The sequence below is a fragment of the Streptomyces sp. NPDC049970 genome, assembly GCF_040660235.1.
In the GTDB taxonomy this organism is placed as follows: Bacteria; Actinomycetota; Actinomycetes; order Streptomycetales; family Streptomycetaceae; genus Streptomyces.
Genome location: NZ_JBFALP010000009.1, coordinates 57,672 through 115,342, shown reverse-complemented (window position 1 = coordinate 115,342; position 57,671 = coordinate 57,672). Strand labels below are relative to the sequence as shown.

The window sequence follows — 57,671 nt, the reverse complement described above, 5'->3', positions numbered from 1 at the left end:
GGTCCTCTCCGACGAGACGCTCGGCGGCATCGAGCACGCCGACCCCGTCGTGTACCGGGCGCTGAGCGAGGAGTTCGTCCGCTGGGACACCATCGACGTCGTGCACCGGGGCGTCACGCAGACCTCGGGCGGCCACGGTTTCGCCGCGCTGGGCCGCCGCACGCTGCTGCGGATCCTGCACGAGCGCTGCGCGTCCCTCGGGGTGCGGATCCGCTTCCGGGCCGAAGCCCCGCCCGCCGCCGAACTGGCCGAGGACCACGATCTCGTCATCGCCGCGGACGGGGTGCACAGCGCCACCCGCGCGGCCCATGCCCTCCACTTCCGCCCCACGGTCACCACCCATCGCAACCGGTACATCTGGCTCGCCGCCGACTTCGCCTTCGACGCCTTCCGCTTCGAGATCGCTGAGACCGAGCACGGCGTGATGCAGCTGCACGCCTATCCCTTCTCCCGTCCGTCGCCCGGCCACCACCCCTCGACGAGGCCGTCCGGCGCGCCGGACGCACTCGGCGCCTCCACGGTCATCGTGGAGATGCGCGAGGAGGTCTGGCGGGCCGCCGGACTCGACACCTGTGGCACCGCCGAATCGGCGGAACGCTGCGCGAAGGTCTTCGCCGAGGCCCTCGGCGGCCGGCCGCTGCGCTCCAACAACTCGTCCTGGCTCACCTTCGCCACGGTCACCAACGACCGCTGGTCGTACGGCAGCACGGTCCTCCTCGGCGACGCCGCCCACACCGCCCACTTCTCCATCGGCTCCGGGACCAAGCTCGCCGTCGAGGACGCCCTCGCCCTCGCCGCCTGTGTCGACGAACACCCCTGCCTGCCCGACGCCCTCGCCGCGTACGAGGCCGAGCGCCGCCCGGTCGTGCGATCCACCCAGCGTGCGGCGGCCGCCAGCCTCCGCTGGTTCGAGGAGCTCCCGCAGTACGTGGACCAGCCGCCCCGCCGGTTCGCCTTCAACCTCCTCACCCGCAGCCGCCGCGTCACCCACGGCAACCTGCGCCTGCGCGACCCCGACTTCACCGGATCCGTCGAGGAGGAGTTCGGCTGCGCCCCCGGCACCCCGCCGATGTTCACCCCGCTGCGGCTGCGCGGACTCGAGCTCCGCAACCGCGTCGTCGTCTCGCCCATGGACATGTACTCCGCCGTGGAAGGGGTCCCCGGCGACTTCCACCTCGTCCACCTCGGGTCCCGCGCACTCGGCGGCGCCGGCCTGGTCATGACCGAGATGGTCTGCGTCAGTCCCGAAGGCCGCATCACCCCCGGCTGCGCCGGACTCTGGACCGGCCGGCAGGCGGACGCCTGGTCCCGGATCACCCGCTTCGTCCACGACTCGGCCCCCGGCGCCGCGATCGGAGTCCAGCTCGGCCACTCCGGCCGCAAGGGCTCCACCCGGCTGATGTGGGAAGGCATCGACCAGCCGCTGGAGGAGGGGAACTGGCCGCTCGGCGCGGCCTCCCCGCTCCCGTACGCCCCGGGCGTCAGCCAGGTGCCGCGGGCGCTGGACGAGGCCGGTATGCGCGCGGTCCTGGGCGAGTTCACCGAGGCCGCCCGGCGCGCCGCCCGCAGCGGGTTCGACCTGCTCGAACTGCACTGCGCCCACGGGTACCTCCTCTCCGGTTTCCTCTCCCCGCTCACCAACCGGCGCACCGACGCCTACGGCGGGGCGCTGGAGAACCGGCTGCGCTTCCCCCTGGAGGTCTTCGACGCCGTCCGCGCGGTGTGGCCCGACGACCGGCCCATGACCGTGCGGATCTCCGCCACCGACTGGGCGTGCGGCGGCACGAGCGACGAGGACGCCGTGGCCGTCGCCCGTGCCTTCGCCGACCACGGCGCGGACGCCATCGACGTCTCCACCGGCCAGGTCGTCCCGGACGAACGCCCCGAGTACGGCCGCTCGTACCAGACCCCGTACGCCGACCGCATCCGCAACGCCCTGGGCGTGCCCGTCATCGCCGTCGGCGCCATCTCCTCCTGGGACGACGTCAACTCGCTTCTCCTCGCCGGCCGCGCCGACCTCTGCGCCCTGGCCCGCCCGCACCTGTACGACCCGCACTGGACGCTCCACGCCGCCGCCGAACAGGGCTGCACCGGGCCCGGCGCCTCCTGGCCGCTCCCGTACCGCGCGGGCAGCCGGCCACCACCGACCGGCCGCACCGACGCCCCGAAGCCACGGCTCACGCTTGACTGAGCGTCAGGCAGGCGCGGTTCCGGCACCCCGCCGTCGCCGTGCCGCGCGGTGAGGTGCCGGGGCGTCGCTGTGCTGCTCAAGGACCCCCGCGTACGAAGTCGGACCCCGCATCCCTCAGCCGGGTGTGCAGTTGCCCGAACACCTCCGCCGAGCGGCCCCCGGGCCAGTCCTCCGGGAGCAGCTCCCCGGGCAGCCCGGGGTCCGCGTAGGGCAGCCGGCGCCAGGAGTCCAGCGCGCGGAGGTAGTCCCGGTAGGCGTCCTCGGCGGCGGGCTCGGCCGACCGCGCCTCCCAGGCGCGCAGCACGGGCTCCTGCTGGTCGAGGAAGTCGAGGTGGAGCCGGGCGATCGCGTCGAGGTCCCACCAGCGGGCCACCGCCTCCCGGGTCGCGGCGAAGCCGAGGTGCTCGCCGCGGAACAGCTCGACGTACGGCGCGAGTTCGAGGCGCTCCAGGGTGTGCCGCGTCTCCTCGTGCAGTTCGGCGGGGGCGATCCACACGCCGGGTGCCGCCGTGCCGAAGCCGAGGTTGCCGAGGCGGGAGCGCAGCAGGTGCCGCTTGTGGCGTTCGGCCTCCGGTACGGAGAAGACGGCGAGGACCCAGCCGTCTCCGCGCGGGGGCGCGGGATACCGGTAGATCCGCCGGTCCCCGTCGTCGAGGAGCTGCCGGGCGTCTGCCGACAGGGCGTATCCGGCCGCGCCGTCCGCCGTCCGGGCGGGGACGAGCAGTCCGCGCCGCTTGAGGCGGGAGACGGAGGAGCGTACCGACGGAGCGTCGACGCCGACGGCGTGCAGCAGCCGGATCAGCTCGGACACCGCCAGCGGGGCGGTGCCGGGCTGACGGCCGTACGCGCCGTAGAGGGTGACGATCAGGGAACGGGGAGTGTGCTCGGCCACCTGATCACTCTAGAGCGGTGGCGCCTCGCAGCAGGAAGCGCTGGAGCTTTCCGGTCGCGGTCCTCGGCAGTACGGGCAGGAACTCGACGGCGCGCGGGCACTTGTGCGGCGCCAGCTCGGACTTCATGTAGGCGCGCAGGCCGTCGGCGGACAGTTGGGCACCCTCGCGCGGTACGACGTAGGCGGCCACGATCTGGCCGCGGAGCTCGTCCGGCCGCCCCACCACCGCGGCCTCGGCCACGTCGGGGTGGCGCAGCAGGGCCTCCTCGACCTCGGGGCCCGCGATGTTGTACCCGGCGGAAATGATCATGTCGTCGGCCCGCGCGACGTACCTGAAGTAGCCGTCGGGCTCGCGGACATAGGTGTCGCCGGTGATGTTCCAGCCGTGGCGCACGTACGCCAGCTGCCGCTCGTCGGCGAGATAGCGGCAGCCGACCGGGCCGCGCACCGCCAGCAGCCCCGGCTCGCCGTCCGGCAGCTCCTCGCCGCTTTCGTCCACCACGCGTGCCTGCCAGCCGGGCACGGGTACGCCGGTGGTGCCGGGGCGGATCGCCCCGTCGGCGGCCGCGACGAAGATGTGCAGCAGCTCCGTCGCCCCGATGCCGTTGATGATGCGCAGCCCCGTGCGCTCGTACCAGGAACGCCAGGTGGCAGCGGGCAGGTTCTCCCCTGCCGAGACGCAGCGGCGCAGCGCGGACAGGTCGTGGCCGTCGAGCGCGTCGAGCATCACGCGGTAGGCGGTCGGCGCGGTGAACAGGACCGAGACCCGGTGGGCGGCCAGTGCGGGCAGCAGTTGCTTGGGACCTGCCTGTTCGAGCAGCAGGGCCGAGGCGCCGGCCCGCAGCGGGAAGATCACCAGTCCGCCCAGCCCGAAGGTGAAGCCGAGCGGCGGACTGCCGGTGAACACGTCGTCCGGGCCCGGCCGCAGGACGTGGCGGGCGAAGGTGTCGGCCACGGCCAGCACGTCGCGGTGCATGTGCATACAGCCCTTGGGCCGGCCTGTGGTGCCCGAGGTGAACGCGATGAGCGCGACGTCGTCGGCGGCCGTGTCCACCGCCCGGTAGGGCCCGGTCCTGGCAGCCGCGAGCTCCGTCAGGTCGTCGGCGCGATCCCCTCCGTACGTCGTGACGCGCAGTCCGGGCACCTCGGCGGCGATCAGGTCGTCCACCGACCTGGTGTCGCACAGCGCGTGACCGACGCGGGCGATGGAGCAGATCGTGGCGAGCTCCGAGGCCCGCTGCTGTGCCAGCACCGTCACGGCGACCGCGCCCGCCTTCATCACGGCGAGCCAGCAGGCGGCCAGCCAGGGGGTGGTGGGGCCGCGCAGCAGCACGCGGTTGCCGGGCACCACGCCGAGGTCGTGCGTGAGCACCTGGGCGATCCTGTCCACCCGGTCCCGCAGCTTCCCGTAGCTCCAGACGCCGCCGTCCGGGGTCCGGAAGGCCGGGCGGTCGGGGCCGAACCGGTCCACCGTGCGGTCGAGCAGCTCGTGACCGCAGTTCAGCCGGTCCGGATAGGCCAGTTCGGGGAGGTCGAAGACCAGCTCGGGCCACTGCCCGGCGGGCGGGAGATGGTCGCGCGCGAAGGTGTCGGTGTGAGCGCTCTCGGTACCTGACGGCTTCATGAAGCATCGCCCCCTAGTCGCACTTGGAGCGTATCGTTTGAGTGACGGTAGTCAACGGTCCGCGATAAGTCGTGACAAGAGAGGCGCCGGTATGACGGCATTCTCCCTCGATCCCGGTCGAGCCGCCTGGTGCGAAGAGCTCTTCACCCTCGCCCGGGAGGAGCTGAGACCGCTCGCCGACAAGGGCGAACCGGGCCGTGTGAACCGCCCGCTGGTGGCCGCCCTCGGTCGGCTCGGGCTGCTGGACCGGCTCCTCGGCTCCGGCGCGCTCGACCTCTGCCTGCTGCGCGAGTCGCTCGCCCGCGGCTGCACCGAGGCGGAGACCGCACTCGCCCTCCAGGGGCTCGGCTCAGGTCCGGTACGCGGGGCCGGCACCCCGGCCCAGCGTGCGCGATGGCTCCCCGAGGTGCGCGCGGGGCGGGCCGTCGCAGCCTTCGCGCTCAGCGAGCCGGGCGCCGGATCCGACGCGGCGGCGCTCGCTCTCGACGCCAGGCCCGCCCCCGGCGGGGACGGATGGCGGCTGACCGGGGAGAAGTGCTGGATCTCCAACGCCCCGGAGGCCGACTTCTACACCGTCTTCGCCCGCACGGGTGAGGGCGCCGGAGCCCGTGGGGTCACCGCGTTCCTCGTCCCCGCCGACCGCCCCGGGCTCACCGGGGAGGCGCTGGACATGCTCTCCCCGCACCCCGTCGGATCGCTGGACTTCGACGCCGTGCCCGTGAGCGCCGACGACGTGCTCGGGGAGCCGGGCCGGGGCTTCCGGGTCGCCATGGACACCCTGAACCTCTTCCGGCCCAGCGTCGGGGCGTTCGCCGTCGGAATGGCGCGGGCCGCGCTCGACGCCACGCTCGAACACACGGCGAGCCGCAGCGCCTTCGGGGCACCCCTGAAGGATCTGCAGGCCGTCTCCCACCAGGTCGCGGAGATGGCCACCCGCACCGAGGCCGCCCGGCTCCTGGTGTACGCCGCGGCGGCAGCGCACGACGCGGGCGAGTCCGGCGTACCCCGGCGGGCCGCCATGGCCAAGCTGTACGCAACCGAGACCGCGCAGTACGTCGTCGACGCGGCGGTCCAGCTGCACGGAGCACGTGCCCTGCGCCGCGGGCACCTGCTCGAACACCTCTACCGGGAGGTCCGCGCGCCCCGGATCTACGAGGGCGCCACCGAGGTGCAGCGCACCATCATCGCCAAGGAGCTGTACGCGACCCAGGAGAAGCCCGCATGAATCCCCTCACCCGTATCAATCCCACCGAACTGGCCCCGCCCACCGGCTTCTCGCACGCCGTCACCGTCACCGGCGGCCGGCTCGTCTTCCTGGCGGGCCAGACCGCGCTGGACGGCGACGGGAAGGTCGTAGGCGCCGGCCTGCCCGAGCAGTTCGAGGCGGCACTGGGAAATCTGCTCACCGCCCTGCGAGCCGCGGGCGGCTCCCCGGCCGCCCTGGCCCGGGTCACGGTGTACGCCACCGACGTCGCCGACTACCGCGCCCACGCCTCCGAGCTGGGCGCGGTCTGGCAGAGGCTGGTGGGGCGTGACTACCCGGCCATGGCCCTCGTCGGGGTGGTCAGGCTGTGGGACGAGCAGGCCATGGTCGAGCTGGACGGCATCGCCGTACTGGACTGACGGAGGCACGCGAAGGGGCGGTTTCCGCCGGCCCGCCGCCGGTGGCCGCCCGGCGCCCCGCTCCGAAGTGACGGGATGCCCGTTCCGCCCGGGTAGCGCGGCCCCCGGTCCGGGGCGAGCCTGGGGACGTAGGCATTCGTTCCAGCCGCACCGGGAGGGTCGGCGTGACCGGCGAGCAGCCCCCGCACCCCGCGACCAGGTCGTACGACGGCGACGGCATCACCGTGAACTACGACGCGCACCGGTGTGTGCACGCGGCCGAGTGCGTCCACGGCCTGCCGTCCGTCTTCGACGTCGCCCGCAGGCCGTGGGCCACACCGGGGCACGCGCCGGCCGACGAGGTCGCCGACGTCGTCCGGCGCTGCCCGAGCGGAGCGCTGCGGTACCACCGGACCGACGGGATGCCGGACGAGGTCCCCGACACCCCGACCCATGTGTCGTCGCACCCCGACGGCGTGCTCCACGTGCGGGGAGACCTGGAGATCGACACACCGGACGGCTCCGTCCGGGCGACCCGCGCGATGTTGTGTGGCTGCGGCCGAACGGGGCAGGCGCCCTTCTGTGACCACGGTGGGGCGTGCGCCGACCACGGCTGAGCCGCCGCACCAGTGGTCCGCGTCGTGCGCGGCGCGCCGGACGGGTGAACGGAGCCAGGCGATATATCTGTATTCGGTGCCCTTTGTTCAGTCTGCTCCCCTTGCTGCTCCGGTCCCTCGCTCGTGATCGCGCTCATCGTCTGCCACTTCGCTCTCGCCGCCTTCGCGCTCCCGCTGGTGCGCCGGACGGGCAGGCGGGCCTTCCTGGTCCTCGCGCTGCCACCCGCCGCCACGACCGTCTGGGCCGCCACCGAATGGGGTGACGCGGCCGGCGGGGGAGCGGTGACCTGGACCTGGGAGTGGATCCCGGCGTACGACGTCTCCCTCGCCCTGCGGCTGGACGCCCTCGCCGAGCTGATGGTGCTGCTGGCCGCCGGCATCGGCACGCTCGTCCTGCTCTACTGCGCCGCCTACTTCACCGACGACTCGCCCCGGCTCGCCTCCTTCGCCGGGAACCTGCTCGCCTTCACCGGGGCGATGCTCGCCCTCGTGCTCGCGGACGACCTGATCTCCCTGTACGTGTTCTGGGAACTGACCACGGTCTTCTCCTACCTGCTGATCGGCCACGGCAGCGAACGCAAGCAGAACCGCAGATCCGCCCTCCAGGCACTCGTCGTCACCACACTCGGCGGACTGGCCATGCTCGTCGGCTTCCTGATCATCGGTCAGGCGGCGGGCACCTACCGCATCTCCGCGATCGTCGCCGATCCCCCCGACACCACGCTCGCCGTGTCGGTCGCGGTCGCCCTCGTGCTGTGCGGAGCCCTGTCGAAGTCCGCCATCTGGCCTTTCAGCCTCTGGCTCCCCAACGCCATGGCGGCGCCGACCCCGGTCAGCGCCTACCTGCACGCGGCGGCCATGGTGAAGGCCGGAATCTACCTGGTGGCACGACTGGCCCCCGGCTTCGCGGACGTACCGCTCTGGCGGCCGGTGATCCTGGTGCTCGGCGGCGCCACCATGCTGCTCGGAGGATGGCGCGCGCTGCGCCTGCACGACCTCAAGATCGTGCTGGCCTACGGCACGGTCAGCCAGCTCGGCTTCCTCGTCGTACTCGCGGGGGTGGGCGACCGGAACGCGGCACTCGCCGCCGTCGCCATGATCCTGGCCCACGCCCTGTTCAAGGCCGCGCTGTTCCTCGTCACCGGCATCGTCGACCACGCCACCGGCACACGTGACCTGCGCAGACTCTCCGGTGTCGGACGCTCGAAGCCCCTCGTGTGCGCGACGGCCGTCCTCGCCGCCGCGTCCATGGCCGCCCTGCCGCCCCTCCTCGGGTTCGCCGCGAAGGAGGCCGCCTTCGACGCGCTGCTGCACGGCGACACCGTCGACCGCTGGATGCTGGCGGTCACCGTGGTGGGCTCGGCGCTGACCGTCGCGTACACCCTCCGCTTCGTCTGGGGCGCCTTCGCGCGCAAGCCGGGGGTCGCCGACACCCCCGTGCACCGGGTCGGAGCCGCGTTGCTCGCACCGCCCGCCCTGCTCGCCGTCGCCTGCCTGGTGCTGGGCCCCGGTGTCGGCTGGACGGACGGGCTGCTGAGCGCGTACGCCGACACCTTCCCGGCCCCGGCCCATCCCTACCACCTGGCGCTCTGGCACGGCTTCGGCACGGTCCTGCTCCTGTCGGCCGTGGCCTGGGCCGCGGGAGCCGTGCTCTTCGCCCGACGCGCCACCGTCACCCGGATCTCCCGCCGGATCGCCTGGCCGACCGCCGACAGCGTCTTCGGCCACCTCCTGCTCGGCCTGGAACGACTCGCCCTCCAGGTCACCGGGTTCGTCCAGCGGGGTTCGCTCTCCGTCTACCTCGCCACCACCCTGCTGGTGATGCTGACCGGACAGCTGGCGGTCCTGTTCACGGACCGGCCCTGGGACGACGCGGTCGCGCCCCGGGTGTGGGACACCCCGCTCCAGGGCGCGCTGGCGGCGCTGACCTGCCTGGCCGCCCTGTGCTGCCTCACCGTCAGCCGCCGGATGAAGGCCGTGGTGCTGGCGGGGCTCACCGGGTACGGGGCCGCCCTGCTCTTCGTCGTGCAGGGCGCGCCGGACCTGGCGCTCACCCAGTTCTGCGTCGAGACCGTCTCGATGATCGTGTTCGTGCTCGTACTGCGCCGGATGCCGGTCCACTTCCAGGAGTCCGTCAGCCCGTGGCGGCGGGCGGTGCGCATCCCCGTGGCCCTCGCGGCCGCCGCGACCCTGGGCGTCTCCCTGTGGGTGGTGGCCTCCGCCCGGGTCGCCCCGCCGGCAGGGGCGGCGATGGTCGAGGAGACCGCCCAGCACGGCCTCAAGGACGTCGTGGCCACCATCCTGGTCGACCTGCGGGCCTGGGACACGATGGGGGAGTCCGCCGTGCTCGCCGCCGCGGCGATCGGGGTGACCAGCCTCATCTACCTGCACCGCCGGAGCGAGGCGTCCATGATCCGCGACGAACTGCGGGGCGAGACGGCCTGGTCGCTGAACACCACCACGCTGACGGGGCTGCCCCAGGGCGACGACACCGCCCCCGAACGCAGCTGGCTCGCGGCCGGCGAGACGCTCGCGCCCGAACACCGCTCCGTCGTCTTCGAGGTGGTGGCCCGGCTGCTCTTCCACCCGATCCTGGTGCTCTCGCTGTACCTGCTGTTCTGCGCGGAGAACATGCCGGGCGGCGGCTTCGTCGGCGGACTCGTCGCGGGGCTCGCGCTCATCACCCGCTACCTCGCGGGCGGCCGCTTCGAACTCGCCGAGGCGGCACCGCTGCAGCCCGGCCTCTTCACCGGCCTCGGACTGTTCCTCTCCACGGGTGTCGCCCTGCTGGGGCTCGTCGACGGGACGGTGTTCCACGCGTTCGTGTACCACGGCCGCCTGCCGGTCCTCGGTGACTACCACATCGGTACGCAGGTCGTCTTCGACTGCGGGGTCTACCTCCTGGTACTGGGCGTCGTCCTGGACATCGTGCGCGCGCTGGGCGCGAAGGTCGACCGGCAGATCGAGCGCGCGGCGGGTGCGCTCGCACCCGCGCCCGGCACCGGGACGGGAGGCACGGGCCGATGACCGTCAGCGTCTCCCTGCTCCTCACCGCCGTCGTGCTGTGCGCGGTCGGCGGCATCCTCATGCTCACCCGCCCCCTGACCCGCATCCTCCTCGGCGCGGTGATCGCGGGCAACGGCATCAACCTGCTGGTGCTCTCCGCCACCGGCTCGGCGGGCGAGGCACCGCTGCTCTACGGGGTCGCGCTGCGCCGGGTCACCGACCCGCTGCCCCAGGCCATCGCGCTCACGGCCATCGTCATCACCCTCGCCACCACGGCGTTCCTGCTGGCCATGGCGTACCGAAGCCACCAGCTGACCGGCACCGACGAGGTGCACGACGACCTCGAGGACCGGCGCATCGCGCTGCGCGTCGAGGTGCTGGGGGAGCGGGCCGAGCTCCGCGACGAGTACCGGTCCGGAGCCGGCCGCACTTCCGGGGACCGCGCACGCTACCGCGAGGAGCGCGGCAGGCTGCGGGCACGGCTGCGTGCCGACCGGGCCCTGCAGGCCAGGGGCCGGGACGCCACGGGCGACCTGTGGCACGACGTCCTGGGCGCCGACCCGGAGGACTACCGCGGTCCCGCGGCCCGCCCCGCGGAGCCCGCCGAAACCAAGGGTGGCGCCCCCGCCCACGACACGGGCGCCGACCCGGGACCCGGGCGGGACGGGCGGGACGGGCCTGATCCTGTCGGCCCTGAACCTTCCGATCCCGAACCGCACAGCCCCGATCCTTCCGATCCCGATCCGCACGGGCCCGATCCTTCCGATCCCGACCGAGGAGCCGCCGGATGAACGCACTCGTCCCGCTGCCGGTGCTGCTCCCGCTCTGCGCCACCGGACTCAGCCTCGCGTTCGGCACCAGGCTCGCCCGGTTCCAGCGGTTCATCAGCGTCGCGGTGCTCACCGCCGTGCTGGGCCTCTCGGTCGCCCTGATGATCGCGGCGGACCGGCAGGGCCCCCTCCACGTCGACCTCGGAGACTTCGGCCCGCCGCTCGGCATCACCCTGGTCGCCGACCGGCTGTCCGGGCTGATGCTCACCGTCTCCTCGGCCGTCACCCTCGCCGTCCTGGTCTACTCGCTCGGCCAGGGCATGTCCGACCGGGACAAGGAGACGCCGGTCGCCGTGTTCCACCCCGCCTACCTCATCCTGGTGGCAGGAGTGTCCTGCACGTTCCTCGCGGGCGACCTGGTCAATCTCTACGTCGCATTCGAGATCATGCTCGTCGCCAGCTTCGTCCTGCTCACCCTCGGCGGCACCGGCCCCCGGATCCGGGCGGGTTCCACCTACGTCATCATCTCGCTGTTCTCGTCGATGCTGTTCCTGACGGCCATCGCCATGACCTACGCCGCGACCGGCACCGCCAACTTCGCCCAGCTGGCCGCGAGACTGCCCGAACTCCCCCTCGGCGTACAGACCCTGATCCAGGCGATGCTGCTCACCGTCTTCGCGGTGAAGGCCGCCGTGTTCCCCGTCGCCGCGTGGCTCCCCGACTCCTATCCGACGGCCCCCGCGCCCGTCACCGCCGTCTTCGCGGGACTGCTGACCAAGGTGGGCGTCTACTGCATGCTCCGGACGGAGACCCTGCTCTTCCCGGGCAACCGCCTCGGCGACCTCCTGATGGCCGTGGCGCTGTTCTCGATGGTCGTGGGCATCCTGGGCGCGGTCGCGCAGACGGACCTGAAGCGACTGCTCTCCTTCACACTCATCAGCCACATCGGCTACATGGTCTTCGGCATCGGACTGGCCACCCAGGAGGGATACGGCGGGGCGATCTTCTACGTCGTCCACCACATCACCGTGCAGACCACGCTCTTCCTCGTCGCCGGGCTCATCGAACGCCGCGGCGGCACCAACGAGCTGACCCGCATCGGCGGACTGGCCAAGGCGGCCCCACTGCTCGCGGTCCTGTTCTTCGTTCCCGCCATGAACCTCGCCGGCATCCCACCGCTCTCCGGCTTCATCGGCAAGCTCGGCCTCATGCGGGCGGGTGTCGCCGACGGAGGCGCCTGGGCCTGGACCCTGGTCGCCGGGGCGACCGTGACGAGCCTGCTCACCCTGTACGTCATGGCCAAGGTCTGGAACCTGGCCTTCTGGCGCACCGAGCCGCCCGACCAGGCCGCCTACGGCACGGTCCTGGAGGACTCGGACGACATCGGCGACGACGACGCCGACACCGGGCCCGACCGGATTCCCGGCACCGGCGACGAGGGGATCGGGGGTGTGCCCGTACCGGCCGGGCAGACCATCGCGGCGAGCCTGCACGGGCGGGCGGTGACCACCACCACCAAGCCGCCCCTGGCCATGACCGCCGCCACCGCGGGAGCCGTCGCGCTGAGTCTCGCCTTCACCGTGCTGGCCGGCCCGCTGACCGCCTTCACCGACCGCGCCGCGGCCGAGCTCATCGCGCGTACGCCCTACACCCAGGAGGTGCTCGGCAGGTGAAGCGCCTGATCACCCTGTCTCGCGGGAATCCCGAACTGCCGCCCTTCAGTGTGGAGTTCGCCGGTCGCCGGCGCCGGGTGCTCGATCTTCCGCTGATCGCCTGGCTCACCCTGATCTGGGTGCTGCTGTGGTCCACGCTGACCTGGGCCAACGTCATCACCGGCGTCGTCGTGGCGGCAGTCGTCTGCCTGGCGTTCCCGCTGCCCCGGGTCGACCTCGGGCTGCGGCTCCACCCCTGGGGCATCCTGCTCCTCGCCGGATACCTGCTGTACGACATGTACACCTCCGGGGTGAAGGTCACCCGGCAGATCTTCTCCGGCCGTCCGCACCGGCCCGCCGTCATCGCCGTACCGCTGCGCTGCCGGAGCGACCTGATGCTCGCCGCGACCGCCGTCACCGTGTCCAACGTGCCGGGCGGTGCGGTCATCGAGGTGCGCCGGGCCACCGCCACGCTCTTCCTGCACGTGCTGGACGCGGACCTGCCGGAGGAACTCGCCGCCGCCCGGCGGTCGGTCTGGCGGCTGGAGCAGCTGACGGTGCGGGCGTTCGGCACCCGCGAGGAGATCGCCAGAGTGGCACAACCACCGCCCGGCGGGGAGTCGGCGGAAGGCGTGGAGGAGGGGACATGAGCGTGCCCGAGACCGTCGACCGGGTCCTGCTGGTCACCGCGGTGGTGGTGCTCGTCGTCGCGGGAGTGCTGCTGCTGTACCGCGTCTGGCGCGGCCCCTCCATGCTGGACCGTGCCATCGCGCTCGACGTGATCGCCGCCCTGATCATCGCGGGCCTCGGTGCCAAGTCGGCATTCGCGCGCGACTCGTTCTACTTCCCGATCATGCTGGTGCTGGCCTTCCTCGGCTTCACCGGATCGGTGGGCATCGCCCGCTTCATCGCCGTACGCGACCGGCCGCTCTCGCGTCCGGCGCCGGTCCGCCGCACCGACGAGGAGGGCCCCGGATGAGTGCCTGGGTACAGATCAGCGACACCCTCGGAGCCGTCCTGGTGTTCGTCGGCGCGGCGATCTGCCTGCTCGGCGTCGTCGGGATGCTGAAGCTTCCCGACGTCCTCTCGCGGAGCCACGCCGCGACCAAGCCGCAGACCCTCGGACTGCTGCTGGTGCTCGCCGGGGTGGCACTGCGGCTGCGCAGCGGCATGGACCTGGCGACGCTGGGCCTGATCGGGTTCTTCCAGCTCATGACCGGGCCGGTCGCGGCGCACCTGGTGGCGCGGTCCGCCTACCGCACCGGCCAGATCGAGCACGCCGAGCTGCTCCGCGACGACCTGGACGAACAGCTCACCGAACGGGCTCCGGACCCGGGCCCGGAGCGTGGCACCGGGCAGAAGTGAGCCGGCCGCGTCGCCCCACGCGCCGCGTCGAGTTGCCCGATGTGCGGTGTACCCACGTCCTCCGCGCGCCTCGTCTGCCATGATGCAGCGACTGCTGTGGCCGGCGCTGGGGGGCGTATGGAAAGCACGGGTACGGTGCTGCGCGAGTTGCGCGGCGCACAGAAGACGTCCAAGGGCGTCTCGCTCTATTCGCGGTACGTGAACCGGCCGGCCGGAAGGCTGCTCGCCGCGGGCGCCTACCGAGCGAGCCTGACGCCTAATCAAGTCACGCTGATCAGTGCTGGGTTCACGTTCGCGGCCATCGCGGCAGTGGCTCTGGCCGAACCGTCCTGGCAGCTCGGGTTCCTCGTCTACGCGGGCCTGGCGGTCGGCTTCGCCTTCGACTCCGCCGACGGGCAGCTCGCCCGGCTGACGGGGCGGGGCGGACCGGACGGCGAATGGCTCGACCACGTCGTGGACTGCGCGAAGATGATCCTGGTCCACACCGCCGTGCTGATCTCGTTCCACCGGTACGGCGAACTGCCCGGGGAGGGCTGGCTGCTGCTGCCGCTCGGCTTCCTCTTCGTCGCCGTGCTGACGTTCTGCGCGGGGCTGCTGCGGGAGCAGCTCGGGAAGGCGGCTGCCCGCACCGCGCCGGTGCCCGCCGGTCCCGCGGCTCCGGTGTCCTCGCTGCGGGCCGTGGCACTGCTGCCCGCGGACTACGGCGTGTTCTGCCTGGTCTTCCTGCTGTTCGGCGCACCCGGAGCCTTCCGGGCCGGGTACGCCGTACTCGCGGCCGTGCACGCCGTGTTCCTGGTGGCGTTCCTGGTCAAGTGGTTCAGGGAGCTGAAAGCGCTCCGGGCCGGCTGACGAGCACGTCCAGCGCCCGGCGCAGCTGGGTGCTGGACGTGTGCACCGTGTACGGGAAGTAGACGACCTCCACCCCGACCTCGGCGAAGTCCCGCTCCAGGCGTTCGCCCTTCTCCGTGCCGCGCCAGTCGTCGCCCTTGAAGATGACGTCGAAGCGGACCTGCTGCCAGGTCTCGACCTTGTCCGGAACGGTCTCGACGAACGCGGCGTCCACGTAGCGCACGCTGCGCACGATCTCCAGCCGCTCCGGCAGCGGGATCACCGGCTTGTGCCCCTTGGCCAGCACGGCCATCTCGTCGGAGACGACCCCGGCCACCAGGTAGTCGCACTGGCTGCGGGCGTGCCGCAGGATGTTCAGGTGGCCTACGTGGAACAGGTCGTACACCCCCGGTGCGTAACCGACTCTGTGTTGCACCATCCGTTCTCTCCCCCCACGGTGGAACTGGTTCAACGACCTTACTGTGAAGAACACTTGTGCAGGCCGTGAACGGATAAGCTCGAAGCCGAGGCTGTTCCGGGGGGAAGGCGATCATCCGTTGTCCGCTGCTGAGCATCAGAGACCGTTCGAGAACCGCCATCTTCTCGTGGTCTCCACCAACTACGCCCCCGAGCTGACGGGCATCGGGCCGTACGCCACACAACTCGCCGAGCACTGGGCCGCGTCGGGGGCCGTGACCGAGGTCCTGACCGGCATGCCGCACTATCCCGCCTGGCGGGTGGACGAGGAGTACCGGGGGGCGTGGCGCCGGGACGAGGACCGCCGAGGCGTGCGCGTCCACCGGCGGCGGCACTACGTGCCGTCCCGTCAGACCGCGCTACGCAGAGGCCTGTTCGAGGCGTCCGTGCTCCTCCACGGGGTCCTCGCCCCGCCTCCGGGGCGACCCGAAGCGGTGATCTCCCAGATGCCGAGCCTCGCGGGCGGGGTCATCGCCGCCCGGCTGGCCCGCCGCCATCGGGTCCCCCACATACCGGTCGTCCAGGACCTGATGGGCGCGGCCGCCGCGCAGAGCGGAATCCGGGGCGGCGGCAGGGCGGCGGTCGTCGCCGCCCGCGCCGAGCGCCACGCCCTGAGCGGTGCCGCGCTCGTCGGTGTCATCCACGAGAGCTTCGTCGCGGGCGTCACCGCCCTCGGCGTGGACCCCGGGCGCATCCGCGTCGTACCCAACTGGACCCATGTGGAGCGTCCTTCGGGGGACCGCGCCGCCACCCGCGCCCGGCTCGGCTGGCGGGAGGACACCCCGGTCGTGCTGCACTCCGGCAACATGGGCCTCAAGCAGGGCCTGGAGGTCCTGGTGGCTCTGGCCAGGCTGGCCCCGGACGTCCGTGTCGTGCTGATGGGCGACGGCAACCAGCGCGGGGCGCTGCGCGAGCTCGCCGGAGGGCTGCCCAACATCGACTTCCTCCCGCCTTCTGGCGCGGAAGAGTTCACCGATGTGCTCGCCGCCGCCGATGTGCTGGCGGTCACCCAGCGGGCCTCCGTGCTCGACATGAGCGTGCCGTCGAAACTCACCTCCTACTTCGTGTCCGGACGGCCCGTCGTCGCCTCCGTGGCCGACGAGGGCGGGACCGCCGACGAGGTACGCCGCTCGGGTGCGGGCGTCCTCGTCGCCCCCGAGGACCCGGCGGCGCTCCTCGCCGCCGTACGCGCACTCGCCGCCGACCCGGCGGAGGCCGACGCGCTGGGCGCGCACGGTCCCGGCTACGTCGAGCGGCACCTGGGCCGGGAGGCCGGTCTCGCCCGCTTCGACGCCCTGCTCGCCGAGGCACTCGCGGACGCGGGCACCCGGGACGTACGAACCGGACCGGACGCCGACGCACGAGGAACCGGAGCCGGACCGGACGCCGACGCACGACGAACCGGGGACGGCACCGGATTGGAACAGGACGGGCGGGCCGGGGACGGGCCCGAGGGGAACGCACGCGCAGGGAACGCACAGGAGGGGCCACGCCGATGAGCCATTCGATCCGCCCACCGGACGACCAGGACGAACCGGCGCTGCTGCGCGATCAGTTCCGTCAGCTCCTGCGCTACCGCACGCTGCTCGCGGCGGGCGTCGTCGTCGGACTGCTCGGCGGCGGCTTCCTCGCCCTGAGCGGCGACGACACCTACACCGCGACCGGCGAGGTCCAGGTGCGCTCCGCGACCGCCGACCCCTTCGCCACCGGAGCGTCGGCCGACAAGGGGATCAACATCGGCTCCGAGCGGCAGACCGCGGTGAGTGACACCGTGGGCGTGCTGGCCGCCGGAACCCTGCTCAAGAACGGTGACGACGTCACCGCCCGCAAGCTCCTGTCGGGACTCCAGGTCACCAACCCGCCCAACACCCTGACCCTCCGCTTCTCCTACACCGGCACCACCCCCGAGCAGGCACGCTCCCGCGCGGAAGCGCTGGCCAACGCCTACCTGGCGCACCGCAAGGCGCGTACCCAGGAGAGCATCGAGAACATGGCGAACGGCTACCGCGCCCAGCTCGATCCGCTGGAGGACAAGCGCGACCTGCTGGAGGAGGGGGCCGGGGCCACCGACGACGTCAGCAGCGCCCGGGCCAACATCATCGTCTCCATCTCCGAGCTGACGCGGAAGATCTCCGAGCTCAGGGCCCTGGACACCACCCCCGGCTACCTGAACAAGAAGCCGGTGGCGCCCACCGCGCCCACCGGTGCAGGGATGCCGCTGCTCCTCGGGCTCGGAGCGGTCGTCGGACTCGCCCTCGGACTCCTGCTGTCCTGGGTGCGCCTCGTCTTCGACCCCGCCGTCCGCTCACCCCGGGAGCTCGTCCGCTCGCTCGGCGCCCCGCTGCTCGGCACCCTGCCCCGGGAACGCGCCACCGCGGGGACCCTGCTCGCCATCGGGCGCAGCGGCTCCAGGCTGGCCGAGGAGTACCGGGCGGTCGCGTTCCGGCTGGCGTACGACCCGTCGTTCGCGGAGCGGCGCCGGCTCCTGGTCACCGCCCCGCGCGGCGACAACGCCGCGGCTGCCGCCGCCGCGGTCAACCTGGCCGCCGCCTTCGCCGAGATGGGTCGCGACGTGCTGATCGTCGAGGCCGATCTGCGTACCCCGTCCCTGGCCCGTGACCTGGGACCCTCGGCCCACGAGGTGCGGCCGCCGCGCTGGGCCGCCGATGAGGGGGACGGCACCTGGCCGACGGGCGCGCGCTTCAACGTGGACGTGCCCGGCTCGGGCGCGTTCGCGCTGATCGCGGGGGTCGCCGCGGACAACGTGCCACGCGCCCTGACCTCGGCACCGGTCGGCCGTATCGTCGCCGAGGCCGACCGCCCCGGCACCGTGGTCATCGTGCTCGCCCCACCGGTGCTGTCCTACGCCGACGCGGTCGCCCTGGTCGACCGGGTCGAGGGGGTCATGATCGTCTGCGACCCCCGAGAAGTGCACCGCAGCGACCTGGAGCGCATCCGCGAGATCATCGGCGCCTCCGGCGGCTCCGTCCTCGGCGCCCTGCTGCACCCCGCCAGGGGCCGGCTGCGCCGCTCGGAACGCCGACCCGGACCCGGCCGGGGCCGGCCCGGGGGCGGGCACGGCGGCCGGGCGGTGGAGGCGGACGCGCCGGAGATCAACGGGGATCCGGCGGAGACCATGGGCCTGCGCTCCTTCACCCTCCCGGGGGCGCGGCAGTGAGAGCCCGTACCGCGGTCGCCTGCTCGGTCGCGGACCAGGGCGTGGCGGCGCTCACCAACATCCTGGTGCTCGTGGCCGCCGCCCGGCTCTCCACCGTGGCCGACTTCGCGCGCTTCTCCGCGGTCTACCTCGTCTTCACCGTGCTGCTGGGCGCCTCCGGCGCGTACACCGGGCAGCCCCTCGTCCTCCGGCGCGGCGGGGACGAGGCCACCCGGGGAGCCTGCCGCTCGGCCGTCGTGTTCACCGTCTGCGCGTCCGCCGCCCTCGGCGTGCCGCTTGCCGCAGTCTGCCTGGCGCTGCCCGGGGACACCGCCCGCGCCCTGGCGATGCTCGGCCTCGTCCTGCCGGTCGTGCTGGGACAGGACGCCCTGCGCTACGCCTTCTCCACCCTCCAGCGCCCCCATCTGGCCCTGGCCGGCGACCTGTTGCGCCTGGCCTGTGTGCTCGGGGCGCTGTCCACCCAGCAGTACGGCGCCGGCCCCGCCCGCCTGATCGCCGTCTGGGGGCTGTCCGCCCTGCCCGCCCTGCTGCTCTCCGCCGCCCTGCTGCGCCGTGCGACCGCCGGGACCCCGCTGCTGCTGCGTCCGATGACGCGACGGGGCCACCTCGGTCAGCGCTTCGTCGTCGAGTTCGGTGTGGGCAACGCGACCAGCCAGCTGTCCGTCCTCGGCCTCGGCAGCGTCGCCAACCCGCTCCTGGTGGGCGCGCTGCGCGGCGCCACCACGCTCTTCGGGCCGCTCAACGTGCTGTTCACCTCCGCCACGTCGTTCGGTCCGCCGCTGCTGGGCCGCATCGGCGACGAGCGCCGCCGGGTGCGGGCGACCGCCGTCCTCGGCGGCGTCCTCGCGTGCACCGCCGCCCTCTGGGCCACCGCGCTGGCCCTGCTGCCCGACCGGGTGGGACGCGAACTGCTCGGTGACACCTGGCCCACGGCCGCGGCCCTCCTCCCGGCGACCGGCAGCCAGTACGCGGCGATGGCCGCCGGCACCTGCGGTCTGCTCGCCCTGCGCATGCTCGACCCGCGCACGACACTGAGCATCCAGGTGGCCTTCTCGCTCACCGCGGTGGCCTTCATGGCCGGTGGCTACGCCGTCGCCGGGGTCACCGGAGCCGCCTGGGGCCTGTGCCTGGGATCGCTCTGCAAGGCCACCGCCACCTGGACCAGGGTCGTCCGGCTCCGCCGTCGGCGCCCCGAGGCGGCGCGGACCGTCAGCGCCGGCGCGCTGCCCTCCGCTCCCTGAAGGTGGTGACGAGCACCAGGCACAGGGCGCCGATGGCCAGCTTCCCGGCCGCCTGGAGCAGCGGACCCCGCAGCAGGATGAAGGTGTAACCGGCGATCAGCGGCGCCACGATCGCCAGCACACTGCCCGGACCGGGTCCGGCCCGGGTGACGGCCAGGGCGTATCTGCGGTCGGTGCGTGCCGCCGCGTAACCGATCAGCGCCAGGCCGCCGATCATCCCCGACGCACCGAAGTCGACCCAGAACTCGGTCCACAGCGGGGCCGAGAGGTTGGTCATCCGCAGCCCCATCCACTGCCCGACCCGTACCCCGGTGTCCTCCGGCTTCCCGCTCCACACCGCGCGCGGCACGAAGAACAGGGCGGAGCCCGCGAGCTGTCGGCCGTAGGTGTGCTCCCTGGTGTCCACCCACGAGATGGTGTTGGCGAACATCACCATCTGGTCGTAGTCCTTGGTCACCAGCGGCTCGAAGACCGAGGCGGACTGCGCGGACCGCTGTGCCTCGTCGTCGTACCGGAACTTGTCCGCGTACGGGAACACGACCAGCGCCCCCACCACCCCCGTCGCCAGCACCGTGCGGTAGACCGCCGCGCTGCTCGGGAGCGCGGTGAACACGAACGCCATCAGCACCGTCAGGAACCAGTAACGGGCGTTGGAGATCGGGTTGTTCACCACCAGATTGACCGCCGCGAGCGCCACCCACACCAGGGCCGTCGACGGGGAGCGCCGCGCCCGGCGCGAGGTCGCCAGGCGCCGGGTGTAGAAGAGGAACGCCAGCAGCGCGGGGACGGTGCCGAAACCCTTGAGGAACGCCGAGCCCACGTTGGACCCCTCCGCGACGACCCCGCTCGCCACCACGGTCTCGTTGATCTCCTGCCGGCTGGAGAAGAAGACCACGGGCCCGCCCAGCTTCATCACGTAGAACGCGCTCGCCAGCAGCGCGACGATCACCAGGACCCGGAGCCTGACCGGGTGCGCCACCGCCGGTCCGCCCCTGGATCGCGACGCCGCACGCCGCCGCAGCGGTCGGCGCGAGGCCAGCAGCGCCCCCAGGTCGTAGGCGGCGCACCCCACCAGGACCATCGCGGTGGCGGTGATCAGGTCCTGGCGCGGCCCGACCATCGGCGTCGGCGTCTGCCCGATCACCACCTGGGCGAACGGCGCCACACCCATCGCGATGTACACGAACATCCAGAAGACGCCCTGGAGCAGCCGTCGCCGGGTGGAGAGGATCATCGTCGCCAGCCGGGCCCCCGCATAGCAGGTCAGCACCAGCTGGAGCCAGTACGCGGTGTCCCGGACCCCGCTGCCGGGCTGGGCGGCGATCACCGCGGGCAGGAAGCACACCAGGCCGAGGACGAGCGGCACGGACAGGGCCCGCGACAGCATCGACCAGGCGATCGGCCGCTCGGGCGGCTCAGGGGCGCCGCCCGAGGCCCAAGCGGACTCCGGACGCGCGATGGCCTGGGAGGCCTGCTCCTGCGCCGATGTGTGCACCGACGTCATGCGCCCCCCCGGGATCAGTGAACCGCTGAACACTCTAACGAATCAGCCCACTTGAGGGAGTGCGATGACTACCCTGTGAATTATCTGCTGCGGTCGAGGGGAACTCTGGTGAAAATCCTGCACGTTGTCACGCTCCATACTCCGGACCACGCGTTCGGCGGGCCGACCCGAGTGGCGTTCAACCTCTCCAAGGTCCAGCGGGCGCAAGGCGACGACGCACGCGTCATGGCCCTGGGTGACGGCTTTCCCGACGGCGAACTGCCGAGCCGTGTGGAGGGAGTTCCCGTCCACCTCTTCCAAGCACGGCACCTGCTCCCGATGTTCGAGGTCAGCGGCATCACCTCCGCGACGCTGCTGCGCACCGCACGCCGCATGATGCGCGGTGCGGACCTCGTGCACGTCCACCTGATGCGGGACCTGGTGACGCTGCCGGCGGCGCTCCTCGCGCTCGCGACCCGCACGCCCCTGGTCGTCCAGACCCACGGCATGATCGACCCCACCGAGAAGAAGGTCGCCCAGCTGACGGATGTCCTCGGGGTCCGCAAGGTGCTGCGCGAGGCCGACGCGGTCCTGCACCTCACCGAGATGGAGCGGGTCGACGTCAACGCGGTCGCGGCTCCCGTACCGCTCACCCGTACCGTACGGCTGGTCAACGGCGTCCGCCCGCAGGAGCGCAAGCCCGCCCGCGACCCCGGCCGCCCGCCGACCGTGCTGTACCTCGCCCGTATCCAGGAGCGCAAGCGGCCCGAGGACTTCGTCGCCGCGATGCCGCACGTCCTCGCCCGCCACCCGGACGCCCGCTTCGTGCTGGCCGGTCCGGACACCGGCGCGCTGGCCGGTACCCTCGCCCTCGCGCGGAAGCTGGGCGTCACGGACTCCCTCGACCATGTCGGCCCGCTGGAGCACGACGAGGTCCTCGCCGCCGGACGCGAGGCCGACGTGTACGTGCTGCCGGCGATCGAGGAGCCCTTCCCGGTCTCGGTCCTGGAGGCGATGTCGGTCGGCACTCCGGTCGTCATCACCCGCACCTGCGGGCAGGGCCCCGACGTGTCGGGGGCCGGTGCGGGCCGGGTCATCGACAGCCGGGTCGGCGAGGACGCGGCCAACGCCCGTAAGGTCGCCGACGCGATCCTGGAGCTGCTGGAGCCGGAGGCCGCCGAGCAGGCGGGCAAGGCGGCCTGGCAGCTGGTCAACGACCAGTTCACCATCGAGGCCGTCACCGCCACCCTCCGGCAGACCTACGAGGACGTGGTCCGCCGGAGGGCGTGAGAGGTCAACCCGTCTTTCCCTCACGTGACTTGAGTGCGATCTGCCAGCGGTAGAAGCTCATCGCGAGCGCGAAGTCCAGGCCCGCCCGCCCGTCCAGGAAGCCCCGCCGGTAGACGTACATGTAGGCGAAGGACACCAGTGGCTTGAAGGGCGCCTTGTGGAAGAGCTGTCCCTGACGGGACTTCACCTTCCGCACCTGCTCCTTCACCCCGGGGTTGTGCTCCAGCCACGCCTCCCAGTCGGAGTACCGGTTGTGCCGCTCGAACCACGCGGTGACCGGGTCGAGGTCCTGATGCTCGATGGGGTTGCTCAGGGCCTCGGCCGTCGCCGCGACCGGCTGGTAGTGCCCCTCGACCTCGCCGATCCCGGGCGCGGCGAGGTCTCCGACCTCCGGGTAGTAGCAGCGGGTCCGGTCGGTCAGGGACCGCTTGCGGATGGTGTATCCGTGCCGCAGACGCTTGCCGGAGAACCAGTAACCCAGCGGTATGTCGTACGCCGCCGGCTTCGGGCCCGCCGGGTCGGCGAAGATCCGTCGCAGCTCCGCGAGCAGGCCCGGGCTGAGCCGCTCGTCGCCGTCGAGCAGCAGGATCCAGTCGATGTCTGTGCGGACGTTCTCCAGGCACCACTGCTTCTTGCGCGGGTGGCCGCCGTCCCAGGTGTACGTGACCACCTCGGCGCCGCACTCCTCGGCGATCTTCGCCGTGTCGTCCGTGCTGTGGGAGTCCACCACGACGACCGCCTCGAAGTGACCGAGGACCGACTTCACCGCCTCGGCGATGTTCAGGCCCTCGTTCTTCGTGGGGATCGCCACGGCTATGGGCAGCTTGCTCATCCGTTGTCTCCTTCGGGCAGCCAGGCGTAGCAGCCTGTGGAGGTGAAGGCGCGGGCCGACTTCGGGACGGTGATGTCCACCTGCCTGCCGGTGCCGGAGGAACCCGACCCCAGCGCCCTGCCGTCCGCCCCCGTCAGCTGCCAGGCGCAGGCCTTGGTGGGGGAGGCGGCGCGGTAGCGGCCCGGCCGCAGTGCCGCGCCCTTGTGCGTACCGTCGGCGTAGCCCGTCGCGGCGTCGTCGACGAGGTCCTGGTGCTGCGGACAGAGGTGCGCCACGGCCGGTCCGGCGTCGGTGATCTCGCCGGAGACGATCGCGCCGACGGCGATGTCCCGGTCGGCCCTGTCCAGGTAGCGGAGCCTGTCGCAGGTCTCCTGTCCGGTCTGGAGCACCGCGGCGGGGTCCATGCCCTTGGGTACGCGGCCGGTCAGGTACTCCTTCTGTTCCTTGGTGACGGACCCCGTCGCCGGGGTGATGCCACCGGCGGGCGCCTTCGGCGTACCCGCCGGCTCCTCGGGCGGGTCGTCCGTCCCGTCGGCCGTCGGACCCGCCACGGAGGGCGCGGGGACCGCCGCGGGCTGCGTGCTGCCCGCGGCGGTCCCCCTGCCCGCGTCCGTGGATCCGCCCGACGAACCGCAGGCGGCCAGCACCGCCGTCGCGAGTGCGACTGCGGTGCCGGCCAGGAGCGGGTGTCTCATTCAGCCGTCCTCAGGGCGTAGTGCGCGCTGACCTGCGATGCGCTCAGCGCGGTCGGGTACACGGCGGTCTCGTCGATCTGCCCGGCGAAGAAGTTGCTGGTCGGGCGGTTCGGCCAGCTGGCCAGGTTGTCCCCGCCGACCCTCCAGTAGCCGGGGTAGTTCTCGCTGCCCGTGTAGAGGAAGTTGGACGTGCGCAGCTGCCCGTCCACGTACAGCGCCATACCGCCGGTGCCCTGGGTGGCGACGACGTGGTGCCAGTTGCCGTCGTTGTAGGCCCCCGCCGTCGTGATGGTGCGGTAGCCGCCGCTGTAGACGCCGAAGACGAGGCGCCCGTTGTTGGCCATGTAGACCTGCTTGTCGTAACGGGTGCTGTTCTGCATGGTCAGATTGCCGAATCCGATGACCTTGCCGCCACGTGTGGTGGTGGTCTTGATCCAGGTCTCCAGGGAGAAGCGGGTGGGCGAGGCGTGCAGCTTGTTGCTGTACGCGTACTCGCCCGCGCCGTCGAAACCGATGGCCGTCGAACTGCCCGCGATCGCGGCCGGCGTCTGCTGGTACGAGGGTCCGTTGCGCAGGAAGCCGTTGTTCTGCCCGCCGGTGGTGTCCGCCGCGAAGGTGGAGGCCCCCTCGTCGTAGCGCCAGTAGAGCGAGGCGCCGTCGGAGAGCACCCGCGCCGGATACGGCTGTGTCGACGCGGCCACGGTCGCCGACTGGGCCGGGGACTTGGCGCTGGTGTTGGTGCCGTCGCTCGCCGTGATCCGGTACGAGTGCGTCTCGCCCACCGCGACGTCGGTGTCGGTCCACTTCAGCTGCGGGCGGTTCCAGAAGACGGAGTAGCCCGTGACCGTGTGCACGGGTGTGCTCGCCCCGTCCTTGTAGACGCGGTAGGTCAGCTCGCCGTCGTCGGTGTCGAAGCTGGTCTGCCAGTTGACGTCGATCCGCCCCGGGGCGACCGTGGAGAGGCTGACGTTGGGCACCCAGGGCGCTCCGGTGTCCGGGCCGTCGGCGAACCGGGTGAGCCCCTGTTGGCCGGCGCCGTTGACGGTGGTGAACTCCCCGCCGACCCAGAGGTAGTGCCGGCCGCCCTTGTCGGTCTGGGTCATGACCCGGGGCCCGACGGGCTCGCCGATGCCGTCGTTGGTGTCCGGGAACCAGGGGAGGAGCGCCGGATCGTCGACGGACTGGGCCAGCAGGTGCTTGCGCGGCTGGTCGGGGAACTCGCCCATACTCGCGCAGTCGTGTGCGTGGCTTCCGCTGTACAGCACCCCGGAATGGACCAGGACCGCCTGGGTCGCGCCCAGGCAGGTGTCCCGCCAGCGTTGCTGGTAGTCGTCGAGGTCGATGGCGATCCGGCCGTCGAACACACCGCCGCCGGTCCCCTCGTTGGCGGTGTACAGGCCGGTCGCGTCCGTCGTGAGGTCCTGGACGGTGGACGTGTTGGGGATGAAGCCCGGGTAGCTCTTGGTGAGAGCACCCGTGGTGGCGTCCACGACGGCCAGGGCGTGCGAGGTCGTGCCGTTGACGGTGAAGAAGTCACCGCCGATCGCCACGTGCTGTCCGTCCGGTGTCACCTGGACGGCCCGTGCCACGTCGTCCGCGTTGGCGGTCCACGGCAGCAGGGCGGCACCGGTCGTGACGGCCGCGAACTTGTTCCGGGTCTGACCGCCCACGCTGTTGAAGTCACCGCCCAGGTAGACGGTGTCGGCGGTCACGTCCAGGGCCCGCACCGTCGCGGAGACGGAGATCTTGAAGTTCTGGCGCGGTGTGCAGGTGGCGGTGTCGACGGCCGCGATGTTGCTGACGCCCACCCCGTTCACCGAGCCGAACTGGCCGCCCGCGTAGAGCGTTCCGCCGTCGGGTGAGAGCGCGAGCGCCCGCACGGTGGCCGTCCCCGAGGAGAGGGTGAACGACAGGTTGCAGCCCGTCGGCGCCCCGGTGGCGGCGTCGAACGCGGCGAAGTTGACCGCGGGCTGCTCCGAGGTGCCCGCCGCCGCGTCCGGCGGCCGGACGGTCGAGAAGGTGCCGCCGGCGTACACGACGCCGTCCGTCGCGGCCATCGACCAGACGATGCCGTTGGTCTGCCAGGTGGTGAGGTCGTCCGCGGTGACGGACACCGGCGGTGTCAGGGCCGCCGCCGGCGAGGCGCCAGCGGCGGTCACGGTCAGCGCGCCCGCGAACAGGCAGAGCGCGGCGGAGGCGGCCCGTACACGGCCGCGTCCCCCGGGTCTCCGCCCCGTACTTCCGTTCATCATTCATCTCCGAAGGTGAGAACGAGCTGCGGCCGAAGGGCCGCGGTTGCCTCGCTCGGCCAGAAGCGGATACTGCCGGTCCCGCCGCTGGTCGGGGCGAGTGAGGAGACGGAGCCGAGGGCCCCGTCCGGTGCCGTCGCGGCCAGGTCCACCGAGTGGTCGGTGGAGACCCGGGTCGCGCCGGTCATGGTCCCCGGCACGGACGTGGAGAGCGTCGGCCGGGTGCTGTGGGTGACCGCCGATTCGGTCCAGGTGCCGTCGACCGGCACGGTGCTGTGGCTCTCGGCCGGCCCCGCCGTCGGGTCCGGCGGGGTGCGGCGGGCGAACCGCGCGCTCCTGGGCACCTGGCGAGCCGGCGGCAGGGTGGAGCACGGACGCCCCGGACGGGCGGTGGTGCCATGTCGGGCGGACCGGCTGTCGTGGTGGTCCGCGTACGCCGCGGCGGCGACCGGGTCGGCGCACGCGTCCTCGGCCGGGGCGGCCGTGACGGTCGCGAGGACCGGGGCGGACACGCCGTCCCCCGCGTGTCCGGCACGTCCGGTGCGTCTGTGACCTCTCATCGGTCCACCCGGACCGACGACCCCGTGAGCTGGTCGCTGAGCAGCCGTATGTCGGCGTCCACCATGATCCGCGCCAGCTCCCGCGACTTCACCTCCGGCTTCCAGCCGAGGAGCTCCTCCGCCTTCGACGCGTCCCCGATCAGTGCGTCGACCTCGCTGGGACGCTCGTACTTCGGGTCGTAGCGGACGTGCTCCGCCCAGTCGAGGCCCGCGTGCTCGAACGCGTACTCCAGGAACTGCCGGACACTGACCCCCTCGCCGGTGGCCACCACGAAGTCGTCGGGAGTGTCGCACTGGAGCATCCGCCACATCGCCTCGACGTACTCGGGGGCGTACCCCCAGTCGCGTACGGCGTCCAGGTTGCCCAGATGCAGCCGGTCCTGCAGGCCCGCCTTGATCCGGGCCACCCCCCGGGTGATCTTGCGGGTCACGAAGGTCTCACCCCGGCGCGGGGACTCGTGGTTGAACAGGATGCCGTTCGTGGCGAACATCCCGTACGCCTCGCGGTAGTTGACCGTCGCCCAGTACGCGTAGACCTTGGCCGTGCTGTACGGGCTGCGCGGGTGGAACGGCGTCTTCTCGTTCTGCGGGGGCGGGCTCGCGCCGAACATCTCGGAGGACGAGGCCTGGTACACCCGGGTCTCGATCCCGCTGGCGCGGACGGCCTCCAGCAGCCGCACGGTACCGAGTCCGGTGACGTCACCGGTGTACAGCGGCGCGTCGAAGGACACCCGCACATGGGACTGCGCACCGAGGTTGTACACCTCGTCGGGCCGTATGTCGCGCAGCAGGTTCACCAGGGCCACACCGTCGGAGAGATCGGCGTGATGGAGCACGAAGGAACGGTTCGCCTCCTCGGGGCCCTGGTAGATGTGGTCGATCCGCTCCGTGTTGAAGCTCGACGAACGCCGGATCAGCCCGTGGACGGTGTAGCCCTTCTCGAGCAGCAGCTCCGAAAGGTACGAACCGTCCTGTCCGGTCACGCCGGTGATGAGCGCGGTCTTGGCCATGACTCCCCCTCCTGTGGTCGCCCTTGGGGCGGTTTGTGTCACCGAAATATCGTGATCTGAGTGGAATGGGGCAAAGAGTCACCCGCGTGCCGTGCTGCTGGCACAATCCGAGCCATGACGACTGAGAACCCCGGCCAGGCCCAGGAATCCGCCCGCCCCCTGCTGCGCCCCGGAGCCCGTATATTCGTCGCCGGCCACCGAGGCCTCGTCGGATCGGCGCTGGTCCGCCGCCTCACCGCCGACGGCCACGAGGTGGTCACCCGAGGCCGGGACGAACTCGACCTGCGCGAGGCCGGGCCGACCGAGGCGTTCCTGAGGGAGACCCGCCCGGACGCCGTCGTGCTGGCCGCCGCCAAGGTGGGCGGGATCATGGCCAACAGCACGCGTCCGGTGCAGTTCCTGGAGGACAACCTCCGCATCCAGCTCGCCGTGATCGCCGGCGCGCACGCGGCCGGCGTCGAGCGGCTGCTCTTCCTCGGCTCCTCCTGCATCTACCCCAAGCACGCCCCGCAGCCGATCCGTGAGGACGCGCTGCTCACCGGCCCGCTGGAGCCGACCAACGAGGCCTACGCGCTGGCCAAGATCGCCGGAATCGTGCAGGTCCAGTCCTACCGCCGGCAGTACGGCGCCTCGTACATCAGCGCCATGCCCACCAACCTCTACGGCCCCGGCGACAACTTCGACCTGGAGACCTCGCACGTCCTGCCCGCCCTGATCCGCCGCTTCCACGAGGCGAAGCGGGACGGGGCCGGGGACGTCACGCTGTGGGGATCGGGAAGCCCCCGGCGCGAGTTCCTCCACGTCGACGACCTCGCCACCGCCTGTGTGCGGCTGCTGGAGGTCTACGACGGGGCCGAGCCGGTCAACGTCGGCTGCGGACAGGACCTGACGATCCGTGAACTGGCTGAGACCGTCGCAGATGTGACGGGCTATCACGGGCGCATCGTGTGGGACACCTCCAAGCCCGACGGCACCCCGCGCAAGCTCCTCGACGTGTCCCGCCTCTCCTCCCTCGGCTTCGAGCCGCAGATCCCCCTGCGCGACGGCATCGCCCGCACCTACGCCTGGTGGCTCGGCGACGACGCCCCTCGCGGCTGACACCCAGGCCCGGCGGCCGCCCGGCGTCCCGTACTCGCACACGTGCTTCCTCCAGCGTCCCCCCACCGTGTCTCAGTACGCTCCGCGGCCGTCGGTCACGGCGCGCACCGTGCGGGCGAGCAGCCCCATGTCACCGGCCACCGACCAGTTGTCGACGTACCAGAGGTCCAGCGACACGGTCTCCTGCCAGGACAGGTCCGAACGCCCGCTGACCTGCCACAGCCCGGTCAGGCCCGGCCTGACCGCCAGCCGCCGCAGCTCGCGCTCGTCGTAGCGCGAGACCTCCTCGGGCAGGGGTGGACGCGGTCCTACCAGGGACATGTCACCCCGTAGCACGTTGAGGAGCTGCGGGAGCTCGTCCACGGACGTCCGGCGCAGCGCGTGGCCGATCCGGGTCACCCGGGGGTCGCGCCGCATCTTGAACATCGGCCCCTCGCTCTCGTTGGCTGCCGAGAGCTGCTCCCTGCGTGACTCCGCGTCCGCCACCATCGTGCGGAACTTCCACATGGTGAACGGCCTGTTGTGCCGGCCGTGCCGGGTCTGGCGGTGGAAGACGGGGCCGGGCGAGGAGAACCGCACCGCCAGCGCGACGCCGAAGAACAGCGGCGCCAGCGCCAGCAGTCCGAGCGCGGCACCAGCCCGGTCCACCACGGTCTTGAGCGCCGCCTGAGGGCCGCGCCTCAACGGCGGCGCGACGTGCAGCAGTGTCAGTCCGGCGGCGGACGCGGGCCGCACCCGGGCCGCCGAGATCCCTGACAGGTCCGAGAGCACGCAGAGAGCGAGTCCGCTGTCGTGCATCCCCCAGGCCAGTCGGCGCAGCCGGTCGTCGTCGAGCTGCGGGCCGGGCGCGACGAGCACCAGGTCCGCGTCGTGGGCGAAGGCGCCGCCCAGCACCGTGGAGACGTCGTCGTCGGCCGGTTCGGGCGCCAGGCGCCCCGGCACGGGAGTCCCGCAGCCCGGCACCGCCGGACCCACCGGAACCACGGCGACGGCCCTGTACGGGTGTTCCGTACGGGAGTTGAGCAGGCTCACCGCCCGGTCCAGGCCCGCCGCCTCGCCGACCACCAGGACCCGGCGCAGGTCGCGGCGCGTCCCGGCCGAGCGCCATCGGTCCGCCACCGCGAGGAGGACGGCCACCACCAGGCCGGGCACCAGGGCCGCGACCGCGGTGGCCGGGTCGAGCCCACCGCCCGTCACGGCCACCAGCAGGGCCAGCGCCCCGACGAGCGCCAGCCAGTCACCGAAGGCGGCGTAGACCGTCCCGGCCGGTTCGCCCGGAAGCCGCTGTGCGTACCGGCCGCGCGCCGCGCGTACACCGGTCCACACGAGGGCGGCCGAAGCCGCGGAGGCCAGCGGCACCGGTTGGTCGCCGGCCCGCAGTACCAGCCAGGCGGGAAGCAGCGTGCCCAGCAGATCGGTCAGTACGAGGAACGGCACACGCGGATCGGGCAGCTTCCTCGCCCGCGGTCGCTCCGCGTGATCGCGCTGTACGGTCGTCGGTGCTCTCCACACACGCTCCGGAGCCACCATGCGGTTCCGGGAACCGGTGCTGCGCGGTCGTGGTGCCCCCGCGAGCCCGACAGGCCCGGTTATATCCGATTCAGGTATTTCGACATGCCCCATGAACCCCCCAGCCACAGTTGCATCCCCACAAACGGGGCGCATCCGCCGATCCCATGGACTGACGGATGCGCCCTCGCTCGGTGCACGATATCCACACACGTGCCATTTCGCTGGAGTTCTCGTGAAGTTCAGACACGGCGGGCGTTGTGATCCTTGTCCCGTTTCGCGACCGGGTCCGCCCGGTGGCCGGGAGCCCGCCCGGGAGGGCGCACGGATGGCCCTGACGGCGGCGTACCTAGAATGGCAGCATGGAACCGCTCTCCGAGGAACAGATCGACCAGCTCATCGTGATCCTGGCGGACCTGGCGAGGCAAGGGCGCACGGAAGCACTCCTGGAGTTCTTCGACCACGGGCTGCCGGTCGACGTCCGGGACCGCGAGGGCAACACGGCGCTCATGCTCGCCGCCTACCACGGGCGGACGGAGACGGTCCGGGCGCTGATCGGGCGTGGTGCCGACGTCGACCTGCGCAACGCCCGCGACCAGTCCCCGCTGGCGGGAGCCCTGTTCAAGGGTGAGGACGCGATCGTGGCGGCGCTGGTCGCGGCGGGGGCCGACCTCGACGCGGGAACGCCCAGCGCGCGGGCCACGGCCGAGATGTTCGGCCGGACGGCGCTGCTCGGCTAGGGCCTCTCGCCGGGATCGTGCCGGACACCGCGACCCCGGCGCGATCCGAACGAAAGCCCCCCGCACCGGAGTCGGGCGTACGGCCGCGCAAGGGGCCCCGGGCGAAAGCTCGTTGCCCGGGGCCCCTGCGCGACAGCGTTGCTGTCAGGCCTGCTTGGCCGCCTGCAGGGCCTCGATGGCCTTGCGGACACCCTCGCCGTAGGCGGCGTCCGCCTGCGTGCAGTGGTGGATGTGACGCTCAACGGTGGCCTGCGAGGCTCCGTCGATCGCCCGTGCGGTGTTGCCGAACAGGGCGTCCTGCTCGTCCGGAGTCATCTGCCGGAACAGGTTGCCCGGCTGCTCGAAGTAGTTGTCGTCGTCCTCGCGGTAGTCGAAACGGTCGGCGGCGGCACCGTCCAGAGCCAGACCGGGCTCGGCGAACTGCGGCTGCTCGGCGAAGCGCCCGTAGCTGTTCGGGGTGTAGCCGGGCACGGCGCCCTGGTTGCCGTCCACGCGCAGCTGGCCGTCGCGGTGGTAGGTGTTGACGTTCGTCGCGCCGCGGGGCTGGTTGACCGGGATCTGGTGGTGGTTGACACCGACGCGGTAGCGGGCGGCGTCACCGTACGAGAACAGCCGGCCCTGCAGCATGCGGTCGGGCGAAGCGCCCACGCCGGGCACGAGGTTGGCCGGGGTGAAGGCGGCCTGCTCCACGTCGGCGAAGTAGTTCTCCGGGTTGCGGTCGAGCTCCAGCTCGCCGACCTCGATGAGCGGGTAGTCCTTCTTGGACCAGACCTTGGTGAGGTCGAACGGGTGGTAGCGGTAGGTCGCGGCGTCCGCCTCGGGCATCACCTGGATGGAGAAGGTCCACTTCGGGTTGTCGCCGCGCTCGATGGCGTCGAAGAGGTCCGCCTGCGAGGACTCGCGGTCCTCGGCGACGACCGCGGCGGCCTCCGCGTCGGTCAGGTTCTTGATCCCCTGCTGGGTGCGGAAGTGGAACTTCACCCAGAAGCGCTCGTTGCTCTCGTTGATGAACGAGTACGTGTGCGAGCCGAAGCCGTGCATGTGGCGGTAGCCGTCGGGGATGCCGCGGTCCGACATCACGATGGTGATCTGGTGCAGGGCCTCGGGGAGGTTGGTCCAGAAGTCCCAGTTGTTCTCCGCCGAGCGCAGGTTGGTGCGCGGGTCGCGCTTCACGGCGCGGTTGAGGTCGGGGAAGTGGTGGGGGTCACGGTGGAAGAAGACCGGCGTGTTGTTGCCGACCACGTCCCAGTTGCCCTCCTCCGTGTAGAAGCGGAGCGCGAAGCCGCGGATGTCGCGCTCCGCGTCCGCCGCGCCGCGCTCACCGGCGACGGTGGAGAACCGGGCGAACAGCTCGGTCTGCTTGCCGACCTCGGAGAAGAGCGCTGCCCGGGAGTAGCGGGTGATGTCCTGCGTCACCGTGAAGGTGCCGAAGGCGCCGGAACCCTTGGCGTGCATACGGCGCTCCGGGATGACCTCACGGCTGAAGTGGGCCAGCTTCTCCAGGAACCACACGTCCTGGAGCAGCATCGGGCCACGCGGCCCGGCGGTGACGGCGTTCTCGTTGTTCGCGACCGGTGCGCCGGCGGCGGTGGTCATCGGCTTCGTGTTGTCAGAAATTTTTCTGCTCCTCAGTGTGAGAACCTCAGGTCACCGACTCCGGAGCCCGCTGACCGCGCTCGGGCCGGCACACCGGGCACAGGCCCCAGTACGTGACCTCCACGTGATCGATGGCGAACCCGTGGTTCCGGGGCGTGTCCAGGCGCGGAGAGCTCCGGGGCGCATCGACGTCGGCGATCGTGCCGCACGAGCGGCAGACCACGTGCTGATGGTCGTCCCAGGTCTGTCCCTCGTACCGTGCCGGAGAGTTCGGCAGATCGATCCGCCGCGCCAGTCCGGCGTCGACGAGTGTCCTGAGCACGTCGTAGACGGCTTGGGTGGAGACCGCGCCGATGCGCTCGCGCACCAGCGCGAGGAGGGTGCTGACATCGGCGTGCGGGGCCTCGTGGACCGCCGAGAGCACGGCGACCCGGGGGCGGGTCACTCGCAACGACGCTCCGCGCAGGAGGGTCCTGGCCTCGGTTTCGATCACCCACGCAGTGAACCATTTTTCTGGAACGATTCCAATCAATGTCCGGTAAGCTCTATGTCTCCAGGCCGCGGGCCCCGCGGCGAGCGAGGCCTGATGTCGGATTTCCGCCAGCCCCACGTCGTGCGATGCCGCACCCTTGGGGATGTGACCGACGAATTCCGGAGTACCCCGAAGCCGACTCTCCACACCACGGTCGACAGCCCGCTCGGCGAGCTGTTGCTGGTGGGGGAGGCGTCGGCCGCCGCGCCGGGCGGCACCGCCCTCGCCTCGCTCTCCGTCCCCGGCCAGAAGGGCGGCGCCACGGTCCAGGACGGCTGGACGGAGGACCCGGCCGCCTTCGCCGTGATCGCCGCGGAACTGTGTGCGTACTTCGAGGGCCGCAGCACCGGCTTCGGCATCGAGTTCGCGGTGGGCCGCGGCACGGACTTCCAGCGACGCGTCTGGGCGGCCCTGGAGGCCGTCCCGTACGGCACCACGCTCAGCTACGGCGAGATCGCCGCGCGGATCGGCGCCCCACGGGCCGCGGTGCGCTCGGTCGGCACCGCGATCGGTGCGAACCCGCTGCTGGTCGTACGCCCCTGTCACCGCGTGATCGGCGCGAACGGTGCCCTGACCGGATACTCGGGCGGCCTCGAACGCAAGCGGCGGCTCCTCGACCTGGAGCTGCGCCACCTGCCGGTGTGACGGCACGAGGGTGCCGATCCGACGCCGCGCGAGCCGAACCGGAAGGTGTTCGCGGAGCCCGGTCGGCGGGGTTCCGGCAGGTGCTGTGACCGGGCGCGTCACGGGCTTCCCCGTATCGGATCGGGGCCGCCGGCTTCGCGCCGCGGTCACGGAGCCACAGCTTTCGGAGGTCAGCAGGTCTCGCGGACGTAGCCGCTGCTGCCCTCCGGGGAGACGTCCAGATCGCGCCGGACGATGCTCAGCGTGTCCGAGAATTCCGCGCAGGCCGTCGACAGCCCTTCGGCGGTGTACTCGATGACGATGACGTTGTCGCCGAACTCGGCCGTGTAGTCGCCGCACTCCTCCCACTCGCCGCATTCCTCGGCGATCGCGAAGTCCAGACCGTTCGCCACGCGGTTGCCGGCCAGCTCGACGGTGTTCTTCTGCCCGATGGCCAGTCCGCCTGCGTGCGCGCGCTCGGCGAGCAGCTTGATGAAGGCCTGGGCGTCGGCGGCGTCGAGGAGATTCTTCGAGCGGGTGTAGCTGTCGTAGTTGTCCGGCTCGACGGCCTGGAATCCCTTGTCACCGCAGCTGTCGATCCACGTGCCGACCTTGTCGGCGATGCGCTCGCGCTTGTCGGCGGTGCGGGTGTCGAGGAGGGCCTCGCGCCAGTCGGCGTCGTAGACGACGTTCCCACCGGCGTCGCGCAGCAGCAGGTCGTCGTCCCACTCGTCCTCGGCGCCTCGCTGTGCCTGGAAGGCGTTGACGTAACAGATGTTGTACAGGCCGGCCGCGGGGGAGGCCTCGTGGTCGCGGCTGACCACGTTCACACCGGTGGGCGGGGTGTAGACGCCGCCGATCTGGTAGTCGAAGCCCGCGTGGGCGGGGGGCGGGACCGCTGCCGCCGCCTCGGCCTCGGCGCTGCCCGGGACGAACGCGGCCGTGGCGGCCAGGACGGCTGCCGCGCCTATGCCGACGAGCATCGGCTTCTTCTGTGTACGTGCGTGTGTGCGGCTCATGGCTCGTGCTCCGTCGCGATGGTGGGCACGGCCCCGCCTCGGACACGCGTGGCAGTCCTGGCGACTCGGGCCGGACTCCTGGCGCGAAGCCAGCTACCGGCTGGGCGTACCTCTGCCGACGATCATAGGAGTTCGGCGCTGAGCGGGAGCAAAACCACAGGTCCAGCCCCTGCCGAGATCCCAACAGCGGACCTGTGCCGAGACAGGCCACCGACCAGGAGTGCCCGAGCTCCTGGCGCCGGACGGAGGAAGGCCCTCCGCGGCCGGGCGGCGGGCTTCGGCCGCCCCGGCTTCGCCCCGGAGGCTCTCGCGGCTGTGACCACGCCGTTGTCAGTGCGCGGGGATAGGTTCAGTCGTGTTCCGCCGATCCGGCGAGGACAACCCCTCAGTAGTGCATTGGAGATGGCGCGTTGTCGGATTGGGAGAGGTCGAGCACGGCGCGGGTGATACCGCCCGCGAGGCCGCGCAAGCTCGCCAAGGTTCCGTTCGTCGAGCTGGCCGACGGACGTCTGCAGGGCGTGGTGTCCAGCGGCTCGGACATCGGGCGGGTCTACGTGTCCTCGGTCGCCACCGGGACCTACGCCTTCGCCTGCAGCACCAACAACAACCGCCCCTGCGGCGGTGCCCGCGGATCGTTCTGCAACCACATCGGCGCCCTGATCAACGAGGCCGTCCTGCAGTACGGCGCCGCACGTGTAGTCCGGTACCTCAAGGCCGAGGTCCCCGAGGGGGATGTGGACGGGGTCGTGCTCGCCTCGGCCATGCGGAGCACCCGGCCGCCGATGGACGAGGCTAAGGCGGCCGCGTCCGTCTTCAGCCGCTTCCTCCGGCACCTCGCCTACCTGGAACACGCCCCGGCCACCGCACCGTTGCCCGAGATGCACTTCTTCCCGCCCACCAGGGCGGTGGCGTGATGCGTGCGGACCTGTTCGCCGAACCCGTCGAGGGACTGGACGAGGCACTTGCCGCCGTCGACGCCTTCGACCACGCGCTCGTCGCCGGTCTGATCCGGCCGCAGCCGGCCGAGACGGCCGGTGCCACACTGCTCGCCCACGCCGTGGCGGGGACGCCACTGGCCGGACGGGTCGCCGAGGCCGCCGGTAAGGCCGCGGCCGGAGCGGCCGGCGAGGACCACTTCGTGGCCCTGGCCGCCGCCCGCACCGCGCTGCTCGGCTCGGTCCACGACGCCCTGCTGACCCGCGTCGAGGAGGCGGCCGGCCGGTCCCGCGCCGATGCGGCCGCCTCCGAAGCGGGCACCCCGCCGCCGGCCAATCTGCTGACGGCCGCCCGTGCCTGGCTGTCCGACCTGGCGCGCTGCGGATGGCAGGGCATCGACCACGAGGTGGTCTCCGGTGCCGCGGAGGTCGTCTCCGCGATGCTCCCTGACCCCGCCCTGCGCCGCCTCGCGACCCTCCTCGACGGCTTCGCCGCCGAACTCGCCGCCTCCTGCCCCGGCGCGTCCCTGGAGCGCTTCCCGGTACGCCGCTGGGCCGACCTCTGGTCACGCGGGATGCTGCTGACGGTGCCCGGAGCCGCCGCCGCGCCCGCCGTCGGCACCGCCGACGGCCGCCTCCTGCCCCTCGGCGTCGACGTACAGGAGCACGCGACCGCCGCGCAGGCCCAGGTGCACGCCGTGTTCGAGCCCGCGGACGGCTCCGCGCCCCGGCTCGTGCGGGCCGGCGTCTCGGTGCCCAAGCCCGACACCGTCGTCGGGGCGGGCATCTGGCAGTTGCTGCGCCCGCACATGTCGCTCCTGGCCGCCGCCGGCGAAGGGCGCTCCATGGACCTCACCGGCATGCCGGTCACCGCCGAGGGCGACCTGATCTGGAGCGACGAGCACGCCCGCACGGGCGAGCCCGCCGAGGCGTTCGCCACCGCCCGGGTGTCACTGCCGACCGCGACCGCTCCGGTGACGGCACCCCTGGACCGGCATCCGGCGCGCATCGCCGTACCCGTCTTCCTGGAGGGCTACACCGTACGGACCGATGAGGGCGGGGCGGTGACGTTCACCGTCGCCGGTCTCGAACTGCCGGTCCACACCGACCGGGTGCCGGTGGCCGGACCGCTCACCCCGGAGGCCGTCGGCAGGTCGAGCGCGTGCATCGGGCTGATCCGCTGGGACGCGGGGGAGTTCGGTGTCCAGCCGCTCGCGGTCGAGACCACCGTGCGCAAGAAGGTGACCGCGCTGCACGCGGGGGCGTGGGCCGGAGGGACGGCGGACAAGGCCGGCGCCAAGGCGGAGAAGGCAGCCACCGACGCCGCGAAGGTGCTGACCGAGCGAGCGGGAAGGCTGCTGCGCAAATGACCGGACAGCAGAGCCCCGAGGTGACCGCGGAGAACGCGGAGACCGCGAACGACAACCGGCGCCAGGTGATGTACTGGCGCCTCCTCGCCCGGCTCTTCGACCATGAGGAGCAGGCCTCCCTGGAGTCGGCGAGTCTCGCCGTCGTCGAGGACATCGGGCTGCCTGCCGCCCTGCTGGACCCGCAGGCCTCCGTCGACAGCGTCGTGCAGCGCCACCCGGAGCTCGCGGCCGAGTTGGACGGCCTGATGCTCCCGGAGCCGGCACCGGAGGGCGACCTCGCGGAGGACGGCGACGGCGCCCGCGACCGGGCCGCCGAGGTGCGGCGCGCGGCACTCGTGTCGAAGGTGCTGCTCAACGTCTTCCACTCCGCCCCGGGCACCGTCACGGCGGGGCAGCTGTCGCGGTGGCAGTCCGACGCGGGCTGGCTGGAGCGGGCACTCGGCTGCGAGCCGGGGGCGCTGCGGGGCGGGCGCTCCGGCGGGGCGGGTGTCAGCCCGACCGGCACCGGAGGAGGCGGCAGGACACCCGACCTGAGTCGGCTCGTCCCGGAGATCGGGCCGGAGCTCGGCAGCATCGAGGCCGGCCTCGTCAAGCGGATGCGACTGCGCGAGGTGCTCGCCGACCCCCGGCTGGCCGGGCAGCTGACGCCGAGCATGTCGCTGATCGAGCAACTGCTGCGCGACAAGGACAACCTCTCGGGGGTGGCGCTGGCCAATGCCAAGAGCCTGATCCGGCGCTTCGTCGACGAGGTCGCCGAGGTGTTGCGCACACAGGTGGAGAAGTCCACGGTCGGCGCCCTGGACCGGTCGGTCCCGCCCAAGCGGGTGTTCCGCAATCTGGATCTCGACCGCACGATCTGGAAGAACCTCACCAACTGGAGCCCGGAGGAGGAGCGGCTCTACGTCGACCGCCTCTTCTACCGCCACACCGCGCGGAAGACGACACCCCAGCGGCTCATCGTGGTCGTCGACCAGTCCGGCTCGATGGTGGACTCGATGGTCAACTGCACCATCCTGGCCTCGATCTTCGCCGGCCTCCCCAAGGTGGACGTACATCTCATCGCGTACGACACCCAGGCGCTCGATCTCACCCCCTGGGTGCACGATCCGTTCGAGACCCTGCTGCGCACCAACCTCGGGGGCGGCACCGACGGCACCGTCGCCATGGCACTGGCCCAGCCGAAGATCGCCGAGCCGCGCAACACCGTCGTGGTCTGGATATCGGACTTCTACGAATGGCAGACGGAGCCGCTGTTCGAGAGCATGGCCGCCATACACCGCTCCGGGGCCAAGTTCATCCCGGTCGGATCGGTGACCAGCTCGGGCCGCGCGAGTGTCAACCCGTGGTTCCGGGAGCGCTTCAAGGACCAGGGGACGCCGGTGCTGTCCGGCCACATCCGCAAGCTCGTCCACGAGCTGAAGACCTTCCTCACCTAGGGCCTCACCAGGGCACGTCGTCACACAGGGCACGCGGGTCGCACGGCGCCGCCCGAGCCCACAGCACCGCACCCACCCACGTTGAAAGGCACATCCATGTCCGACCTGTTGCGCGCCCCCGCCGAGATCAAGTACGCCGAGGAGCTCGACTGGCTGGAGTCGGTCGACGACGGCCCCAAGCCGTTCTCCTGGCGCCTGTCGCCCAAGATGGTCCGTCTGTTCATCCTCGGGTCCGAGCGTTCGGACGGTCTCGACCGCGACATCCCCCAGAAGTGGTACGGCGACCGCAGCTTCGTCGAGCGGTCCATCGTCACACTCGCCTCCGACCGAGGGCTGCTCCTGATCGGGGACCCGGGCACGGGCAAGAGCTGGCTGGCGGAGCTGCTGTCCGCCGCCATATCCCGCAACTCCACCCTCGTGGTGCAGGGCACGGCCGGCACCACCGAGGACCACATCAAGTACTCCTGGAACGTCTCGATGGTCATCTCCAAGGGCCAGTCGCGGGAGTCGATGATCCCCTCACCGATCATGACCGCGATGGAGACCGGTGCGATCGGCCGCTTCGAGGAGCTCACCCGCTCCACCAGCGACGTCCAGGACGCCCTGATCTCGATCCTGTCCGAGAAGTACATCTCGGTCCCGGAGATGGACAGCGACAACATCGTCTTCGCCAAGCCGGGCTTCTCCGTCATCGCCACCGCCAACAGCCGTGACCGCGGGGTCAACGACCTGTCCTCCGCGCTCAAGCGCCGCTTCAACTTCGTCCGCATCCCGGTGGTGACGAACAGGAAGAGCGAGGCGGAGATCGTCCGCTTCCGCACCGAGGAGCTGCTGCGCCGCCACGAGATCGACCTGGACGTGCCGCCGACGCTGCTCGACGTACTCCTGCAGAGCTTCGCCGACCTGCGTGCCTCCTCCGCCGCCGCGGGGAGTGACGACGAGAAGCTGGAGTCCGCGTTGTCGAGCGCCGAGCAGATCGGCGTGCTCGAGGACGCGATCCTGCACAGCAACTTCTTCGGCGAGCGCGCGCTGACCGCCCGTACCCTCGCCTCCTCGCTCGTCGGGTCGCTGGCGCGGCGCGAACCCGAGGACCTGGCCATCCTCAACAAGTACCTGCACGGCGTCGTCGAGCCGCGCAGCAAGCAGGAGGGCGGCTCCTGGCCGGAGTTCCTCGAGGGCGGCCGCGACGCGATCGCCACCCTGTCGTGAGCCCCGTGAGCCCCGTGAGCCCCGTGAGCCCCGTGAGCCCCGTGAGCCCCGGCACTCCGTCCGATGGCGGGGCCGCCTTCGAGGCACTGCGTGGCCGGCTCCAGGACGCGGCGACGGCGTTCGCCGACGGCCCCGACGCGTTGCAGGGCATCCTCCTCGGCATCGTCGACGACGTCGACCGTGCCGTCCACGAGCCGCTGGAGATCTTCCCCGTCTGCCACCACTCGCCCGCCTCGGCGGTCGCGATGGCGCGCAGGCTGCGGGAGAAGCAGCCGAAGGTGGTGTATCTGGAACTCTGCGAGGACATGGCACCGCTCCTGTCCGAGCTGCGCAACTGCCGGCTCCCCGTCGCGGTCCAGGCCTTCGCGAGCGAGGTCAAGGGCTTCCCGGATCAGTGGGCTCCGCTCTCGGTCGTCGCGCCCATCACCGAGGCGTCCGCCGAGTACCAGGCCATCTCCTACGCGTTGGACACTCCCGGCGTCGAACTGGTCCTGGTGGACCGGTCCTCCGACCATGTCTTCCAGTGGCAGGCCGGCGACAAGGAGCCCGCCGGACCGGCCGGCCGGCCGGCGGAGGAGGAGGCCGCGCTGCACGGCGACGCCCTCGGGGTGGAGATCGGTGACCTGCGGCCACGCTTCGCCGAACTGGAGGAGCACCTCCTGCACCACGGCCGGGTGCGGCACTGGTCGGAGTGGTGGCACCAGTACGTCGAGCTGCCGCTCGGCGACAGCGACCACGACACCTACCGGCAGGTGATGCTCCTCATCGGCAGCCTCTTCCGGCGGCTGGCCCCCGGCGACCCGGACCGCGTCCGCGTCGACGAGGACCGCGAGCGCTACATGTGGACCCGGATGCGCGAGCACCTCGCCGCGACCGGCACCGACCCCGAGGACTGCCTCTACGTCTGCGGCGCGTTCCACGCCTCCAGCCGGGTCGAGGAGTTCGGCGTCCACGGCAGCGACACGTTCGAGATCGAGCCACCGAGCGAGAGCACTTGGCAGTACGGGCTGATCCCTTCGAGTCACGCGGCGATCGAGGCGCAGTTCGGCCTGGCGGCGGGTTCCGTGTCGATCGCGGCCACCCAGTGGGCGAAGAACCTGAAGCGCACCCGGGTCCAGCCGTTCCGGCTCACCGGCCAGACGGGCGCCAGGAAGGCGGCGAAACCGAGGAAGGCGGTGGCGCCCGCCGCGCCGGTGGCACCGGTGGAGCCCTCCGACAGGCTGTCCGGCTTCCTCGGCAGCCCGCCCGCCCTCGACCGGCTGGACGAGGCCGAACTGCTCGGCTGGTCCGTGGAGATCGTGCGTTCCGCCCGTCGCAACGGCTATCTCGCGTCCACCGCGGACGCCATCGCGGTGTTCGAGACGTCGATCCTGCTGGCCGGTATGCGGGACCGGGCGCGGCCCACCCCGTACGACTTCCAGGACGCGGCGGTCACCTGCATCGAGAAGGAGACCGTGCCCGGTCGGCGTGACGTGCGCCGGCTGGTGGAGATCCTGATGGGCGGCGACCGTGTCGGCCAGGTCGGTTACGAGGCCCTGCCGCCGCTGGCCCGCGATGTGCACGACCGGCTCGCGCCGCTGGGTATGAAGCTCCAGCAGCGCGGTGTGCAGCGGGCGTTGCTGGACATGTCGTCCCAGCCGGAGCTTCGGCAGTGCTCCGACGTGCTGTGGATGCTGCGCCGTCTGATGCCGCACGGCGCGGCACGGCCGATCATGGGCGAGCGGGAGCTGGGCAAGCGGTCGGTCCAGGAGTCCTGGGACCTCGCCCTCGGCACCCACCAGCGCGCGCTCATCGAGCTCGGCTACGAGGGCGTCAGTATCGAACAGGTCCTGGAGCAGCGTCTGCGCCGGGTCGCGTACGCACCGAACGCCACCACGGCGCAGGTCCTGGAGGCCGTCGAGGACGCGGTGCTGTACCTGGGCGGTGGCCGTCTCGCCGACGAGCTCGGAATCCGTGCCCTGGAGGTGCTGGCCACCGAGCGCAGTGTCGACGGGGCACCTGAGGTACTGCGCCGGGTGCGGCGACTGCTGGCCCACTACCGGATCAGCCGCCCGGTGCTGCCGTCCTGGATCGAGTCGTTCGCCAAGACGGGCTACGCGCACTACTGCACGCTCCTGCCGACGGCGTTCACCGACGAGGACGCGACCGTACGCCAGGTCGCGGCGATGCTCGGGTTCCTGTTCAGCATGGAGAGTCTCGCGATCTCGCTCGGCTGCGACCGTACGCAGCTGGAGCTGGCGTTCGCGCAGTCCCATCCGAAGGAGCCGTCCAGGACGGCGCTGCTGTGGGCGGCCCAGGTGCAGCTCGGGCAACTGTCCCGTACCGACCTGCGGGAGCGGTGCGACGCGCTGTTGGACAACCCGTTGGTGGTGCCCGCCTATCCGCGCTACCTGAGCGGGTTCCTGCACGCGTTGGAGCCCGTGCCGCAGCTCGCCGACTTCGTGGTGGAGGCGGTGTCGAACGCCTTCGCCCGGCTGCCGGACCCGGTCCTGCTGCCCTGGTTGCCCACGCTGATCACCACCCTGCGTTCCGAGGGCGCCGACCTGGCTCCGCTGCTGATCCGCGAGGCCGGACGCGTCTTCCCCGGCAGGCTGTCCGCGCTGGACGCGTGGGTTCCGCCCTGGCAGACGTCTCCGGAGACACGCTCCGTCCCCGAGGCGACCGAAGGTGCCACCGCCGGCCGGGCTGCCCTGCTCGTGGCCCACCCGGAGACGTGCGACAGCGTGGCGGAGCTGCTGGGCTGCGCGGGCACGTGGGAGGCGGAGGCACCGGTGCCCTCGGACGCGGTGCTCGTCGGGCGCCACCCCGAGACGGCCGCTGCGCTGGAGACCCTGCTGGCAGGGGTCTGACGGGCTGGGGAACAAGGGTCGGCGTCCCTTCGCGCGGCCGGCGGAAGGCACGCCGGTCCGCAGGCGGAGGGACGCCGGCTCCGTTCGCGACGCCTTCCCGCTCTCGGCCTTCCCACTGTCGCCCTGTCGGTCCTGTCCGCGTTCGGCTGTCCGGTTCGTCGCCGGGCAGGGGGGCGCGCACCCGGCGCATGGGAGCTCGGCACGATTTTCGCGCATAACCGAAGTACGCGGGCGCACGCTCGGCGACTTCCGAAAGTGTCTGGTGCAAATCAAGTTCTACCCACACCATAAGGACACGGGGTGGCTGGATGTTTTCGCACAGCGGCGAGTGGCATATACCCCGGGCGGATGCACTCTTCGGTCATCGATTCGGTACTTGTGAGTAACCAGGCGATTACGCGCCTTTCCTGGCTCCGGGCCTCTAATGTGATTCGGGTGAACGAGTGGCGTCGGGTTGACCCCGGATCGAACGCGGGGTCGGGGGCCCGACGGTGTGCCAGGTAAAAGACCGACATGGCGCGCCCGGTATCACTGATGAACATGTCGTGGAAAGCGTGAGAACAAGTGGGGGGACGGCCGTGACCAATCCTTTCGATGACGAGTCGGGACGGTTCGTGGCGTTGGTGAACGACGAGGGCCAGTACTCGCTGTGGCCCGCGCACATCGACGTTCCGGGCGGCTGGCGTGCCGGCGGGCCGGAGGGGTCGCGCCAGGAATGTCTCGACCTGATCGAAGGTGCCTGGACCGACATGCGGCCTGCCAGTCTGGTGCGGGCCACCGTGGGTGACGCGGGATAGGCCGACGGTCGCGCCGTCGAGCACAACTCCCCAGGCCGAGGGTGTGTCGGACTCCGACCTGATCGATTTCGCTCCCGTTTGAGCGAAATCGATCAGACGTGAGCAGGTATCGTCACGCCTCTCTCGTAAGTGCTCATGCCGCCTTCGTTTGGTGCTCATAAAAATCGTTGGGCCGCTTCGTGCTGCCCTGCCTCGATGCGCCCGGACAACTCGTTCTGCTATCGGGCTGCCATGCCCGTCACGAGATCCCGGCCGCGCACGGCTTCCTGGCCGAGGCGATGTCCCATTCCGCTTGCGCCGACCCCGGCGTCGACGATCGGTGCGCTGGTGTGGCCGGTACCGCCCGGCCCTTCTTCACCGTCCCCGAAATCTCTCCCCAAAGGTGTGGACCGGCATGCATGAAGACCGCCCTATCCCCATGAACGCGTTTTCCCCGGAGTTTCTCGAACTGACCACGGCCCAGCAGGGCGTCTGGTACGGGCAACTCGTCGATCCGGACAGCCCCAAATACAACATCGGGGAATGCTTCGAGATCAGCGGTGACCTCGACGAGAATTCCTTCGCCGCCGCGTTCGGCCGTGCCGTCGCCCTGTGCGACAGCCTCCAGGTCCAGTTCGTCACCCGGGGTGAGACGGTGCGTCAGCACGTCGCCGACCGGCCCACGGCCGACATGGACCGGCTCCGCGTGGTCGATCTGTCGTGCGCCGAGGACCCCGTCGACGCGGCCGAGCGGTACATGGCCGACGACATGTCCACCGTCGACCGCCTGGACGCCCCGCGCCACCACTTCGCACTGCTGCGCCTCGGGACCCGCCTGCACTACTGGTACGTCCGTTTCCACCACATCGCCGTCGACGGCCTCGGCGGTGCGGTGTTCGGGCGTACCGTGGCCGAACTCTACGCGCGTGCGGTGCGGGGCGAGGACCTCGCCGCGGTCGAGCCCGCGGCCGCGCCGCTGCGCGACCTGGTGGCAGACGAGGCCGCCTACCGCGCCTCGGACCGCTACGAGGCCGACCGGGCCTACTGGACCGGCAAGTTCGCCGACCTGGCGAAGGCCGACGCGGTGGACACGGACGCTTCCGGCGCCTCCGGGGGCGGTGCGCACGCCCGGGGCGGCACGGCGCTCATCCGACGGCGCACCGACACCCCCGCACCGAGCGCAGCGGACGCACCGGACGCACGGGCCGCGACGGACGTCCGGATGCACACCGGCGAGACGCTGCCCGTCACCGTCCTCGACGACCTGCGCGGACTCGCCACGGGCCAGCGGACCAGGTGGACCGCCGTCCTGGTGAGCGCGGTCGCCGCCTACGTCGGGCGCGTCACCGGCGCGCAGGACATCACCGTGGGCCTCGCCTCCAACGGCCGCCACGGCGGTCTGCGGCACATCGTCGGCATGACCGCCAACATCCTGCCGCTGCGCCTGACGGTCACCGCCGACATGACCGTCGGAGCCCTCGTGCGTGCCGTCGCCTCCGAGATGGGCGGAGCCCTGCGCCACCGCCGCTTCTCCCGTGAACAGCTCGCCCGCGAACTGAACATGACCGACGGGGCGGCGCACCTGACCGACGTCGTGGTCAACATCATGGGCTACGACTACGACCTCGACTTCGCCGGCAGCCCCGCGCCCTCCCGGGTGCTGTCCATCGGCCCGGTCGACGACGTGTCCCTCTTCGTGTCCGAACGGGCCGAGGGCAAGGGGCCGTTGATCGGTTTCGACGCCAACCCCGCTCTGTACCACCCCGAGGACGTGCGGCTGCTCCAGCAGGCACTCGTGTCCTTCCTGTCCGCACTGGCCGACGCGGACGCCGACACGCCCCTGCGCGACCTGCCGTTCCTCGACGACACCGCCACCGCGGCGCTGCTGGCCGGGGGCACCGGGGCCGAGCTGCCGGCCGCGAGGGTGGCCTCGACCCTGCCGGCGGCGTTCGCGGCGCAGGTCCGCCTGACCCCCGACGCCCCGGCCGTGGTGGACGGTGCCGTCACACTCTCGTACCGGGAACTGTCGCGAGCGGCGGGAGCTGTCTCCCGCGCCCTGGCCGGCTGGGGCATCGGCGCGGAGGACGGCGTCGGGGTCCTGGTGGGCCGCTCGTCGGCCGTGGTGGCCGCCACGCTCGGTACGGTCGGTGCGGGGGCCGCGTACGTACCGATGGACACGGCCTGGCCCGAGGAGCGGCTCGGGCGGGTCGCCGAAGTGGCCCGCGTGCGCGCCCTGGTGGTCGACGAGGCCGCCGCCGGCCGGCCCTGGGTCGGGGAGGCCGCCGCCACCCTGCCGGTGATCGTCGTCGACGGCCGGGGGGACGTCGTGCACGGTGCCCCGCCGAAGCCCGGACGGCCGGCGGAAGAGGGCAGCGGCCGGCGGCTCGCCTACGTGATGTTCACCTCCGGCTCCACCGGCCTGCCCAAGGGGGTCGGCGTCACCCACGCCGACGTCCTCGCGCTGGCCGCCGACACCACGTGGTCGGGCGGTGCGTGCGACGCGGTGCTGCTGCACTCGGCCTACGTGTTCGACGCCTCCACCTTCGAGATCTGGGTGCCGCTCCTGAACGGCGGCCGGGTGGTGGTCGCGCCGGGCGGCGTCCTGGAGGCGCCGGTCCTCAGGGACGTGGTGGACCGGCACGGGGTGACCGCCCTGTTCCTGACGACGGCGCTGTTCAACGTGATGGCCGAAGCCGGTCCTGCGGCCTTCGCGGGGCTGCGCCTGGTCGCGGCGGGCGGTGAGGCCGCCACCCCCGACCTGATGCAGCGGGTGGCCGGAGCCCTGCCCGGTACCCGTGTCCTGCACGTGTACGGGCCCACGGAGACCACGACGTTCGCCACCCGCCACCAGGTCGCGCCCGGTACGCCGGGTGTGCCGCCCATAGGCCGGGCCTTCGACGGCATGAGGCTGTACGTGCTCGACGGCGCCCTCGGAACGGTGCCGCCCGGTGTCGTGGGAGAGCTCTACATCAGCGGCCACGGCGTCGCCCGCGGTTACCAGGGCCGCGCCGCGCTGACCGCCACCCGGTTCGTCGCCGACCCGTTCGACGCGTGCGGCGGCCGTATGTACCGGACCGGCGACCTCGTGCGCTGGACCGCCGCCGGCGACGTCGAGTACGTCGGCCGCGCGGACGGGCAGGTCAAGCTCCGCGGGTTCCGCATCGAGCCCGCCGAGATCGAGAACACCCTGCTCACCGACCCGGACGTGCGAGGCGCCTGCGTGCTGGTCCGCGAGGACGTGCCGGGCGACCGGCGGCTGGTCGCCTACGTGGTGCGGACGCCCGGTGCCCGGTCGGACGACGCGGACCTGGCCCGCCGGGTGGGGCGCACACTGCCCGCGTACATGGTGCCTTCCGTGTTCGTACTCCTCGACGCGCTGCCCCTCAACGCCAACGGCAAGGTGGACCGCCGGGCGCTGCCCGTGCCCCGCGCCGCCGCGACCACGGCCCGGGCCCCGCGCACGGCCTACGAGGAGGTCCTGGCCGGCCTGTTCGCCGACGTCCTCGGCGTGGCCGCCGTCGGCATCGACGACAACTTCTTCTCGCTGGGCGGCCACTCGCTGCTCGCCACCCGCCTCACCGGCCGGGTGCGGGCCGCCCTCGGCGCCGAGCTCGCCATGCGCACCCTCTTCGAACATCCCACCGTCGCCTCCCTCGCCACCGCGCTGGACACCACGGGGGCGGTCCGCCCGGCCCTCACCCCGCAGCAACGGCCCGAAGCGGTGCCGCTGTCCTTCGCCCAGCAGCGCCTCTGGTTCCTCAACCGCGCCGAGGGGCCGAGCGACACCTACACCGTCCCGGTCGTCCTCGACCTCCAGGGCCCGCTGGACACGGACGCCCTGCGCGGAGCCCTGGCCGACGTGCTCGTCCGGCACGAGAGCCTGCGCACCGTCTTCACCGAGCACGACGGTGTGGCCCGCCAGGAAGTCCTCGGCGCCTCCGCCGCCGCGGCGCTCGTTCCGCTCGTCGTCGAGCTGCCACCTGCCGGGGAGGGTGCCGGGACCTGGGCAGAGGAATCGGTTCGCCGCCTGTCCGCGGCGCCCTTCGACCTCACCGGTGACATCGGTGTCCGTGCCCATCTGCTCCGGCCGGGCCCCGCCCACCACGTCCTGGTCCTCGTCCTCCACCACGTCGTCGCCGACGGCTGGTCCCTCGCGCCGCTCAGCCGTGACCTGGGCGCCGCGTACCGGGCGAGGAGCGCGGGCACGGGCACGCCCGACTGGCCCGAACTGCGGGTGCAGTACGCCGACTACGCCCTGTGGCAGCGCCGACTGCTCGGCTCGGCCGACGACCCCGACAGCCTGGCCGCGCGACAGCTCGCCTTCTGGCGGGAGGCGCTGCACGGCGCTCCGGACCTGCTCGACCTCCCGCACGACCGGCCCCGGCCCGCCGTGGCCGGCCACCGGGGCGACGCGGTCCCCTTCGAGCTCCCCGCGCCCGCGTACGCCGCGCTCGTCCGGCTCGCCCGTGCCACCGGCTGCACACCCTTCATGGTCCTCCAGGCGGCCCTCGCCGTGACGCTGCACGCCCACGGCGCCGGTACGGACATCCCGGTCGGCACCGCGGTTGCCGGGCGCACCGACGAGGCACTCGACGACCTGGTCGGGTTCTTCGTCAACACGGTCGTCCTGCGCGCCGACCTGTCCGGCAATCCGACCTTCCGTGAACTGCTGTGCAGGGTAAAGGAGTTCGACATCGCCGCGTTCGGCCACGGCGACATCCCCTTCGAACGGATCGTGGAGGCGCTCAACCCCGAGCGGTCCGGCGACCACCATCCGCTCTTCCAGACCATGCTGGTGCTCCAGAACCAGGAGCGTGCGGGGCTCGACCTCCCCGGCGTCACCGTCCACGACCGGTCCCGGCACACCGGCGTCAGCAAGTTCGACCTGACGTTCGCACTCACGGAGGTCACGGAGGTCACGGACGCCACGGACGCCACGGAGGTCACCGGCGCCGACGGCGTCGGCTCCCGCATCGGGGGCTATCTGGAGTACGCCACCGACCTCTTCGACGAGGCCACCGCCCGCGACCTGTGCGCCCGCTTCGCCCGCGTCCTCACCCTGGCCGTGAACGACCCCGACCACACGGTCGGCGGCCTCGACATCCTCGCCCCCGGCGAGCGGGAGCGCCTCCTGGACCAGGGCCGCGGCCAGGCACGTCCGCTGCCGGCCCGTACGGTCCCCGAAGCGGTTCGCGAGCGGTCCGCGAGCACCCCCCACGCAACCGCCGTGCGCGACGCGCACACGAGCCTCACCTACGCCGAACTCGACGCCCGCGCCGACGCCCTGGCCCGGGTCCTGCGCGAGCGTGGTGCGGGACGTGAGGACCTGGTGGCCCTCGCCGTGCCGCCGTCCGTGGACACCGCCGTCGCCATGCTGGCCGTTCTGCGGGCCGGTGCCGCCTACCTGCCCGTCGACCCGGAGTACCCGCCCGCCCGCATCCGGCACATGCTCGACGACGCCCGGCCCGTCCTGCTGCTCACCACCGCCGAAGTCCACGCGGCCCTGCCCGACTGCGGCGTACCGTGGCTCGCCCTCGACGATCCGGCCGCCCGGCCCACCGGCCCCACCGTGCCGGTCCAGGACGCACCGCACCCGGCGGACCCCGCGTACGTCATCTACACCTCGGGGTCGACCGGTCGGCCCAAGGGCGTGGTCGTGACGCACGGGGCCCTGGCCGGCCACATGGACTGGATGGCGCGGTACCTGGCCGTCACCCCGGCCGACCGGGTCCTCGCCCGCACCTCCACCAGCTTCGACGCCTCGGTGTGGGAGCTGTGGCTCCCGCTGACGAACGGCGCCGAGGTCTGTGTGCTGCCGCACGACGCCAACCACGAGCCCGGCGCCCTCGTCTCCTGGATGAGCCGGTTCGGCGTCACCCTCGCCCAGTTCGTGCCGTCGCACCTGACGCTCGTCCTCACCGAAGCGGCGCACGCCGCGCCGCTCCCCGCCCTGCGCGCCGTCCTGTGCGGCGGCGAACCGCTGCCGCGCGCGCTGGCGGACGACGTCACCGCGCTGTGGCGTGCCGAGGTCCACAACCTCTACGGGCCGACCGAGGCGACCATCGAGGCGACCGCCCACCGCGCCGGAGGCCCACAGGACGGCCGGTCCGCCGGAACCCGCACGCACTCCGAGACCGTGCCGATCGGCCGTCCCGTCGACACCGTGCGCGCCTACGTACTCGACGCCGGGCTGCGGCCCGTGCCGCCCGGTGTCACCGGGGAGCTGTACCTGTCGGGCCCCAACCTCGCCCGCGGCTACCTGCACCGCCGTGGCCTGACCGCCGCCCGGTTCGTCGCCGACCCGTTCGGCGCGTGCGGCGACCGCATGTACCGGACGGGCGACCTCGTGCGCTGGAACCGGCACGGCCTGCTCGACTACGTCGCCCGCGCCGACGACCAGGTCAAACTCCGCGGGTTCCGCGTCGAGTTGGGCGAGGTCGAGGCCGCGCTCCTGGCCAGGCCCGGAGTGACGGCCGCCTGCGCCGTGATCCGAGAGGACACACCCGGCCGGCACCGCCTCGTCGCCTACGCCGTCACCGGCGACCCGGGCCTGCGCCCCGCAGCCCTGCGCGACGACCTCACCGAGAGCCTTCCGCACTACATGGTGCCCGGAGCCGTCGTCGTCCTGGACGACCTCCCCCTCCTGCCCAACGGCAAGGTGGACCGGCGCGCCCTGCCCGAGCCCGAGCCGGCCGGCGAGGCCACCGTGGGCCCGGGACAGCGGACCATCCAGGAGGACCTGCTCGCCGGGATCTTCGCCGACGTACTGCGCAAGCCCGCCGTCGGCCCGCACGACAGCTTCTTCGACCTCGGCGGCCACTCGCTCCTCGCCATGCGCGTCGTCAGCCGGGTCCGCGCCGTCCTGGGCGCCGAGATCGCCGTACGCACCCTCTTCGAGCACCCCACCGTCGCCGGCCTCGCACGCGCCCTCGACGCGCCCGGCCGGGCCCGCCCGCCGGTGGTGCCCGCGGCACTGCGCCCCGATCCGCTGCCGCTGTCCTACGCCCAGCAGCGCCTGTGGTTCCTCAACCGGCTCGAAGGCCCCGGCTCCGCCTACAACATCCCGCTCGTACTGGAACTCCACGGCACCCTGGACCCGCACGCCATGCGCGCCGCCCTGGCCGACGTCGTGGAGCGGCACGAGGCGCTGCGTACCCTGTTCCCCGAACGGGACGGACTCCCGCACCAGTTGGTCCTGCCCCCCGACACCGCCTCACCCCGCCTGCCCGTCGTGAGTACGACGCCCGCCGAACTGGAGGCGACCGTCCTGGCCGCCGTGCGCGAGCCGTTCGACGTCGTCACGGACCTGCCGCTGCGCGCCCTGCTCCTGCGCTCCGCGCCCGATCACCACGTCCTGGTGCTCGTCCTGCACCACATCGCGGGCGACGGCTGGTCGCTCGCCCCGCTGGCCCGCCTCCTCGGCGACACCTACCGGGCCCGTCTCGCCGGCCGTGAGCCGGAACCGATGACCGGCACCCCGCTCCAGTACGCCGACTACACCCTCTGGCAGCACGCGGCCCTGGGTGACGGGGTGGCGCCGGAGAGCGTCCTGCGGCAGCAACTCGACCACTGGCACGGCGCTCTCGCGGACCTGCCCGGTCTGATCGATCTGCCGCTCGACCGGCCGCGCCCGGTCAGCACGGACCCGAGGGGAGCCGTCCACACCTTCGACGTACCTCCCCTCCTGCACCTCCGACTCCAGCGACTGGCACGGGAGTCGGGCAGCAGCCTGTTCATGGTGCTCCAGGCGGCGGTGGCCACCCTGCTGCACCGGCACGGCGCGGGTGACGACATCCCCTTCGGCTCACCCGTCGCAGGCCGCACGGACGAGGCCCTGGAGGACCTGGTCGGGTTCTTCGTCAACACCCTCGTCCTGCGGACGGACCTGTCCGGCAATCCGACCTTCCGTGAACTGCTCGTACGTGTACGGGAGTTCGACCTGTCCGCCTACGCACACCAGGACATCCCCTTCGAGCGGCTCGTCGAGAGCGTCAACCCCGTCCGGGCGCACAACCACCACCCGCTCTTCCAGACCATGCTGGTCCTCCAGAACCAGGAGACGGCTCGCCCCGACCTGCCGGGCCTCACCGTCGAGGACCGCCTGGTCCACAACGGCCTGAGCAAGTTCGACCTCACCTTCGCCTTCACCGAGGAGCGCACCGAGGAGCGCACGGTGGAAAACGGCGAAGAGCACGCCGGGCCAGAGGTCCACGGGCCCGGCGAAGGCTGCCTCACCGCCGGTATCGAGTACGCCACCGCCCTCTTCGACCGGAGCACCGTCGAGACCCTCGCCACCCGTCTGGTGCGGCTGCTGGAACAGGTCGCCGACGACCCAGGTCTGCCCCTCGCCGGCTACGACCTGATGACGCCGGACGAGCACGCCCGGGTCACGCGCTGGGGCTCCGGGCGCGTCCTGCCGGCGGACACCGCGGACGCCACCCTGCCCGCCCTCTTCGCGGCCCAGGTGCTTCGCACCCCCGACGCCGTGGCGGTGACCGGCGACGACGTCACTCTCACCTACGCGGGACTCGACCTGGTCTCCGCCGGTCTCGCCCACGTCCTCGCGGGCCTGGGTGTCGGCCCCGAGTCCGGGGTGGGCGTGCTGATCGGCCGGTCACCGGCCGTGGTGTCGGTGTCCCTCGGCGTGGTCCGCGCGGCCGGGGCCTACGTCCCGCTGGACGCGCGATGGCCCGAGGAACGGCTCGAACAGGTCGCCGGGGTGGCGGCCGTACGGGTCCTCGTCGTCGACGAGGCCGCCTTCGCCTCCCCCTGGGTGACCGCGGCGGCCCGCCGCGTCCCCGTGGTGGTCGTGGACCGGGCCGGCAGGGTCGTGCGCGGTGCTCCGGGACAGCCGGGCCGCCCGGCCACCGTGCCGGGCCCCGGCTCGCTGGCCTACGTGATGTTCACCTCCGGCTCGACCGGACTGCCCAAGGGCGTCGCCGTCACGCACGCCGACGTGGCCGCGCTCGCGGCCGACTCCGCCTGGCGGGAGGGCCGCGCCGACGCGGTCCTGATGCACTCGGCGTACGTCTTCGACGCCTCCACCTTCGAGATCTGGGCCCCGCTCCTGAACGGCGGCCGGATCGTGGTCGCACCGGAGGGCGTCCTGGAGGCCCGCGTCCTGGGCGACGCCGTCCACGAGCACGGCGTGACCGCCGTGTTCCTGACGACGGCGCTGTTCAACGTGATGGCCGAGACCGACCCGGGCGCCTTCGCCGGCCTGCGGCTCGTCTGCGCGGGTGGCGAGCTGGCCTCCCCGGACGCGATGCAGCGGGTCGCCGCAACCGCGCCGGGCGTGCGCGTCCTCCACGTGTACGGGCCCACCGAGACCACGACCTTCGCCACCCGCTACGACGTGCCGGCCGACCTGCCCCCGGGCCCGCCGCCCATCGGGCGCGCCCTGGACGGCATGACCGCCTACGTCCTCGACGGGTCCCTCGGCCCGGTGCCGGCAGGTGTCGTGGGTGAGCTCTACCTGGCCGGGAGGGGCGTGGCACGCGGATACACCGGGCTCCCGGGCCTGACCGCGACCCGCTTCGTGGCCGATCCGTTCGACCCGGCGGGCGGGCGCATGTACCGCACCGGCGACCTCGTCCGGTGGACCCACGACGGCCGGATCGCGTACGTCGACCGCGCCGACAGCCAGGTCAAACTGCGTGGATACCGGATCGAGCTCGGCGAGATCGAAGGCGTGCTCGCCTGCTGCGAGGGTGTCGCCGACTCCTTCGCCGTCGTCCGCGAGGACACTCCGGGCGACCGCCGGCTGGCCGCCTACGTGGTGCCCGCCGACGGAGAGCGTCCCGAACCCGGCGACCTCGCGAGGGCTGTCGGCCGGTCCCTTCCCGCGTACATGGTGCCGTCCGACATCGTCCTGCTCGACGCGCTGCCGCTCACCGTCAACGGCAAGGTGGACCGGCGCGCACTGCCCGCGCCCGAGCAGCACGCTCCGGCCCGTGGGCGTGCGGCCAGGACCGGCCGGGAGGAGATCCTGTGCGGGCTCTTCGCCGACGTACTCGGTCTGGCCGGGGCGGGAGTCGACGACGACTTCTTCGTCCTGGGCGGCCACTCCCTGCTCGCCACCCGCCTCGCCGCGCGCATCCGCACCGCACTCGGCGTCGAGGTCCAGGTCAAGGCCCTCTTCGAACACCCCACGCCGATGGCGCTCGCCGCCGCCCTGGACGGCGCGGACACGGCGAGGAAGCCTCTGGAGCGCGCCCCGGACCGCCCCGATCCGCTGCCGCTGTCGTACGCGCAGCAGCGCCTGTGGTTCCTCAACCGGTTCGAGGGGCCCAGCGCCACGTACAACGTGCCGCTCGTGCTCCGCCTGGACGGACCCCTGGACGCGGACGCCCTGGAGAGCGCCCTCGCGGATGTCGTCGAACGCCACGAGAGCCTGCGCACGGTCTTCCCCGACACCGGCGGCGTGGCGCGCCAGCTCGTCGTCGACGCCGCCGGCGCCGACATCGACCTGACGCCCCGTGACACCGGCCCCGACCGGTTGGACGAGGTGCTGGCCTCGGAGGTGGCGCACACCTTCGACGTGAGCGTGGACATCCCCGTACGGGCCCGGCTGGTGCGGCTCGGCGCCGTGTCCCACGTGCTGGTCCTGGTCGTCCACCACATCGCGGGCGACGGCTGGTCACTGGCCCCGCTGGCACGCGACCTGGGCGAGGCGTACCGGGCGCGCACCGAGGGCGAGGAGCCCTCCTGGACGGAGCTCGCGGTCCAGTACGCCGACTACACGCTCTGGCAGCGCGCGCTGCTCGGCGACGAGGACGATCCGGCCGGACAGGCGGCCCGCCAGCTGGACTTCTGGCGCGCCGCGCTCGCGGGCGCCCCCGACCTCCTCGACCTGCCCTGCGACCACCCGCGCCCCGCCGTCACGGCGCACCGCGGCGACGCGTTCGCCTTCCCCGTCGACGCGGACACCCACCGGGCGCTCGCGGACCTCGCCCGCGCCCGTGGGTGCAGCCTCTTCATGGTGCTCCAGGCGGGCCTGTCGGTGCTCCTGTCCCGGCACGGGGCCGGCGAGGACATCCCGATCGGCACCGCCGTCGCGGGGCGCACCGACGAGGCACTCGACGACCTGGTGGGCTTCTTCGTCAACACGCTCGTCCTGCGGACCGACCTGACGGGGAACCCGACCTTCGGTGAAGTGGTGGAGCGTGTAAGGGAGTTCGACCTCGCTGCCTACGCCCATCAGGACGTGCCGTTCGAGCGGCTGGTGGACTCCCTCAGTCCGGCACGGGCGCAGAACCACCACCCCCTCTTCCAGACCATGCTCGTCCTCCAGAACCACGCGGAGGCCACGGTCGGCCTGCCCGGGCTCACGGTGACGGAACAGCCGGTGCACACCGGCATCAGCAAGTTCGACCTGACCTTCACCTTCACCGAGACCCACGACGGGGCGGGCCGGCCTGCCGGACTCGACGGCGTCCTGGAGTTCTCCACCGAACTCTTCGTCCCCGCCACCGCGCACGCGCTGGCCGCCCGGCTGACCCGCCTGCTCGCCCGGCTCGCCGCCGATCCGGGGCTGCGCGTCCACACCGCCGAGGTCCTGGACACGGCCGAGCTGCGGAGCCTGGAGAGGGTCGCGCACGGCCGCGTCCGGCCGGTGGCGGCGCACACGGCGCCCGAGGCGTTCCGCGCGCAGTGCGCGACGACCCCCGGGGCGATCGCCGTCCGGGCCGGTACCCACCACCTCACGTTCGGCGAACTGGACTTGCTCTCGGACGACTTGGCGCACCACCTGCACGGCCGGGGCATCGGCCGAGGCGACCTCGTCGCCCTCGCGCTCGAAGGCACCGCCGACCAGGTGGTCGCGATGCTCGCCGTGGTCAAGGCGGGGGCCGCCTACCTGCCGGTCGACCTGGAGTACCCGCAGGCGCGCATCGCCCACATGCTCGACGACGCGCGCCCGGCGCTGCTGCTCACCCACGGCACGAGACGCGTCGAGCGGTACCGGGACTCCGTACCCTGCCTCGCCCTCGACGACCGCGCCGCATGGTCCACCGGGAGCGCGGCCCCGCCGGCCGTCGCACCGGACCCGCGCGACGCGGCGTACGTCATCTACACCTCGGGCACCACAGGCCGTCCCAAGGGCGTCGTCGTCACCCACGCCTCGCTCACCAACCACATGGCCTGGATGGCGGGCCACCTCGAACTCACCGGCGAGGACCGGGTGCTCGCCCGCACCTCGCCGAGCTTCGACGCCTCGGTGTGGGAGACCTGGCTGCCGCTCACGCACGGCGGCTCCACCTGCCCCGTGCCACCAGCCGCCAACCACGACCCCGCCGGGCTGCTGGCCCGGATGCGCGACGCGGGTGTGACCATCGCCCAGTTCGTGCCCTCACACCTCTCGCTCATCCTCACCGAGACCGGTCCCGACGAGGCTCCCACCACACTGCGGGCCGTGCTGTGCGGCGGCGAACCGCTTTCCGGGTCCCTGGCGTGGCGCGTCGAGCGGGCCTGGCGGGCCGAGGTGCACAACCTCTACGGCCCCACCGAGACGACCATCGACGCCGTCGCCCACCGCCACCACCCGGGCGGCGCCACCGCGGGGGAGGGGGGCGTGCCGCTCGGCCGCCCCGTCGACAACACCCGCGCCTACGTCCTGGACGCGGGTCTCCGGCCGGTGCCGCCCGGGGTGACCGGCGAGCTCTACCTGGCGGGTGACGGTCTCGCGCGCGGCTACCTGCACCGTCCGGGCCTGACCGCGGGACGGTTCGTCGCCGATCCGTACGGTCCGGACGGGAGCCGGATGTACCGCACCGGTGACCTCGTCAGACGGGACGGCGAAGGCCTGATCGGCTACGTCTCCCGTGCCGACGACCAGGTCAAGCTGAACGGCTTCCGCATCGAACTGGGCGAGATCGAGGCCGCTCTCGGCGCGCTCGAAGGTGTCGCCGCCGCCTGTGCCCTCGTCCGTGAGGACCAGCCGGGCGAACGGCGCCTCGTCGCCTACACCGTGCCCGACGGGCGCGGTGGGGCAGCGGCCCTCACCGATGCCGCAACGCGCGCCCGGCTCGCCTCGGTGCTGCCCCCGTACATGGTGCCCGCCGTGTTCGTCACGCTCGACGGGCTGCCCCTGCTGCCCAACGGCAAGACCGACCGGCGTGCGCTGCCCGTCCCGGCGCGGGCGGTCGCGGGCGGACCCGGCGGACAGCCGCGCACCAGGGAGGAACGCGTCCTGTGCGACGTGTTCGCCTCCGTCCTGCGCACCCCGGACGTCCGCACCGACGACGACTTCTTCGCGCTCGGCGGCGACAGCATCCTCTCCATCCAGCTCGTCAGCCGCGTCCGTGAGGCGGGGCTCGGTGTCACCCCGCGCGACATCTTCGTCCACCGCACTCCCGAGGCCGTCGCGGCCGTCGCCGCCGTACTCGGTCAGGAGGCCGCCGCGCCGGCCGGGCAGGGCATCGGGCAGATGCCGCCGACCCCCATCGCCGCCTGGTTCCTGGAGCGGCCCGGCACCACGGACGGCTACAACCAGTCCGGAGTGCTCCGCACACCGGTGGGCGCCGACGAGGAATCCCTGGTGGCCACCCTGCAACTCCTCATCGACCACCACGACATGCTCCGTCTGCGGGCCACCCGCCCGGCGGCCGGGGAACCCGTACTCGAAGCCCTGCCGCCCGGCTCGGTGCGGGCCCGCCGCCGCCTCACCCGGGTCGACATCGAGGGGCTCGACGCCGACGCCGCCCGCGCCGCCGTCACCGAGGCCGGTGAGCGGGCCCGCAGACGACTGCGGCCCGCGCACGGGGAGGTCGTCGAGGCCGTCTGGTGCGACGCCGGGCCGCACACGCGGGGGCGGCTGCTGCTCGTCGTGCACCACCTCGCGGTCGACGCCGTCTCCTGGCGCATCCTCGCCGCCGACGTGGCCACCGCGTGGCAGGCGGTCACGGCCCCCGCCGACCGCACCGCCGGACCGGCTGGGCTCCCCGCGGCCGACACGGACCGCCCGGCCGCACCGGCGGGCCCCGCGACCGGGGGAGACCGCACCGCCGTACCGGTGGGGCTCCCCGCGGCCACCACCTCCTACCGGGACTGGGCGCTCCTCCTCGCCTCGCAGGCGCGCGGCGCGGAGCGCGCAGCCGAACTCCCGCTGTGGGAAGCCGCGTCGAGTACCCCGGACCCGCAGCTCGGATACCGGCCGCTCGACCCCGACCGGGACACCGCGGACCGGACGCGAACCCTGGTCACCCGCCTCCCCGCCGTCTCGACGCGGCCGCTGCTCACCTCTGTACCCGCCGCCTTCCACGCCGGGGTGGACGACGTCCTGCTCACCGGCCTCGCCCTCGCCGTCTGCTCCTGGCGCGCGGAACGGGCCGCGGCCCTCGGCGGTGCCCGGCCGGGCGGCACCGCGGTCCTCCTCGACCTGGAGGGGCACGGCCGCGAGCAGATCGCCGATCACATC

General features: G+C 72.5%; 38 protein-coding genes (2 of these 38 cut by a window edge). 25 read left to right on the top strand and 13 right to left on the bottom strand.

The genetic code is table 11. From position 1 onward, the window contains the following. On the top strand, positions 1–2,191 hold the 3' portion of the coding sequence (locus tag AB0I83_RS18350) for a bifunctional salicylyl-CoA 5-hydroxylase/oxidoreductase (RefSeq protein ID WP_363305298.1). The gene continues 149 nt to the left of window position 1, outside the view; the window shows 2,191 of its 2,340 coding nt (coding positions 150–2,340); its start codon lies beyond the left edge, outside the window; it ends in the stop codon at positions 2,189–2,191. Positions 2,192–2,267: 76 nt separating this feature from the next. On the opposite strand, the gene AB0I83_RS18345 is transcribed toward AB0I83_RS18350, so the two are convergent. Together AB0I83_RS18345 and AB0I83_RS18340 are read right to left on the bottom strand one after the other, a co-directional pair. Next, complete coding sequence (locus tag AB0I83_RS18345; protein WP_356530744.1) at positions 2,268–3,083, bottom strand: PaaX family transcriptional regulator C-terminal domain-containing protein; 816 nt, start codon at positions 3,081–3,083, stop codon at positions 2,268–2,270. Positions 3,084–3,087: 4 nt separating this feature from the next. Then, the gene (locus AB0I83_RS18340) at positions 3,088–4,707 is read right to left on the bottom strand and encodes an AMP-binding protein (protein ID WP_363305296.1); all 1,620 of its coding nucleotides are present in this window, start codon (positions 4,705–4,707) and stop codon (positions 3,088–3,090) included. 91 nt (positions 4,708–4,798) lie between these two features. Between AB0I83_RS18340 and AB0I83_RS18335 the strand changes: the two genes are divergently transcribed. From AB0I83_RS18335 to AB0I83_RS18290, 10 genes are all read left to right on the top strand, one after another. Further along, positions 4,799–5,932, top strand: a complete 1,134-nt coding sequence (locus tag AB0I83_RS18335; RefSeq protein WP_363305294.1) for an acyl-CoA dehydrogenase — start codon at positions 4,799–4,801, stop codon at positions 5,930–5,932. After that, complete coding sequence (locus AB0I83_RS18330; RefSeq protein WP_363305292.1) at positions 5,929–6,330, top strand: RidA family protein; 402 nt, start codon at positions 5,929–5,931, stop codon at positions 6,328–6,330. Before AB0I83_RS18335 ends, AB0I83_RS18330 begins: the two co-directional genes overlap by 4 nt. 164 nt (positions 6,331–6,494) lie before the next feature. Further along, positions 6,495–6,926, top strand: coding sequence for a (4Fe-4S)-binding protein (locus tag AB0I83_RS18325; RefSeq protein WP_363305291.1), 432 nt, complete (start codon positions 6,495–6,497; stop codon positions 6,924–6,926). Between the two features lie 123 nt (positions 6,927–7,049). After that, complete coding sequence (locus AB0I83_RS18320) at positions 7,050–9,953, top strand: Na+/H+ antiporter subunit A (protein WP_363305290.1); 2,904 nt, start codon at positions 7,050–7,052, stop codon at positions 9,951–9,953. Further along, positions 9,950–10,723 (top strand): Na(+)/H(+) antiporter subunit C, encoded by a 774-nt coding sequence (locus AB0I83_RS18315; protein WP_363305289.1) that lies wholly within the window; start codon positions 9,950–9,952, stop codon positions 10,721–10,723. The genes AB0I83_RS18320 and AB0I83_RS18315 overlap by 4 nt, the downstream gene beginning before the upstream one ends. Next, complete coding sequence (locus tag AB0I83_RS18310; protein ID WP_363305288.1) at positions 10,720–12,375, top strand: Na+/H+ antiporter subunit D; 1,656 nt, start codon at positions 10,720–10,722, stop codon at positions 12,373–12,375. Before AB0I83_RS18315 ends, AB0I83_RS18310 begins: the two co-directional genes overlap by 4 nt. After that, complete coding sequence (locus AB0I83_RS18305) at positions 12,372–13,004, top strand: Na+/H+ antiporter subunit E (RefSeq protein ID WP_363305287.1); 633 nt, start codon at positions 12,372–12,374, stop codon at positions 13,002–13,004. The genes AB0I83_RS18310 and AB0I83_RS18305 overlap by 4 nt, the downstream gene beginning before the upstream one ends. Further along, complete coding sequence (locus tag AB0I83_RS18300; protein WP_363305286.1) at positions 13,001–13,333, top strand: monovalent cation/H+ antiporter complex subunit F; 333 nt, start codon at positions 13,001–13,003, stop codon at positions 13,331–13,333. Before AB0I83_RS18305 ends, AB0I83_RS18300 begins: the two co-directional genes overlap by 4 nt. Beyond that, a complete protein-coding gene (gene mnhG / locus AB0I83_RS18295) occupies positions 13,330–13,719 on the top strand; it encodes a monovalent cation/H(+) antiporter subunit G (RefSeq protein ID WP_356842457.1) in 390 nt (129 codons plus the stop codon). The genes AB0I83_RS18300 and mnhG overlap by 4 nt, the downstream gene beginning before the upstream one ends. A 117-nt stretch (positions 13,720–13,836) precedes the next feature. Then, positions 13,837–14,568, top strand: coding sequence for a CDP-alcohol phosphatidyltransferase family protein (locus tag AB0I83_RS18290; RefSeq protein ID WP_363305285.1), 732 nt, complete (start codon positions 13,837–13,839; stop codon positions 14,566–14,568). Here AB0I83_RS18290 and AB0I83_RS18285 read toward each other — a convergent pair. Next, entirely contained in the window at positions 14,537–14,986 is a 450-nt protein-coding gene (locus AB0I83_RS18285; protein ID WP_363305284.1) for an adenylyltransferase/cytidyltransferase family protein, read from the bottom strand. The genes AB0I83_RS18290 and AB0I83_RS18285 overlap by 32 nt on opposite strands. Positions 14,987–15,104: 118 nt before the next feature. Between AB0I83_RS18285 and AB0I83_RS18280 the strand changes: the two genes are divergently transcribed. The 3 genes from AB0I83_RS18280 to AB0I83_RS18270 are packed head-to-tail and all read left to right on the top strand — an operon-like array spanning position 15,105 to position 19,443. Continuing rightward, positions 15,105–16,523: a glycosyltransferase gene (locus tag AB0I83_RS18280; protein WP_363305283.1), complete on the top strand. Its 1,419-nt coding sequence runs from the start codon at positions 15,105–15,107 to the stop codon at positions 16,521–16,523. Continuing rightward, positions 16,520–18,202: a lipopolysaccharide biosynthesis protein gene (locus AB0I83_RS18275; RefSeq protein ID WP_363305282.1), complete on the top strand. Its 1,683-nt coding sequence runs from the start codon at positions 16,520–16,522 to the stop codon at positions 18,200–18,202. The genes AB0I83_RS18280 and AB0I83_RS18275 overlap by 4 nt, the downstream gene beginning before the upstream one ends. Continuing rightward, positions 18,199–19,443: a hypothetical protein gene (locus AB0I83_RS18270; protein WP_363305281.1), complete on the top strand. Its 1,245-nt coding sequence runs from the start codon at positions 18,199–18,201 to the stop codon at positions 19,441–19,443. Before AB0I83_RS18275 ends, AB0I83_RS18270 begins: the two co-directional genes overlap by 4 nt. Here the strand turns inward: AB0I83_RS18270 and AB0I83_RS18265 are convergent. Further along, a complete protein-coding gene (locus AB0I83_RS18265) occupies positions 19,412–20,947 on the bottom strand; it encodes a hypothetical protein (protein ID WP_363305280.1) in 1,536 nt (511 codons plus the stop codon). The genes AB0I83_RS18270 and AB0I83_RS18265 overlap by 32 nt on opposite strands. Before the next feature lie 108 nt (positions 20,948–21,055). Here AB0I83_RS18265 and AB0I83_RS18260 point away from each other — a divergent pair, with 108 nt between their 5' ends. Then, positions 21,056–22,216: a glycosyltransferase gene (locus AB0I83_RS18260; protein ID WP_363305279.1), complete on the top strand. Its 1,161-nt coding sequence runs from the start codon at positions 21,056–21,058 to the stop codon at positions 22,214–22,216. Between the two features lie 4 nt (positions 22,217–22,220). Here the strand turns inward: AB0I83_RS18260 and AB0I83_RS18255 are convergent, their stop codons facing one another. Genes AB0I83_RS18255 through gmd form a run of 5 tightly spaced genes read right to left on the bottom strand, consistent with a single transcriptional unit; the run spans position 22,221 to position 27,562 of the window. Next, positions 22,221–23,048, bottom strand: coding sequence for a glycosyltransferase family 2 protein (locus tag AB0I83_RS18255; protein WP_363305278.1), 828 nt, complete (start codon positions 23,046–23,048; stop codon positions 22,221–22,223). Continuing rightward, a complete protein-coding gene (locus AB0I83_RS18250) occupies positions 23,045–23,743 on the bottom strand; it encodes a hypothetical protein (RefSeq protein ID WP_363305277.1) in 699 nt (232 codons plus the stop codon). The genes AB0I83_RS18255 and AB0I83_RS18250 overlap by 4 nt, the downstream gene beginning before the upstream one ends. Then, positions 23,740–25,995, bottom strand: a complete 2,256-nt coding sequence (locus tag AB0I83_RS18245; protein ID WP_363305276.1) for a LamG domain-containing protein — start codon at positions 25,993–25,995, stop codon at positions 23,740–23,742. Before AB0I83_RS18245 ends, AB0I83_RS18250 begins: the two co-directional genes overlap by 4 nt. After that, complete coding sequence (locus tag AB0I83_RS18240; protein WP_363305275.1) at positions 25,992–26,552, bottom strand: hypothetical protein; 561 nt, start codon at positions 26,550–26,552, stop codon at positions 25,992–25,994. The genes AB0I83_RS18245 and AB0I83_RS18240 overlap by 4 nt, the downstream gene beginning before the upstream one ends. Further along, positions 26,549–27,562 carry a GDP-mannose 4,6-dehydratase gene (gmd, locus tag AB0I83_RS18235; protein WP_363305274.1) on the bottom strand — a complete coding sequence of 338 codons (1,014 nt, stop codon included), beginning with the start codon at positions 27,560–27,562 and terminating at the stop codon, positions 26,549–26,551. Before gmd ends, AB0I83_RS18240 begins: the two co-directional genes overlap by 4 nt. A gap of 114 nt (positions 27,563–27,676) precedes the next feature. Here gmd and AB0I83_RS18230 point away from each other — a divergent pair, with 114 nt between their 5' ends. Further along, positions 27,677–28,660, top strand: a complete 984-nt coding sequence (locus tag AB0I83_RS18230; RefSeq protein ID WP_363305273.1) for a GDP-L-fucose synthase — start codon at positions 27,677–27,679, stop codon at positions 28,658–28,660. Between the two features lie 72 nt (positions 28,661–28,732). Here the strand turns inward: AB0I83_RS18230 and AB0I83_RS18225 are convergent, their stop codons facing one another. Beyond that, positions 28,733–30,283: an exopolysaccharide biosynthesis polyprenyl glycosylphosphotransferase gene (locus AB0I83_RS18225; protein ID WP_363305272.1), complete on the bottom strand. Its 1,551-nt coding sequence runs from the start codon at positions 30,281–30,283 to the stop codon at positions 28,733–28,735. Positions 30,284–30,531: 248 nt separating this feature from the next. On the opposite strand from AB0I83_RS18225, the gene AB0I83_RS18220 reads away from it, so the two are divergent. Then, a complete protein-coding gene (locus AB0I83_RS18220) occupies positions 30,532–30,909 on the top strand; it encodes an ankyrin repeat domain-containing protein (RefSeq protein WP_356530780.1) in 378 nt (125 codons plus the stop codon). Positions 30,910–31,053: 144 nt separating this feature from the next. Here the strand turns inward: AB0I83_RS18220 and AB0I83_RS18215 are convergent, their stop codons facing one another. Both AB0I83_RS18215 and AB0I83_RS18210 read right to left on the bottom strand, forming a co-directional pair. Further along, positions 31,054–32,505, bottom strand: a complete 1,452-nt coding sequence (locus tag AB0I83_RS18215) for a catalase (protein ID WP_356530781.1) — start codon at positions 32,503–32,505, stop codon at positions 31,054–31,056. Between the two features lie 46 nt (positions 32,506–32,551). Beyond that, entirely contained in the window at positions 32,552–32,998 is a 447-nt protein-coding gene (locus AB0I83_RS18210; RefSeq protein WP_363305271.1) for a Fur family transcriptional regulator, read from the bottom strand. Positions 32,999–33,142: 144 nt separating this feature from the next. Between AB0I83_RS18210 and AB0I83_RS18205 the strand changes: the two genes are divergently transcribed. After that, on the top strand, positions 33,143–33,682 hold the full coding sequence (locus AB0I83_RS18205) for a methylated-DNA--[protein]-cysteine S-methyltransferase (protein ID WP_356530784.1): 540 nt from the start codon (positions 33,143–33,145) through the stop codon (positions 33,680–33,682). Positions 33,683–33,852: 170 nt separating this feature from the next. Here the strand turns inward: AB0I83_RS18205 and AB0I83_RS18200 are convergent, their stop codons facing one another. Next, complete coding sequence (locus tag AB0I83_RS18200) at positions 33,853–34,680, bottom strand: endo alpha-1,4 polygalactosaminidase (protein ID WP_356530785.1); 828 nt, start codon at positions 34,678–34,680, stop codon at positions 33,853–33,855. 410 nt (positions 34,681–35,090) lie between these two features. Here AB0I83_RS18200 and AB0I83_RS18195 point away from each other — a divergent pair, with 410 nt between their 5' ends. From AB0I83_RS18195 to AB0I83_RS18165, 7 genes are all read left to right on the top strand, one after another. Beyond that, the gene (locus AB0I83_RS18195; RefSeq protein ID WP_356842433.1) at positions 35,091–35,594 is read left to right on the top strand and encodes a hypothetical protein; all 504 of its coding nucleotides are present in this window, start codon (positions 35,091–35,093) and stop codon (positions 35,592–35,594) included. After that, positions 35,594–36,985 (top strand): hypothetical protein, encoded by a 1,392-nt coding sequence (locus tag AB0I83_RS18190; protein WP_363305270.1) that lies wholly within the window; start codon positions 35,594–35,596, stop codon positions 36,983–36,985. The genes AB0I83_RS18195 and AB0I83_RS18190 overlap by 1 nt, the downstream gene beginning before the upstream one ends. Continuing rightward, positions 36,982–38,421 (top strand): VWA domain-containing protein, encoded by a 1,440-nt coding sequence (locus AB0I83_RS18185; protein ID WP_363305269.1) that lies wholly within the window; start codon positions 36,982–36,984, stop codon positions 38,419–38,421. The genes AB0I83_RS18190 and AB0I83_RS18185 overlap by 4 nt, the downstream gene beginning before the upstream one ends. 96 nt (positions 38,422–38,517) lie before the next feature. Continuing rightward, positions 38,518–39,630, top strand: a complete 1,113-nt coding sequence (locus tag AB0I83_RS18180) for an AAA family ATPase (RefSeq protein WP_363305268.1) — start codon at positions 38,518–38,520, stop codon at positions 39,628–39,630. A gap of 41 nt (positions 39,631–39,671) precedes the next feature. After that, a complete protein-coding gene (locus AB0I83_RS18175; RefSeq protein ID WP_363305411.1) occupies positions 39,672–42,479 on the top strand; it encodes a hypothetical protein in 2,808 nt (935 codons plus the stop codon). A 578-nt stretch (positions 42,480–43,057) separates the two neighbouring features. Then, positions 43,058–43,276 carry an MbtH family protein gene (locus AB0I83_RS18170; RefSeq protein WP_363305267.1) on the top strand — a complete coding sequence of 73 codons (219 nt, stop codon included), beginning with the start codon at positions 43,058–43,060 and terminating at the stop codon, positions 43,274–43,276. A 394-nt stretch (positions 43,277–43,670) separates the two neighbouring features. Next, positions 43,671–57,671, top strand: the 5' portion of a protein-coding gene (locus tag AB0I83_RS18165) for an amino acid adenylation domain-containing protein (RefSeq protein WP_363305266.1). Its footprint extends 621 nt past the window's final position; 14,001 of the gene's 14,622 nt are visible here — the first part of the coding sequence; the start codon lies at positions 43,671–43,673; the stop codon falls past the right edge of the window.

Excerpts from the sequence above, each read along its gene's own strand:
- AB0I83_RS18185 (WP_363305269.1), top strand. The coding sequence starts at position 36,982 with ATGACCGGACAGCAGAGCCCCGAGGTGACCGCGGAGAACGCGGAGACC.
- AB0I83_RS18275 (WP_363305282.1), top strand. The coding sequence starts at position 16,520 with ATGAGCCATTCGATCCGCCCACCGGACGACCAGGACGAACCGGCGCTG.
- AB0I83_RS18290 (WP_363305285.1), top strand. The coding sequence starts at position 13,837 with ATGGAAAGCACGGGTACGGTGCTGCGCGAGTTGCGCGGCGCACAGAAG.
- AB0I83_RS18180 (WP_363305268.1), top strand. The coding sequence starts at position 38,518 with ATGTCCGACCTGTTGCGCGCCCCCGCCGAGATCAAGTACGCCGAGGAG.
- AB0I83_RS18315 (WP_363305289.1), top strand. The coding sequence starts at position 9,950 with ATGACCGTCAGCGTCTCCCTGCTCCTCACCGCCGTCGTGCTGTGCGCG.
- AB0I83_RS18220 (WP_356530780.1), top strand. The coding sequence starts at position 30,532 with ATGGAACCGCTCTCCGAGGAACAGATCGACCAGCTCATCGTGATCCTG.
- AB0I83_RS18300 (WP_363305286.1), top strand. The coding sequence starts at position 13,001 with ATGAGCGTGCCCGAGACCGTCGACCGGGTCCTGCTGGTCACCGCGGTG.
- gmd (WP_363305274.1), bottom strand. The coding sequence starts at position 27,562 with ATGGCCAAGACCGCGCTCATCACCGGCGTGACCGGACAGGACGGTTCG.
- AB0I83_RS18310 (WP_363305288.1), top strand. The coding sequence starts at position 10,720 with ATGAACGCACTCGTCCCGCTGCCGGTGCTGCTCCCGCTCTGCGCCACC.
- AB0I83_RS18190 (WP_363305270.1), top strand. The coding sequence starts at position 35,594 with ATGCGTGCGGACCTGTTCGCCGAACCCGTCGAGGGACTGGACGAGGCA.
- AB0I83_RS18215 (WP_356530781.1), bottom strand. The coding sequence starts at position 32,505 with ATGACCACCGCCGCCGGCGCACCGGTCGCGAACAACGAGAACGCCGTC.
- AB0I83_RS18265 (WP_363305280.1), bottom strand. The coding sequence starts at position 20,947 with ATGACGTCGGTGCACACATCGGCGCAGGAGCAGGCCTCCCAGGCCATC.
- AB0I83_RS18255 (WP_363305278.1), bottom strand. The coding sequence starts at position 23,048 with ATGAGCAAGCTGCCCATAGCCGTGGCGATCCCCACGAAGAACGAGGGC.
- AB0I83_RS18230 (WP_363305273.1), top strand. The coding sequence starts at position 27,677 with ATGACGACTGAGAACCCCGGCCAGGCCCAGGAATCCGCCCGCCCCCTG.
- AB0I83_RS18285 (WP_363305284.1), bottom strand. The coding sequence starts at position 14,986 with ATGGTGCAACACAGAGTCGGTTACGCACCGGGGGTGTACGACCTGTTC.
- AB0I83_RS18245 (WP_363305276.1), bottom strand. The coding sequence starts at position 25,995 with ATGATGAACGGAAGTACGGGGCGGAGACCCGGGGGACGCGGCCGTGTA.
- AB0I83_RS18340 (WP_363305296.1), bottom strand. The coding sequence starts at position 4,707 with ATGAAGCCGTCAGGTACCGAGAGCGCTCACACCGACACCTTCGCGCGC.
- AB0I83_RS18335 (WP_363305294.1), top strand. The coding sequence starts at position 4,799 with ATGACGGCATTCTCCCTCGATCCCGGTCGAGCCGCCTGGTGCGAAGAG.
- mnhG (WP_356842457.1), top strand. The coding sequence starts at position 13,330 with ATGAGTGCCTGGGTACAGATCAGCGACACCCTCGGAGCCGTCCTGGTG.
- AB0I83_RS18240 (WP_363305275.1), bottom strand. The coding sequence starts at position 26,552 with ATGAGAGGTCACAGACGCACCGGACGTGCCGGACACGCGGGGGACGGC.
- AB0I83_RS18330 (WP_363305292.1), top strand. The coding sequence starts at position 5,929 with ATGAATCCCCTCACCCGTATCAATCCCACCGAACTGGCCCCGCCCACC.
- AB0I83_RS18200 (WP_356530785.1), bottom strand. The coding sequence starts at position 34,680 with ATGAGCCGCACACACGCACGTACACAGAAGAAGCCGATGCTCGTCGGC.
- AB0I83_RS18225 (WP_363305272.1), bottom strand. The coding sequence starts at position 30,283 with ATGGGGCATGTCGAAATACCTGAATCGGATATAACCGGGCCTGTCGGG.
- AB0I83_RS18250 (WP_363305277.1), bottom strand. The coding sequence starts at position 23,743 with ATGAGACACCCGCTCCTGGCCGGCACCGCAGTCGCACTCGCGACGGCG.